Source organism: Streptomyces sp. bgisy159, from assembly GCF_965341775.1.
Taxonomy (GTDB): Bacteria; Actinomycetota; Actinomycetes; order Streptomycetales; family Streptomycetaceae; genus Streptomyces.
Genome location: NZ_CBDQZH010000032.1, coordinates 1 through 57,671 on the forward strand (window position 1 = coordinate 1; position 57,671 = coordinate 57,671).

Consider the following 57,671-nt stretch of genomic DNA (forward strand, 5'->3'; position numbering starts at 1 on the left):
CACGCCCTGTCGCAGCGAACTGGCCCATGGGCCCTGTCTGCCCACCGTGCTACCACCGCATCCGCAGCCGTCCGAAACCGTGCGCACAGTGCGGCACTCGCCGCCCCCTCATTGGCACCGCTCATCGCGCTGGCGGGGCCGGAATCTGCGGGCCCTGCGCCGGTGCAGGCCCCATCCCGCCCTGCACCGCCTGCGGAAACGAGGAAGGTGCCTACGCCGACGGCCAATGCCTGCGCTGCGTGGTGCGTCACCGCGTTCGCGACCGCATCACCCGATCGGACGGCACCCAGCATCCCCAACTCATGCCGCTAGTGGACGCCTTGAGCGACACCACGGAACCGGCCGGCACCCTGCATTGGCTCTCCGACAGCCCCGCCGCCCGACTGCTGATCCACCTGGCCACCGCCCAGCAGTCGATCAGCCACGACCTCCTGGACGAACTCCCACCCAGCCACGCAGAGCGCTACCTGCGCCACCTACTGATCGCCACCGGCATCTTGCCGCCCCGCAACGACGACCTCGAACGCATCCCCGCCTGGCTCGACGGCCTGCTCACCGACCGACCCGCGCACCACGGCCGCCTCGTCCGCCCGTTCACCACGTGGGTACTGCTGCGACGAGCCCGCCGCCAGGCCGCCGACCGTCTCAACACCACATCCACGGCTCAGCGCATCCGCCGTCGCGTCCGCCAGACGTTGTGCCTGCTGGACTGGCTCGACGCACACCGTCTCGAACTCGCCACGCTGGACCAGGACCGACTCGACACCTGGCTCAGCACCAACCGCTCACACTACGAGACCAAGCAGTTCCTCGACTGGGCTGCCCAACGCGGTCTCACCGACCCACACATCATCGCCACCCCGCCCACCGCAGCCGCCGGCCCGGTCCTGACCGAAGAAGACCGCTGGCGACAGCTCCGACGCTGCCTCACCGACGCCGCGCTACCCCTCGAAGTCCGCGTCGCCGGATCCCTCGTCCTCCTCTATGGCATCCCTGGCGAACACCTGCGCTACCTGACCACCGACGAGATATATGGCTCAGCACCAGACAAGACGTTCCTCCACGTCGGCCCCGGCAGGTTGTGGGTGCCGCCCCGCCTGGCCGAACTTCTCCATCAACTTGCCCAGGCGCCTCGCCGACGCTCGAGCCTCACCCGCCATCTGGCCGACCAGCCCTTGTGGTTGTTCCCCGGAGTGCTGCCTGGGCATCCCCTCAGCCGCAAGGCATTCAACGATCAACTCGTACGCCAGGGCATCCAGACCAGATCCGCTCGGACAGCGGCCCTGATCGCCCTCGCTGCCGAACTGCCGGCACCCGTTCTTGCTGACCTACTCGGTGTCCACATCCAAACCGCACTCAAGTGGACCCACCATGCTCAGCGTGGTTGGAGTGTCTACCTCATGGCCCGTATTGCGGGCTCTGACCAGGTCAGATGACCTCCTTGGGCCCCACCTCAAGTGGCCCAAGGAAGCGTGATGAGGGGTGGCGGTTGCCGCAAATTCTGGGTTGATCTACTGCTGTCCCCTGCAACCGATAGGCACATCTGTTGGCGGGCTGGGGGTCCCGACCTTCCCGGTGCCGAGGTCTGGGGTGTACACGGAGGTGTTCTGGCCGGCAGCGCCGAATGACCTGAAGGGCCCGACTACCTTGTGCAGAGTTTTACCGTGGTAGCTGTAATCGACCTGCAGGGACCATTCGTAGTTGCCATGACAGGCGGATACGTCGACGCGGATGATCGCCGGGTCCGTAGAGCTGACGGTGAATCCAGAACCGAGCGGGTTCGTTCGCACTGGTGGCTCACTTGGATCGGTCTCTCCGCCACCGACGACGCCGCGGTCGACAAGTTTGGGTGTGTCCAGATCCAGGTCGAAAACTCGGTCCTTGACGTCGCCGCAGCCGCCCTGCGTCAGAGCCACCCATTCGGGCGGGCCGATCTTCTTGGGGACACGCGTGGTTAGGTGGAGCTCGTCGACGGTGACGGACTCCGTGCCCTCAGCGCTCAGGTCCAGATACAGAAAGCCGCTGCCCCACGTGCCACCTTTGTTGCCCGGCGTGGTTACTTCGGAACGGAAGTTCTGCTGAGAGGGATCGAACTTGTCCAGAGGTTTGCCGCCAGCTGGCATTGCGACGGAGGTGGACCCATCGCAGACCTTGGCGGTAGGCCACTTGTGGGTCACCAGCAGCGGCCCTCCGGGCGTCGGAGCCGTCGGTGACTGTGCTTTCCGTGAGGGCGCGTCGACTGCGTTTCCTGCACCGCAGACGGAGCCCCCCGAACACTCATTGCTGGAGCATCCCACCAGCAGTGCACCAGCACACACCGTCAAGGCGGCACCCAGGCCGATCGGGAGCTTCATCTGTTCGACTCCTGGCTGGCGGTCCGATCGGTGGTCGGATCAGGCGGGTTGCCAAAGTTGGTGTCGTTGCCGTGACCGCAGACAGCTTGGTTGCTGCACTCATTTCGATCGCCGCCGATGGTATCCGTGGCGAACAGCGCGACCAGCGTGCCAACTATCGCAACGATCGCGGCTATGGCCGCGCGCCACACTTGTGTGCGTTGCAGCCCGGACATGGGCATGCCGACCTCCCCCTCGGTCGCTGCGGGCGCAGACCGCGAGCCTGTCGCCTCAGTATGCTCAACTTCCCCCATGCAGGCGGCTGTTTCACGTGTTTTCCGGGACCGTTCTGTACCTTCCGTGCGCAAGGGGTGCCGTCAACTGTTGGGATCTGCCTGCTGTTGGCGTGATCGAGAACAGCAACTCCAGCATCACTGACGGGAGATCATCCTCTGGCGAGGGCTGGCGCGCCAACGTCATCGTGCGGCGGGGGGTGCGCGACCGTACCGGGCTGGGTGATGCGACCCTACGCCGGATGGGGCTCAGTTCATTTGCGCCGAGGTCTCGTTTACCTTTCTTTGGACTGCTGACGGGCTCAGCCAATCGAACGTTGAGGGAATACTCCCCATCCTGAAAAAGTCCACTGCACCAGTAGAGGCGAGGCTCCGCGCGGAGCTGACCCCAGGGCTTGGGCGAGTTCCGGGGGCGGGCGGTTGGTCGGGCCGTGACCGGTTGGGGTGCATAGCAGAGCAGGCACGGGCTTCGTGATCATTGGGGTGTCGAAGCTCAACGATCATGAGGTGGCCCGTGCCTGCCGCTGCATCTTCTCTCATCCCGCCGGTGCTGGTGAAGCTGGGTCCGCTGGATGCCAGTCAAGTCGCTGACCTGCGGCCCTTTCTGGAGCGGGTGCCCGACCCGCGGGCGAGGCGGGGCCGCTGGTACTCGCTGACCGCGATCCTCCTCGTCTGTGCCTGCGCGGCCGTCTCCGGAATGAGGAGTGTGGATGAGATCGCCGAGTGGGCGGCACGGGCCTCGGACACCGTGCTGACGGCCCTCGGAGTCCGCCGGCATCCGCTCAGGTGGCGCCGTGCCCCCTCGCGGACCACGATCGGCCGCGTGCTCGCGGCCGTCGACGGTGACGCCTTGGACCAAGCAGTCGGCGCCTACCTCACCGCCCGGAGCACCGCGGGAACAGTCTCGGGGAAACGACAGGTGATCGCCGTGGACGGCAAGTCACTGCGAGGATCGGCCCGCCTGAACGCCGGCCGCAGACACCTGCTCTCCGCCGTCACTCACCACCGGGCCCTGACCCTCGCCCAGGCGGAGGTCGGAACCAAGACGAACGAGACCGCGCACTTCCGGCCCCTGCTCGAACCGCTGGACCTGACCGGCACCGTCGTCACCTTCGACGCCCTGCACTCGGTCAAGGCGAACGTCACCTGGCTGGTCGAGACGAAGAACGCCCACTACATCGCCATGATCAAGCGGAATCAGCCGACCGCCCACCGGCAGCTCGCCGCCCTGCCCTGGCCTGACATTGCCGTCCAGCACACCGCTTCCTCTGCCGGACACGGCCGCCGGGAGTCCCGCTCGATCAAGACCTGCGGCATCGCCGACGAACTCGGCGGGATCGCCTTCCCCCACGGCCGCCTCGCCCTCCGCGTCCACCGACGCCGCAAACAGGGGTCTTCAAAGTTGAGCGGTGCGGAGGTGTCCGCGGGCTCGGCGGGTGGTGACGCAGCGTGTCCGTAGCCGTTGGTTGTCGGCATTGCGAAGGCCGAACGCGTTGCGGGCGACGAGCTTGATCACGCGGTTGATGCCTTCGCTCTTGGCGTTGCTGTGCCCGGTGTCGATGAATGCGGCGATCTCGGCCCACCAGCGGTCGACGGTGATGGCGAGCTGGCGCACCTCGGGGATGTCGGAGTCCGCGCACCATGTGAGGAACTTCCAGCGGGCGTGCCCGACTTGGTGGCGGTCGGCGCCGGTTCTCGCCAAGGCGAGGAGGTTGTGCAGGTTCTCCTTGGCGATCCATGCCGTCAGCAGGGTCTGGCCGATCGTCCCCTCGCCCAGCAGCGTGTTCCACATCGTGGCGAACTGCTCGTCGGTGAGGTCCTCGCGGTTGCGCAGCAGGCGCCGCCTGGCTTTCCATTCCGGGTCACTGGCGCGTCCGCGTCGGCCGCGCATCTCGGCGGTGGTGCGGCGCCTGACCATGGACAGCATCTTGTTGGCGAGCTGGACGACGTGGAAGTGGTCGACCACGACGGTGGCGTGCGGGAGACCGGTGCGGACGGCGGCGCGGTAGGTGGCCGACATGTCGATGGCCACGTACTCGATGCTCCTTCTCCAGGCCAGCGGGGTGGTGGCGAGCCAGGCCAGCACATCGGCGACGGTGCGGACCTCGACCTGTCCGAGCAGGCCGCCGGTGCCGAGCGCGTCGACGAACCCCGTATGCCACCGGTCGCGCGTCAGCATCCACTTGCCCGTGGCGGGGTCCTGTTCCCAGCGCGGCCGTCCGCGCCGGGTCTCGTCGATGCCCAGCACCGTCACCTCGGGCAGCGGGGCGTCGGTGACCTCGTGTGCGACGGCGCGGAAGGCGTCCATCACTGTCGGCCAGGACAGACGCAGATCCCGGGCGGCCTGGATGACGGTGGAGGCGGCGTCGCGTATTCGCCGCCCGGCAGCACCGCGCAGTCGCATGGTGATCCGTGCGCCGGCCGGTAGCTGCGGGATCTGCTCGGTGAAGGACCGGCGCGGGCAGGCGGCCTCCCGGCACCACCAGCGGCGCTTGTGCCAGCGGAACTCCAGTCCGCTCTCGCCGTACGGCAGATCGCGGGGCCGGGTCACCGCCGAGCCCTTCACCCTGGTGGCGAACACTCCGCAGGCCGGGCACGCCCGGGCCCTGTCATCGGCCGTGGCCAGGTGGACCCGGCGTATCCCGTCCGCCAGCCGCTCGACCCGGACGACGGACACCCCGTCGAGGTCGAGCAGCAACGTCGTATCGTTGAGCAAGCCCGTGGCTCCTGCATGATCGTTCTGCGTAGAGAACAGAAATGATCACGCAGGGCCACGGGCACCTTGCGTCCAGGGCCAAGCAGCCCGACCCAACACGGAGCGTGACGCCGTGTCAGCAAGCCGAACCAGCGCACCGCTCAACTTCGAAGACCCGCAAACAGACCGGCGAGCGCGAGAGCCGCGAGACCATCTACGCCGTCACCAGCCTCGACGCCCACCAGACCACCCCGGCCGAACTCGCCGCCGCCGTCCGCGGCCACTGGGCCGTCGAGGCCCTGCACCATGTGAGAGTTGTGACCTACGCCGAGGACGCCTCCACCCTCCACACCAGCACCGCACCCCGCGCCATGGCCACCTTCCGCAACCTCGCCATCGGCCTGCTCAAAACCCTCGGAGCCGTCAACATCGCCAAGACCACCCGCGCAATCCGCGACCAGCCCGAACGAGCCCTCCCGCTCCTGGGCATCACCAACAACCCGGACACCCAGGGAACTTGATCAAGCCCTGGTGACGCAGGGCAGACGACGAGCACGCGACGAGCGCGGTGGCGGAGAAGCATCTCCTGGATGACCAGGCCGGCCTCGATCGTCTTGCCGAGGCCGACGTCATCGGCGACGAGGAGGTTCACTCGCGGCATGGACAGCGCCTTGGCGACCGGGGCGAGCTGGTGTGGATAGACGGTGATTCCGGACCGGAACGGAGCCTGCAGAGTTTCTGTATCAGCACTTGCCACGCTGCCCCACCGAGCAGCATCGAGGAAGGCTCCCAGCCGCTGCGGATCATCCCAGCGCCCATCCTGAACCTCGGGCAGCTCTTCCGACGAAACCAGCTGACGGCCTGGCTCCATCTCCCAGACGACGGTCAGGCTGTCGCCGACGTCGTCGCCAGAGACGTTCGTCAGTGTTACGAGCGTCCGCCCTGGAAGGCGGGCAGCCGCGAGTTCGTCGACTGGCTGACGGCTTTCGTCCACGCGCGCGACGACCCAGTGCTCTCCGCGTACCTTTACCAGCTGGCCTGGTGCAACCACCGCATCGTTCATGATGGACCAATCTTGCCTGATCTGTTCCTTCACCGGAGCAGATCGAGGCGGTTGCTCCACAGGAAGGCCGGGACGGGTGCTGCCTTCCATGGGGAGCAGATGCCTGTTCGGCGGCTTTGTGGAAGGGGTATAAGCCGGGATCAGCCCGGGGGAGAGGAGTCCCCCCGCAGTGATCGGCGTGGTGCAAGCAGCTCTAGGGGAGCGCAAGGGGAGCGCGGATGCCTTTGGACGGTGCAAGACGGGACGCGAACAGCGGGACCGCGACATGTGCTCTGATCTGGGAAAACGGGATCTGACGCGACCGCGCGGCACGGTCTGGCACGATCCCTAGCGGGCTCGTAATGCGTAGGTAGCGGGTTCGAATCCCGCAAGCGGCTCACTCGGAAACCCCAGATCGGATCCCTTCTCCTGGGGTTTCTTCTGGCGCTACGCAGGGACCCTGGCGCGACCGCGGCGCGAGCCAGGGCATACAGCGGCCACGTGTGAGGTGAGTGTGCGCAGGAGTGCCACGGTGTGTGCTTTCCGCTGTTGCCGGTGTTGTGAGTCCTCGACAACCAGCTGACGCAGGGGCCGAGCTGGTCAGAGCCCCTAAAAATGCCCTTCGCTCCTATCTGCGGGCCGTCATGCTGGAGGACATGCACCCTCGCGACGAAGAGATATGGCGGGCGATCGATCGGGGCGACCGGGAGATCGACTGGGAGGCGTGGTTCGGCCACCCGGAGGGGGCCGACTATCTCTCCGCCGCCGGACACGAGGTCACTGTCCGGGCGGTGGCCGGCCTGACGTCGTTCTTCGACAGCCGCTGGCTGCCGAAGGCCGTGACCCCCTCGCCCGCGGCTAGCCGGGCCAGAGACACTTTCGTCGGACTGGGCCGTTCCTCCCCAGTGCTTCAGTTCTTCAACGGCGCCGACAAGGGGGCGTGGGTTGAGGCGGTCCGGTGGTGGGCTGCGTACGCCTACTTGGAGAATGCTAAGGTACCCGGCTTCGCCTCCGTTCGCCGGGACGCCCGCCGTGACGTCACTCTGTCCCGATTCCTGCACACCCAGACACAGGCCCGCCTTGCGCTCATGGGCGCGGCCCGCGGACTCCCGGTTGAGCTGGAGCCAGCGAAGGCCAGCGGGGGCCCCGGCGACATCCGGATTGGACCGCTCTTCATCGAGGTCGTCACCTTCGCAGAGGATCAGAGGCTCCAGGACTACGAGAGGTTCCGCGAGAGTTGCCGGATCCACCTCTTCACCCTGGATAGGGGGCGCGAGATCTACTGGGAAGGTGATCTCCCCGAACTCCTGAACGGCAACGAATTCGAGGCGTGGAAGAAGCGCACCGAAGAAGCCGCCGACGAGTGCATGGCCTCGGGGGCCGCAGGTGACGTCGTGACCAGTTCCGGGCGACGGCTGACCGTCCGCCCTGGGAAGGCTCCTCTCGGCACCAGCCTGGCCGGGGACGCGGTGGAAAGCGACCAGGGCAAGCGACTCCTGGGCAAGGTGCGGGGTAAGGGTGCCAAGACGGAGGGAGCCGGCACCGCGTGGATCTGGGTAGAGGACCACAGCGGCCTCTTCCACTTCCCTACGCCCTTCGCCGACATGACGCTCGCTGCGAAGACCGACGCGCTCGCGGACCTGCTTGGTCCCGTTCTGAAGGAGTACACCCACGTCGCTGGAATCGTCGTCTCGAACGCAGCCCACCGGCGCCTGCCCCTCCCGCCGGACGAGGACGCGCCCCGTCGAGCCGGACAGGGCTTCCAGCGCGGACTGCCCCTTGACAGGGTCCGCGAGACCATCGTGATCCCCCGGAGGATCCTCTTGCCCGAGCAGACGAGCCTGATCGCCCGCATGTGCGATGCCGAGGCAGCCTCGCTCAACTGGGCTCTGGCGAAGCTCGGCGTCCCCGGGGGTGTGTCATCCCTGTTGTCAGCTCCTCCGGACCTTCGTCCGGCCCCCCTCTGGACACCGTGAGGCCGCCTTCCGGCGTGGGGAACCTCAGGAAGACCGACAAGGGGAGGGCTGCAGGCCCCGCCAACAGTTTGATCCAGACGGGCCGCTCACCTTGGGCCGCTCCAGTAGCCGGGCCTGGGAGGCATTGCGCATCTCCAGGCCCGGCAAACCAGCCCGTTCCTACTCGTGCATGCGGGGGCGCCACTCTGTCGCTGCGGGCGCCGCCACGGGGCAGCAACGCCAGCAGCCAGATCGTTCGCCAGCAAGGCCCGTAGCGGCAAAGGGCTCGAGACGGGACAGCGTGACGCTGGATGAATGTCTACTCGCCTATAACGCCGGGACGGCTGCACCGACGTCCGGCCGAGCCGCACGGATCCGCGGCAGCCAACGCATACAGGTGCGGATCGAACATGGCCCGATACTTCCTGGGCGGCAACTGCATCGACACGAACCGCACTTGCGGGGCCCCGACGGGGCGTGGAACGCCACCGTCACCGCCGCCGCTCCTCGCACGTTGCGAGGCCACTGCGACGACAACTCTCCGTAAAGGCTGACGGTTACTCAGACAGCTCTGACGTGTCGTCACCCATTCAAGATCATCTTGCACGTGCGTTGCACAAGGTGCTGAAAAACAACAGTGATCAATGGAGGGTTGTGAAGGTGAGTATCCGCAGGTCAGCTGGCACGTTCAGGTGTCGTGCCCCTTGCCTCCAAGGGGCACGACATCGCGCCGGTCAGATGTCCCGGAACGTCTCGATCTGCGCCCCCACCGAGTTCAAACGCTCCGCGAGGTCCTCGTACCCCCGGTTGATGACGTAGACGTTGCGCAGCACCGACGTGCCCTCCGCCGCCATCATCGCCAGCAGGACGACCACGGCCGGACGCAGGGCCGGCGGGCACATCATCTCGGCGGCGCGCCAGCGGGTGGGGCCTTCCACGAGGACGCGGTGCGGGTCCAGGAGCTGGAGGCGGCCGCCGAGGCGGTTGAGGTCGGTCAGGTAGATCGCGCGGTTGTCGTAGACCCAGTCGTGGATGAGGGTCTTGCCCTGGGCGACGGCCGCGATGGCCGCGAAGAAGGGCACGTTGTCGATGTTGAGGCCGGGGAACGGCATCGGGTGGATCTTGTCGATGGGCGCCTCCAGCTTGGAGGGCCGGACGGTGAGGTCCGCGAGGCGCGTACGGCCGTTGTCCGCGACGTACTCCGCCGAGCGGTCGTGGTCGAGCCCCATCTCCTCCAGGACCGCCAGCTCGATCTCCAGGAACTCGATGGGCACCCGGCGCACCGTCAGCTCCGACTCGGTGACGACCGCGGCGGCCAGCAGGCTCATCGCCTCGACCGGGTCCTCGGAGGGGGAGTAGTCCACGTCGACGTCGATGTGCGGCACCCCGTGCACGGTGAGGGTCGTGGTGCCGATGCCCTCCACGCGTACGCCCAGCGCCTCCAGGAAGAAGCACAGGTCCTGGACCATGTAGTTGGACGAGGCGTTGCGGATGACGGTGACGCCGTCGTGCCGGGCGGCGGCCAGCAGCGCGTTCTCGGTGACGGTGTCGCCGCGCTCGGTCAGCACGATCGGCCGGACCGGGCGGACGGCGCGGTCGACGACGGCGTGGTACTGCCCCTCGGTCGCCGCGACGTCCAGGCCGAAGCGGCGCAGCGCGATCATGTGCGGCTCGATGGTCCGGGTTCCGAGGTCGCAGCCGCCCGCGTACGGCAGCTTGAAGCGGTCCATGCGGTGCAGCAGCGGACCGAGGAACATGATGATCGAGCGGGTGCGCACGGCGGCCTCCGCGTCGATGGCGTCCATGTCCAGCGCGGCCGGCGGGACGAGTTCCAGGTCGACGCCGTCGTTGATCCACCGGGTGCGTACGCCGATGGACTGGAGCACCTCCAGCAGGCGGTAGACCTCCTCGATCCGGGCCACCCGGCGCAGCACCGTACGGCCCTTGTTGAGCAGGGAGGCGCACAGCAGGGCCACACACGCGTTCTTGCTGGTCTTGACGTCGATCGCGCCGGACAGCCGGCGGCCGCCCACCACGCGCAGGTGCATCGGCCCGGCATAGCCCAGCGAGACGATCTCGCTGTCCAGCGCCTCTCCGATGCGGGCGATCATCTCAAGGCTGATGTTCTGGTTGCCGCGCTCGATGCGGTTCACGGCGCTCTGGCTGGTACCGAGGGCCTCGGCGAGCTGCGTCTGTGTCCAGCCTCGGTGCTGCCGGGCGTCACGGATGAGCTTACCGATGCGTACGAGGTAATCGTCTGCCATGAGGTTGAGGTTATCTCAGATATGAGATGGGGCTCGCCGGGAGGTCCATTCGGGTGACGGGCGGTCAGTCCGTGCTGGTCAGGGGTGGTTGGCCGCATGTGCGACGTTCGCTGATATCGCCCTAAGTCCGTAATGCTCTGATTCGTCACCAGGTGGCCCGGCTGTGAGGTCGTTCGACCGGGGTATCCCCTGTCTTCTCAGTGGAACCTCGGCCCGGGGGCATCACTCTGACCCCCCGAAAGGGGGCATGTATGAGGATTCGGATGCGTCATCGCCTCTCGGTGGTCGCCGCGCTCGCCGGGTGCTGCTGTGTGCTGGTCTCCTGTGGCACGCAGCGCGCGGGCGACGCGGCGACCGCCGCGCCGACGGCGGGCCCATGTCTGACGGACACCACGAGCGACGACCAGGGTGAGCTGCCGGACACGACGAGCGACGACCAGGGCGAGTTGCCCGACGAGACCAGTGATGACCAGGGCGAGTTGCCGGACACGACGAGTGATGACCAGGGCGAGTTGCCGGACACGACGAGTGATGACCAGGGCGAGTTGCCGGACACGACGAGTGATGACCAGGGCGAGTTGCCGGACACGACGAGCGACGACCAGGGCGAGTTGCCCGACGAGACCACGGACGACTCGGACGACTTCACCGACGAAACCACCGACGACGCCGGCGGGGTGCCGACCTCCGGCCCGAACTGCTGGTATCCGATGCTCCGGGAGTTCCGCGCGTACCTGACGGCGGACGCCCCGAACGCGGACGCCGCCCTCGCCGCCCACGTCACGGGCGTGCGGGTCCGCGTGCCCGCCGGTGGTGCCCGTACCGAGTCCGTGGTGCGGGTCGACTTCGGGGCGGGGGAGGAGGGGCTGGCGGACCGCACCGCCGCCGCGTTCGCCCGCTGGCGGGGTTCCGTGTACGGAGACCGCGGTCATGTGGAGGTGCTCGGTCCTGCGAAGACCACGGCCGGACTCGACTGGTGACCGTGCCGTCCCATGGGCGGCGAGGCGTGGCTCCGGGTCGGCCGGGCCCGGGGGGTGGCTGTCGCCACCTCCCGCCCGGCGGCCCTCCGGTGCTCCTCCGGCCCTGTCGGTTCGAATGAAAGGCGACCCACGACGGGCCCGGAGCATGACCAGCGCGCCCCCATGTACTAGAGTTATCTCGACATCGAGATATCTGCCGAAGGCGCACCGCGGTCGCCACTCCGGTAAGGGTTGCCTAACTTAGCTTTACCTTAGCGGACGGGCCAAGCTCGCGTGGCGGCAGGATGCGGTGGTACGCGCACATCAATGAAGGAGACTGTCGTGTCGGCGAACAGCTTCGACGCCCGCAGCACGCTGCAGGTGGGCGACGAGTCGTACGAGATCTTCCGGCTGGACAAGGTGGAGGGCTCGGCCCGCCTGCCGTACAGCCTCAAGGTCCTGCTGGAGAACCTGCTCCGCACCGAGGACGGCGCCAACATCACCGCCGACCACATCCGTGCCCTGGGCGGCTGGGACTCCCAGGCCCAGCCGTCGCAGGAGATCCAGTTCACGCCGGCCCGCGTGATCATGCAGGACTTCACCGGCGTGCCCTGTGTCGTGGACCTCGCCACCATGCGTGAGGCCGTCAAGGAGCTCGGCGGCGACCCGGCGAAGATCAACCCGCTGGCCCCGGCCGAGCTGGTCATCGACCACTCCGTCATCGCCGACAAGTTCGGCACCGCGGACGCCTTCGGCCAGAACGTCGAGCTGGAGTACGGCCGCAACAAGGAGCGCTACCAGTTCCTGCGCTGGGGTCAGACCGCCTTCGACGAGTTCAAGGTCGTCCCGCCCGGCACCGGCATCGTCCACCAGGTGAACATCGAGCACCTGGCCCGCACGGTCATGGTCCGCGGCGGCCAGGCGTACCCCGACACCCTCGTCGGCACCGACTCCCACACCACCATGGTCAACGGCCTCGGTGTGCTCGGCTGGGGCGTCGGCGGCATCGAGGCCGAGGCTGCGATGCTCGGCCAGCCGGTCTCCATGCTGATCCCGCGCGTCGTCGGCTTCAAGCTCACCGGTGAGCTGCCGCCCGGCACCACCGCCACCGACCTGGTGCTCACCATCACCGAGATGCTGCGCAAGCACGGTGTCGTCGGCAAGTTCGTCGAGTTCTACGGCGAGGGCGTGGCCGCCACCTCCCTCGCCAACCGCGCCACCATCGGCAACATGTCGCCGGAGTTCGGTTCCACCGCCGCGATCTTCCCGATCGACGGCGAGACCCTGAACTACCTGAAGCTCACCGGCCGTTCCGATCAGCAGGTCGCGCTCGTCGAGGCGTACGCCAAGGAGCAGGGCCTCTGGCTGGACCCGAAGGCCGAGCCGGACTTCTCCGAGAAGCTGGAGCTCGACCTGTCGACGGTCGTGCCCTCCATCGCCGGCCCCAAGCGCCCGCAGGACCGCATCGTCCTCGCGAACGCCGCCGAACAGTTCAAGCTGGACGTGCGCAACTACGTCGACGCCGTGGACGAGGCCGGCCAGGAGTCCTTCCCGGCCTCCGACGCCCCGGCCGTCGCCCCGAACGGCGCCCCGTCCAACCCGGTCACCGTGACCGCCCCCGACGGCTCGACGTACGAGATCGACCACGGCGCGGTCACCGTCGCGGCCATCACCTCCTGCACCAACACCTCCAACCCGTACGTCATGGTCGCCGCCGCGCTCGTCGCGAAGAAGGCCGTGGAGAAGGGCCTGACCCGCAAGCCCTGGGTCAAGACCACCCTCGCCCCGGGTTCCAAGGTCGTCACCGACTACTTCGACAAGGCGGGCCTCACCCCCTACCTCGACAAGGTCGGCTTCAACCTGGTCGGTTACGGCTGTACCACCTGCATCGGCAACTCCGGCCCGCTGCCGGAGGAGGTCTCCAAGGCCGTCAACGACCACGACCTCGCGGTCACCTCGGTCCTCTCCGGCAACCGGAACTTCGAGGGCCGGATCAACCCCGACGTCAAGATGAACTACCTGGCGTCCCCGCCGCTGGTCGTCGCGTACGCCCTCGCGGGCTCCATGAAGGTGGACGTCACCAAGGACGCCCTGGGTACCGACCAGGACGGCAACCCGGTCTTCCTGAAGGACATCTGGCCCTCCGAGGCCGAGGTCAACGACGTCGTCGCGGGCGCCATCGGCGAGGACATGTTCTCCAAGTCCTACAGCGACGTCTTCGCCGGCGACGCCCAGTGGCAGGCGCTGCCCATCCCGACCGGCAACACCTTCGAGTGGGACCCGGAGTCGACGTACGTCCGCAAGCCCCCGTACTTCGAGGGCATGGGCATGGACCCGGAGCCGGTCTCCGACATCTCCGGCGCCCGCGTCCTGGCCAAGCTGGGCGACTCGGTCACCACCGACCACATCTCGCCCGCCGGCGCCATCAAGGCCGACACCCCGGCCGGCAAGTACCTCACCGAGCACGGTGTGGAGCGTCGTGACTTCAACTCCTACGGCTCCCGCCGGGGCAACCACGAGGTCATGATCCGCGGTACGTTCGCCAACATCCGCCTGCGCAACCAGATCGCGCCGGGCACCGAGGGCGGCTACACCCGCGACTTCACCCAGGACGGCGGTCCGGTGTCGTTCATCTACGACGCCTCCCGCAACTACATCGAGCGGGGCATCCCGCTGGTCGTCCTGGCCGGCAAGGAGTACGGCTCCGGCTCGTCCCGCGACTGGGCGGCCAAGGGCACCGCGCTGCTCGGCGTGAAGGCCGTCATCGCCGAGTCCTACGAGCGCATCCACCGCTCCAACCTGATCGGCATGGGCGTGCTGCCCCTCCAGTTCCCGGAGGGCGCCTCCGCCCAGTCCCTCGGCCTGACCGGCGAGGAGACCTTCTCCGTCACCGGGGTCGAGGAGCTGAACAACGGCAGCACCCCGCGCACGGTGAAGGTCACCACCGACACCGGCGTCGAGTTCGACGCGGTCGTCCGCATCGACACCCCCGGCGAGGCCGACTACTACCGCAACGGCGGCATCATGCAGTACGTGCTGCGCAGCCTGATCCGCAAGTAAGCGGCGCAGCAGGGTAGTCGACGGCCGTATCCCCGCGCTCGGGGATACGGCCGTCGTCGTTCACCGGTTCGCGCCGCCGGTCGTCCTCGCGCAGTGAATCCCGGCTCCATCGCCGCGCCACCCGTTTACAAGCGCGCCCCGCGGCGCTACCTTCCGCAGAGGTGAGGGTGGGAGCGCTCCCATCGGTGGACCGGAACCCGCCGCCGGAGCGCTCCCGCCCTCACTCATCCGCACGCCCCCCACCCGCCCGGTCCGCATACGGAAGGACGGACTGATCTGTCATGATCATGGCAACTCGGGACTCCCTGACACCCTCGCCCTCGGCGGCGCGGCCGGGCTTACGCCTGCGCGCCCTGCTGCTCGTCCTCGTCTCCCTGCTGGCCACCGTCCCCGCCCTCGGCCTGGTCGTCTCGGCCGGCGGCCCCGCGCAGGCGCACGGCACCCCCATGAAGCCGGGCAGCCGCACCTTCCTGTGCTGGCAGGACGCCCTCACCGACGCCGGGGAGATCAAACCGGTCAACCCGGCCTGCCGGAACGCCCAGCAGGTCAGCGGCACCACTCCGTTCTACAACTGGTTCTCCGTGCTGCGCTCGGACGGCGCCGGCCGCACCCGCGGCTTCGTCCCGGACGGCGCGCTGTGCAGCGGCGGCAACACCAACTTCACCGGCTTCGACGCGCCGCGCGACGACTGGCCGCTGACCCATCTGACCGCCGGGGCGACGGTCGACTTCTCGTACAACGCCTGGGCGGCCCACCCGGGCTGGTTCTACGTGTACGTCACCAAGGACGGCTTCGACCCGAGCCGGACGCTCACCTGGGACGACATCGAGGACCAGCCCTTCCTCTCGGTCGACCACCCGCCGCTCGACGGCTCCCCGGGGACGGTCGAGGCCAACTACTCCTGGTCCGGCAAGCTCCCCGAGGGCAAGTCCGGGCGGCACATCGTCTACATGGTGTGGCAGCGCTCGGACAGCGCGGAGACCTTCTACTCCTGCTCCGACGTGGTCTTCGACGGCGGCAACGGCGAGGTGACGGGCATCCACGAGCCCGGCGACCCGACCGACCCGGTCCCCGGCGAGTGCTCCGCGACCCGCCGCACGACCGGCAGTTGGAGCGGCGGCTACCAGTCCGAGGTGACCGTCACCAACACCGGCGACGTCCCGATGCTCGGCTGGATGGTCGACTGGACGCTGCCCGCGGGCCAGTCGGTGGACAGCCTCTGGAACGGCAACGCCACCTACACCGGCCAGGACGTGATGGTTCACAACGCCGACTGGAACGGAGCCCTCAGCCCCGGCGGGAGCGCGACCTTCGGCTACGTGGTCCAGGGGCCCGGCGGTGACAGTACGACGACCCTGCCCTGCCGGGTCGGCTGACCCCGCCCGGACCCGGAGGTCGGCGCCGAGAGGCCACCGGGTCCGCCGGCCGGAGTGGAAGGTCCCACCCGGCCGACCCCTACGGGGGATCGGGGTCGGCCGGGTGGGCCCCGGCCGGACGGTGCCACGGACGGGGTGGGGGTGCGCGGTGCGGGCCGCCGGACGGCGGTGAGCCACGCGCGTGTGGTCTACACCTGACTCTACCCTCGGCCGGACAACGCTGTCACATCGGCGGTTGGCCCAACACCTTCGCCAGTCACAGCAGTTGGCGCCGCACGTGGACGCCCTCGCCCCCCTCGTGGCCGTTGTACGGATAGGAGTGGATCTCCCGGCGCGGGTCCGTCCCCGTCAGCTCCCCGTACCGGTTGAACGCCGCATGGGCGCCGCTCGGTGGGCAGACCGTGTCGCGCAGGCCGGTGCCGAAGTGGGCGGGCGCCTGCGCGCGCCGGGCGAACGAGACGCCCTCCACGTAGCCGAGGGTGCGATGGGCGGCCCGCTCGGCGCCGCGGTGGACCGCGAGGTACCCGGCGATCTCGCCGTAGGGCCCGGTGTCGGTGAGGTCCAGCGCGCGCCGGATGTCGCACAGCAGGGGCGCGGTGACGAGCACCGCGGCGAGGTCGGGCACCAGCCCGGCGACGGCCAGGGCGAGTCCGCCGCCCTGGCTGTTGCCGACGGCGGCCGTGCGGGCGGGGTCCACGCCGGGCAGCGTACGCACCGTCGCCACGGCGCGCACCGCGTCGGTGATCAGCCGCCGGTAGTGGTAGTCCCGGGGGTCGAGCAGGCCCCGCACGGCGGGCCCGGGTCCGCCCGGCGCGCTCGCGTGCGGGTCGGGGGTGGTGCCGCCGTCGCCGTACCGGTCGCCCTGGCCCCGGTTGTCCATCAGCAGATGGGCGTACCCGGCGGTCACCCAGGTCAGCCGGGAGTGCGGGAGGTCCCGGCCGCGCCCGTACCCGGCGTACTCGACGACGGCGGGCAGGGGCCCGCTCGCGTCGGCCGGGAGGCTGAACCAGGCGCGCACGGGGTCGCCGGCGAAGCCGCGGAAGGTCAGGTCCCAGGTGCGGGTGAGCCGCAGGCCGTTCTCCACCGGGCGCATCGACACCAAGGGGGCGTGCGCCGCGGCCTCCTTGAGGGTCCGGCGCCAGAAGTCGTCGAAGTCGGCGGGTTCCCGGACGTCGGGCCGGTGGTGTTCCAGCTCGTGCAGCGGCAGGTCGAACGCGGGCAAGAGGACACCTCGCAGGAATCGGAACCAGAACGGAAACTTGCGGAGTCGGTGCGTGGTGCCTCCGGGTTCTACCCTGCCGCCCGAGGCTTCCAACGTCTCCCCTCCGTGGTGCGGAAACTGGCGCGTGACCCATTGACAGCGCTTTCTCCATGCCCATAGGTTGCCGCGAAGTTACCGGTAAGAGCTCGAAAGTTTCGGTTCCGCGTTCCCGCTCCGGGAGGCCCGAGCATGAGCACGTCCACCTCGCCGGCTCCGCCGCCCGGCACCCAGGACCCACCGCCACCGACGACCGGTGCTCCGCCCGCCCGGCCCTCCCCGCGCCGCGGCCTGCGCCGCTCGCTGCGCCGCGACTGGCAGCTGTACTCGCTGGCCGTGCTGCCGCTGGTCTTCTTCCTGCTCTTCCGCTACCTGCCGATGATCGGCAACGTGATCGCGTTCCGCCGTTTCGAACCGGGCGGTTCGATTCTCGGCGAGCAGTGGGTGGGGCTGCGCTACGTGCGCATGTTCCTGTCCGACCCGACCTTCTGGCAGGTCTTCCGCAACACCCTGTGGCTGGGCGGGCTGACCCTGCTGTGCTGCTTCCCCGTCCCGATCGTCCTGGCGCTGCTGCTCAACGAGGTGCGCCGCACCGCCCTGAAGCGGTTCGTGCAGTCGGTGTCGTACCTGCCGCACTTCCTGTCGATCGTCATCGTCGCCGGCATCACGATGCAGATGCTGGCCACCGACGGCCCGGTCAACCACGCGCTCGGCTGGTTCGGTCACGACCCGGTGCGGTTCATCCAGGAACCGGAGTGGTTCCGCACCATCTACGTCGGCTCGGAGATCTGGCAGACCGCGGGCTGGGGCACGATCCTCTACCTCGCCGCGCTCACCACCATCGACGAGGACCTCTACGAGGCCGCCCGCATCGACGGCGCGGGCCGCTGGCAGCAGATCCGGCACGTCACCCTGCCCGGCATCCGCCCCACCATGATGACGCTGCTGATCCTCAACATCGGTACCTTCCTGGCGGTCGGCTTCGAGAAGATCCTGCTGCTGTACAACCCGCTGACCTACCCGACCGCCGACGTCGTCTCCACCTACCTCTACCGGACCGGTGTGGAGTCCAACAGCTTCAGCTACGCCGCCGCGATCGGCCTGTTCGAGGCGGTCATCGGACTGGTCCTGATCACCTCCGCGAACCAGCTGTCGCGCCGCACGGTCGGGACCAGCCTGTGGTGAGCCGCCCCCGCACCTCCGTCAACCAGCCGACCCGCGGCTACCGCGTCTTCCAGGGCGTGAACGGGGTCGTCCTCACCCTGGTCGTGGTGGTGACCCTCTACCCGTTCGTCAACATCGTCGCCCGCTCCTTCAGCGGCGAACGGCAGATCCGCGCCGGTGAGGTCACCCTGTGGCCCAGGGGCTTCGACCTCACCACCTACCGGATCGTCTTCACCGACGACACGTTCTGGCGCGGCTACGGCAACACCGTGTTCTACACGGTGGTCTCCACCGCCGTGGCCATGGTGCTGACGACCTGTTACGCCTACGTGCTGTCCAAGAAGCACCTGCGAGGGCGCGGACTGCTCGTCGGGGTCGCCGTGTTCACCATGTTCTTCTCCGGCGGTCTGATCCCCCACTACGTCCTGATCACCAGCCTGGGCCTGAAGAACTCCGTGTGGGCGATCGCCCTGCCGAACGCGATCAGCGTCTTCAACCTGCTGGTGATGAAGGCCTTCTTCGAGAGCCTGCCCTCCGAGCTGGAGGAGGCCGCCGAGATCGACGGGCTCAGTACCTACGGCATCCTGCTCTGCATCGTCCTGCCGCTGTCCAAGGCGGTCATCGCGACGATGGTGCTGTTCTACTCGGTGTCCTTCTGGAACTCCTGGTTCCAGGCCTTTCTCTACATGGACCGCACCGACCTGATGCCGGTGACCGTCTACCTGCGCAACCTCATCGCCGGCGCCACCGGGGCGACCAACGCCGGGGCCACCACCGAGCAGGGCACCCAGGTCGCGGCGAACATCCAGGCGGTCACCATCGTGCTGACCTCCCTGCCGATCCTGTGCGTGTACCCGTTCGTCCAGCGTTACTTCGTGTCGGGCGTGATGCTCGGCGCGGTCAAGGGCTGAGTGCCCTCCCGCTCTCCCGTCCCGCTCTCCCGTCCCGCTCTCCCCTTCCGCTCTCCCGTCCCGCTCACCGAACAAGGGAGTGTCCGTGCCCAACACAGGCAAGCTGTCGCGGCGCCAGATCCTCGCCGCCGCCGGATTCGCCGGCCTCGCCACCCCCACCGGCTGCGGCGGCGGTGACGACGGCGGGGACACCAAGGACCTGGCCGAGAAGCAGCACGGCGCGATGAAGGACTACCGCGCAGGACAGCAGTTCAAGGCGACGACCGCGCTGTCCTTCACTCTGCTGCACAACAACATGCCCAACTACCCGCTGAAGCCGGACTGGCTGTTCTGGAAGGAGCTGGCCCGGCGCACCGGCGTCACCCTCAAGGCCACCACCGTCCCGTCCAGCGACTACGACAAGAAGCGCAGCCTGCTCATCGGCGCGGGCGACGCCCCGCTGCTGATCCCCAAGACCTACCCCGGCCAGGAGGCCCCCTTCGTCTCCTCCGGCTCGGTCCTGCCCGTCAGCGACTACGTCCACCTCATGCCCAACTTCCGGGACAAGGTCAGGAGATGGGCGCTCCAGCCCGAGCTGGACTCGCTGCGCCAGTCGGACGGCAAGTACTACCTGCTGCCCGGCCTGCACGAGAAGGTCAAGTCGGGCTACTCCCTGTCGCTGCGCACCGACGTCCTCGACCGCCTGGGCCTCGCCCTGCCGACCACCTGGGACGAGGTGTACACCGTCTTCAGGGCCATCAGGGCCGAGTACCCCGACCGCTACCCCTTCTCCGACCGGTGGAGCAACCCGCCCCACTCTGCCGGGGCGCTGCTCGGCTACCTCGGCCAGGCGTACGGCGTGCGGGCCGGCTGGTCGTACCTCAACACCAGCTGGGACCGGCGCAAGGGCGAGTACGTCTTCACCGGCGCCACGGACGCCTACCGGCAGATGCTGGAGTTCCTGCGCAAGCTCGTCGACGAGAAGCTCATGGACCCCGAGAGCTTCACCCAGACCGACGACGAGGCGACCGAGAAGCTGCTCGCCGAGAAGTCCTTCGCGATCAGCGCCAACCCGCAGGAGCTGGTGCAGAACTACCGCTACAACCTCCGTCGCCAGGTGAAGGGCTCGGCGATCGAGATGGTCCCGGTCCCGCTCGGCCCGGCCGGACCCGTGGTGCTGGGCGGCGCCCGCCTGGAGAACGGGCTGATGATCTCCCGCGAGGCCCTCAAAGGCGACAGCTTCGTCGCCCTGATGCAGTTCGTGGACTGGCTGTGGTACTCCGACGAGGGCCAGCGGTTCGCCAAGTGGGGCGTGCGGGACGTCACCTACACCGAGTCCGGCGGGCGCTACGAGCTCGAGGACGGCATCGACCTGATGGGCTCCGACCCGGGCGCCCCGAAGAACCTCCAGCGGGACTACGGCTTCTCCAACGGCGTCTTCTCCTACGGCGGCAGCTGGGCCCTGGTCTCCTCCTCCTTCACGCCCGACGAGAAGAAGTTCCAGGACGCGATGTCCCGACGCCGGCAGCTCCCCGTCGACCCCGCGCACCCCTTGCAGTCGGTCGAACAGGAACAGGCCACCCTGTGGGACACCCCGCTGCGGGACCACGTCTTCCAGAACACCCTCCGGTTCGCCCTCGGCAAGCGCCCCCTGTCCGAGTGGGACGACTACGTCGCCGAGCTGAAGGCGAAGAACATGGACCGGCTGATCGACCTGCACAACAAGGCGTACGCGCGCTTCAAGAAGGAGAACGGGTGATCCACGTCCCCGGCACCCCGGTCGGCCGTCTGTCCGACGCCTGGCGCCACTGCGTCGGCACCGGCCGCACCGAGCTCGCCCTCCGCCGCGACCACCAGGACTCCCTCGCCCTGCTCCAGCGGGACATCGGCTTCCGGTACATCCGCGGCCACGGCCTGCTCAGCGACGGCATGGGCGTCCACCGGCCCTACGAGTGGCAGGGCGCCCGCCACGACCACCACTCCTTCACCTACGTCGACCAGATCCTCGACGCCTGGCTCGGCCTCGGTGTCCGCCCCTTCCTGGAACTCGGCTTCATGCCCGACGGGCTGGCCTCCGGCGAGCAGACCGTCTTCTGGTGGCGCGGCAACGTCACCCCGCCCCGCGACCACCGTCAGTGGGCCGCCCTGGTCCGCGCCACCCTCACCCACCTCGTCGACCGCTACGGCCTCGACGAGGTCCGCACCTGGCCCATCGAGGTGTGGAACGAACCCAACCTGACCGACTTCTGGCAGGACGCCGACGAGAAGGCGTACCACCGGCTCTACGAGATCACCGCGCACACCGTCAAGGAGGTCGACGCCGGCCTCCGGGTGGGCGGACCGGCGATCTCACCCGGCGCCGACCCCTGGCTCGTCCGCTTCGCCGAGTTCACCGCCGAGCACGAGGTACCCCTCGACTTCGTCTCCCGCCACGCCTACACCTCCGGCCCCGCCCAGCACGTGCCCTTCGGATCCCACCAGACCCTCGCCCCGGCGAGCGACCTGCTGCACCAGTTCGGCACCCCGCGACAACAGCTCAAGGGCACCCGGTACGCCGAACTCCCGGTCCATATCACCGAGTTCAACTCCTCCTACTGCCCGGACAACCCGATCCACGACACGGCGTTCAACGCCGCCTACCTCGCCCCCGTGCTCGCTTCCGGCGGCGACCTCGCCGACTCCTTCTCGTACTGGACCTTCAGCGACATGTTCGAGGAGGCGGGCGTGCCCACCGCCCTCTTCCACGGCGGCTTCGGGCTGCTCACCCACCGGCAGGTGCGCAAGCCCACCTACCACCTGTACGCGTTCATGGCGCGGATGGGCGCCGACCTGCTCGCCCGGGGCGACGACCACCTCGTCACCCGCCATCGGGACGGCCGGGTCACCGTGCTGGCCTGGGCGCCGGTCGACCCGAGCGGTACGACACCCGGCCCCGAGCGGCACGAGCTGCGGTTGTCGGTGCCCGTAGGGGGAGCGGGGGAGACCTTCGTCCGGCGCTCCACCGTCGACGAGGAGCACGGCAACGCCTACACCGCCTGGCGGCACATGGGCGGCCCCCGCTCCCCGAAACCGGGACAGCTCGACGTCCTGCACGAGGCCGCCGAGCCCGCCCGCGCCCACACCCGGCTTCCTCTCACCGGCGGCCGCGCCGACCTGCGTCTCACCCTGGCCCGCCACGAGATCACCCTCGTGGAGCTGACCCCGCCGGCCGACGAGACCCCGCCCTGGTGGGACGAGCGCCGGCTGCTCGGCCGGGAGCCGTCATGAGCGGCACGGTCACCGACTTCGGCACCGGCGTCCTCTCCCGCGCCACCGCGCTGATCCACACCCTGCTCACCACCCAGGCCCTCCTGCTCGCCGCCGCCTCACCGGGCCTGGCCGCACTGTTCCTGCTCGGCGGCGACCCCGCCAACCTGCCGCTCGCCGCGCTCTGCCTGCTCCCGCTCGGCCCCGCCCTGGCCGCCGCCGTCTACGCCCTGCACCACCGCGGCCGCGACCTGACCGACCTGCACCCGGCCCGCGTCTACGCCCGCGGCTGGCGGCTCAACGCACGGCCCGCGCTGAAGCTGTGGGCGCCGCTGCTGGCCTGGCTCACCGTCATCGCCTTCACCCTGACCCACTTCGCCGCCACCGGCCTGCCGGGCTGGTGGGCCGCCCTGGTCGCGCTGACCGGCGCCGTCGCCCTGCTGTGGGGCGCGCACGCCTTGATCCTGACGTCGCTGTTCACCTTCCGGGCCCGCGACACCGCCCGCCTCGCCGCGTACTTCCTGGCCCGGCACGGCCGGGTCACCCTCGCGGCGGCCTCCCTGCTGATCCTCGCCGCCGGTCTGACCGCCGTACTCACCGAAGCCCTGCCCGCCCTGCTCGCCGCGCCCCTGCTGCTCTCCCTGCTGCACAGCAGTCGCCCGGTGATCGCCGAGACCCGGGAGGACTTCACCGCACCCAAGCCCTCAACGACGCCTGGTGGACAGCCTCCTGGTCCCACCGCTACACCCCCTGTGTGGAGACCGCCACCCGGGTCACCCCGGACGGCGACCGCCTGCTGTTCCTCCTCGACCACACCACCCGACCGGCAGCCCTCACCGCGCACGCCGCCGCCGGCGACCTGCTCACCGGAAAGCGGGTCGACCAGGGCGACCCGCTCGACCTGGACCCGCTCGGCGTGTCCGTCCTGCGGCTTCAGTGGATCCGGCGGCCCCGCGCGTCCGGCACCCCCGACTTGCGCAGGAAGTAGCTGTTGAGCTGGTCCCGCCACTCGCGTGCCGACCGCAACTGCTCCTCGTACCGCTCGCTCACGCGCGCGTGCCACGCCGGGTCGACCAGGTCCGCTAGGCCCGCCCACACCCGGCGGGCCTCCTCGACCTCCTCGACGCCCTCGAAGCGGGTGTCGTAGATGTGCTGGATCACCGTCTTCCCGCTGTGCAGGACGTGCCCGTACGGGACATGGTGGAAGAACAGCAGCAGTTCGTCGGGGCAGGTCCGCGGCGACTCGTACAGCCGCGACCAGGGCTTCGGGTACTGGCCCGCGTAACCGGTGCCGGTCGCCACGCTGCGGTCGACGCCGACTCCGTCGCGGTCGGCGAAGTGGTAGGTGCCCCACGGGCTGTACTCGTAGCCGTCGACGCTCGGCCCGTAGTGGTGCCCCGGCTGCACCATGAACCCCACGCCCAGCGGAGCCGTGTACTTCTCGTACGTCCGCCAGGAGCCGGCCAGCACCGCCCGCAGCCCGTCCGCCAGCCGCTCCGGGGCGGCCGGGAAGGTGAGCGCGATCCACTCCTCCAGGACGGCGGCCGGGTCGGCGTCCGGCTGCCAGGCCAGCCGCCCGAAGGTGTACAGGTTCGCCTGGGCCAGCGGATGCCCCGTCCAGTGGGGGTCGTCACCCACGTTGGACACGGCGGCGAAGGCGTCGGCGAGATCCCCGACCGACTCGTCGCCGAGCCGGAACCGCAGCACCTCGCTCCACATCGGTCCGAGCCAGCACACGTGCCGCTGCTGCCCGGTGTACTCCTGCGTGGCCTGGAACTCCACCGCCAGCCGGGTGCGCGGCAGCGCGCCGAGGACCGGGGAGACCGGCTCGCGCACCTGGAAGTCCATCGGACCGTGCTTGACCTGGAGCACGGTGTCGCCGGCGAACCGCCCGTCCAGCGGGGCGAAATGGTCGTAAGCCGCCCGCGCCCGGTCCGTGGAGCGGTCCCGCCAGTCCTGCCGGTGGTCGTAGACGAACGCCCGCCAGCGGACCGTGCCGCCGTACGGGGCGAGCGCGGCGGCCAGCGCGCCGGCGCCGTCGGCGTGGCTGCGCCCGTAGCCGAACGGGCCCGGCCGGCCCTCGGAATCGGCCTTCACCACGAACCCGCCGAAGTCCGGGATCGCCGCGTACACCCGCTCGGCCGCCTCGGCCCACCAGCGCCGCACCCCCTCGTCGAGCGGGTCGGCGGTGTCCAGACCGCCGAGCACCACCGGCGAGGCGAAGGACACCGCCAGGTGCACCCGCACGCCGTACGGCCGCACCGCGTCGGCGATCTCGGCGACCTCGGCGACGCGGTCGGTCAGCAGGCGGGCCTCGACGGTGTGCACGTTGACGTTGTTGACGGTGATCGCGTTGATCCCGCAGGCCGCGAGCAGCCTGGCGTACGCGCGGAGCCGTCCGGTGTCGCCGCGGGCCGACCCCTCCCGCCAGAAGAGCGAGCCGCCCGCGTAGCCGCGCTCCACCTGGCCCATCACGGGGTGCACGGCGACGTTGTCCCAGTGGTCCAGCACGCGCAGCGCGACCGCCGGGCGGTGGACGCGCCGCTCCCACCGCCCGGAGAACGCCCGCTCGCCGAGCCGCACCACGTGGAACAGCCCGTGCAGCAGGCCGTGCTGACCCGACGCGGTGACCGTGGTCGGCCCGTCGTCCCGGGCGCAGGCGAACCCCTCGTCACCGAGCTCGTCCGGTGCCGCGTCCGCGCGCAGCTCCAGCAGCAGGTCGTACGGTTCCTCCCGGACCACCTCGCCGCCGAACCGCCCGCAGGCGTCGGTCACTTCGGCGCGCACCGTCTCCACGAGCGGGCCGGAGCCCCGGACGGCGACCCGCCTGCGGCCCAGCGGGCGCCACACCTGCGGCGGCAGCCAGGCCGGATCCACGGCGGTGGCCACGGCGTCAGGCGACGGCCGCGCCGGTGCCGCGCGCGGCACCGATCAGGTCGCTCAGACCGGCGTCGTCGTAGACGGAGATGTCCACGTAGGCGCCCTCGGGGATGTCCAGGTCCTTCACCGAGTAGTCCAGGACCGCGCTGGTGCCGGGCGGGGTGAAGGGGCCCAGGTTGTGGGTGGTGCCGCCGGAGGTGTAGCTCACCTTCACGTAGTAGCCGTCACCGTCGTTGGCCGTGTCGTACACCCACAGCTTCTCGCCGTAGGGGTGGAACTCCACCTTGCCGAGGAACGCGCCCGACCGGGTCAGTTCCATCTTCACCGCGAGACCGCCGGCGTCGTGCGCGAAGTACGTGCCGTCGAACGGGTCGGTCAGGTTGCCGCCGCTGCAGGGGCAGCCGTCGGTGTCGTAGTAGTACTTGGCCATCGACGGGTTCGGGCTGTACGCCTGTGCCGGAGCCGCCGTCGCGGCCAGGGCCCCCGCCGCGAGCACCGTGCCGCCGGCCACCGCCGCCAGCCTGCCGACGAAGCTCATCCGCACTTCCCCCTCCTCGTGCCGGAGCGCCCGTCGATCACGGGCGGCCCGAACATTCTCAACCATGGCCCGCGGTACGCGCAGTCGTATTTCCGACAGGTCTCGACTCGGAAAAGACCACCGCCCGACCTTGCGCCCGATCTTGCTGTCCTGGCGGGAAGTGGACTATACCTGTCGGCGTTTCCTGCACGACCCAGCTTGACCCGTTCCTGGAGAAGGCGAGGACTTGAGCATGGGATCCACCTCCGCAGCGAACCACGGGCCGACGGGCGTCGGCCGCCGCGATCTGATCAAGAGGTCCGCCGTACTCGGTCTGATGTCCGTCCCGGCGACGGGTTTCCTCTCCGCCTGTGCCAGCAGCGGCGGCGGGAGCGAGGAAAAGGCGAAATCGGGCGAGAAGACCGCGAAGAACCCCCTCGGCGTGAACGCCACCGCGACCATGGAGTTCGTACTGTTCGACGGCGGATTCGGCAAGGAGTACGCCGAGGACGCGGTCAAGGTCTACGAACGGAACTTCCCCGACGCCGAGGTGAAGTTCTCCGCCACCCAGAAGATCCAGTCCACCCTGCAGCCCCGGTTCAACCAGGGCACCCCGCCCGACCTCATCGACAACTCCGGCGCCGAGCAGATGGACATGGGCGTCCTCGTCGGCAAGAAGCAGCTCGCCGACCTCACCCCGCTGCTCGACGCGCCCTCCTACGACGACCCGGAGAAGAAGGTCCGCGACACCCTGCGCCCGGGCATCGTCGAGATGGGCCAGTTCGACGGCGACCCGGTGTGGATCCTGTACTACGCCTACACGGTCTACGGCGTCTGGTACTCGCAGAAGGCGCTGGACGCGCTGGACGAGCGGTACCCGGAGACCTGGGACCAGATGCTCGCGGTGTGCGAGAAGGCGAAGAAGAAGGGCATGGCGGGCTGGACGTACGCGGGCAAGTACCCGTACTACATCCCCTTCTCCCTCTACCCGATGATCGCCAAGGTCGGCGGCCGGGAAGTCCTCGACGCCATCGACAACCTGGAGCCGAACGCCTGGAAGCACCCGGCGGTCAAGACCTGCTTCGAGGCCTACTACGAGCTCTACAAGAAGGGCTACGTCCTGCGCGGCACCCCCGGCCTCGACCACATCCAGTCGCAGACCGCGTGGGCCCAGGGCAAGGCGCTCTTCCTGCCCAACGGCTCCTGGGTGGAGAACGAGTCGGCGAACGTCATCCCCGCCGACTTCGACCTCGCCGTCTCGGCGCCCACCGGCATCGACGGCTCCGACAAGATGCCCTTCGGCGCCATCTGGGCCTCCGGCGGCGAACCGTTCGTCGTGCCGGCCAAGGCGAGCAACGGCACCGGCGGCATGGAGCAGCTGCGCGTCATGCTCGGCGAGGCGTCCTCCAGGAACTTCACCGCCAAGGTCAAGTCGCTCACCGCGTACAACGGCGGCACTGACGGGCTCGACCTCACCCCCGGCCTGAAGTCGGGGGTCGCGGCGCTGGAGAAAGCCGGCGACAACGTGGTGAATCCGCGGCTGCAGGACTGGTACGTGCAGTTGCAGAAGGAGAAGATCGGGGTCGCCGGCCTCGGCGAGATGATGGCGGGCCGGCTCACCCCCGCCGAGACCGTGCGGAAGATCCAGCAATTCGCCGACGAGGCGGCGAAGGACACGTCGATCAAGCACTACAAACACCAGTGAAGGCGCCGGTGACGCGATGCAGCACGGCAAGTACCGTTTCATCGTGGGGTTTCTGGCGCTGCCCCTGGGACTGTACGCGCTCTTCGTCATCTGGCCCTTCGTCCAGTCCATCTACTACTCCTTCACGGACTGGACGGGACTGAGTCCCGAATTCGAGACGGTGGGCCTGGACAATTACCGGCGGATGCTCCATGACGACATCTTCTGGAAGTCCCTGCGCCACAGCCTGGTGTTCGCTTTCGTGCTGCCCGTGGTGACGATCGCTCTGGCACTGTTCCTCGCCTTCATGATCAATGTCGGCGGGCGCCGGCGGAAGGGCGGCCCCGCGATCACCGGAGTGCGGGGCTCGTCCTTCTACAAGATCGTCTATTTCTTCCCGCAGGTGCTCTCCATCGCCATCGTCGCCCTGCTGTTCGCCTTCGCCTACAACCCGGACAGCGGCGCCGTCAACTCGGTGCTGCGCGGCATCGGCCTGGACGGCGTCCAGCCGCTCTGGCTGGGCGACCCCGACCTCGCCCTGTGGGCCGTGATGGCGGTGCTGGTCTGGTCGACGGTCGGCTTCTTCGTGGTGCTGTTCTCGGCCGGCATGGCGTCGATCCCCGTGGACCTGTACGAGGCCGCGCTGCTCGACGGGGCCGGGCGTGCCACCACGTTCTTCCGGGTCACCCTGCCGCTGCTGTGGGACACCGTGCGCTCCGGCTGGGTCTATCTGGGCATCCTCGCCCTGGGTGCCGAGTCGTTCGCGGTCGTCCAGATCATGACGACCGGGCCCGGCGGCCCCGACTACTCGACCACGGTGCTGGTCCTGTACGTCTACCAGAAGGCTTTCCGGGACGGTCAGGCCGCCTACGCCACCACCATCGGCGTCGCCCTGCTCGTCGTCACGCTGGCCTTCGCCGCGGTGGTGCTGCGGCTGGGCCGTCGAGAGCGGCTGGAGTACTGAGTTGAAGACCACGGACAAGCCGGCCCCGGCCCCCACCCCCGTGTCGAAGGCGGACGCGCCCGCCGGCGGCCGGCGCACCGGGCGCCGAAGGGCCGAGGGAGCGGTGCTCAACGCCTTCTCCCACGGCGTCCTGGTGATCTGGGCGATCATGGTCGTGCTGCCGCTGCTCTGGGCGGTGATGACGTCGTTCAAGGACGACCGGTCCATCTTCTCCTCGCCCTGGTCGCTGCCCGGTGAGCTGCACCTCGACAACTGGTCGCGGGCCTGGACGGACGCCCACATGGGCGACTACTTCCTCAACACCGTCCTGGTGGTGGGCGGCTCCCTCGTCGGCACCCTGGTGCTGGGCTCGATGGCGGCCTACGTGCTGGCCCGCTTCGACTTCCCGGGCAACCGGTTCATCTACTTCCTCTTCATCGGCGGCATGAGCTTCCCGGTCATGCTGGCGCTGGTGCCGCTGTTCTACGTCGTGAACAACATGGGCCTGCTGAACACCATCCACGGCCTGATCCTGGTGTACATCGCGTACTCGCTGCCGTTCACGGTCTTCTTCCTGACCGCGTTCTTCCGCACCCTGCCGACCTCCGTCGCGGAGGCGGCGTTCGTCGACGGCGCCTCGCACACCCGGACGTTCTTCCAGATCATGCTCCCCATGGCCAGGCCCGGCCTGATCAGCGTCGGCATCTTCAACTTCCTGGGCCAGTGGAACCAGTACATGCTGCCGACGGTCCTCAACACGGACCCGGACAAACACGTCCTCACCCAGGGCCTGGTCCAGCTGGCGGTCAGCCAGGGCTACAAGGGGGACTGGTCGGGTCTGTTCGCCGGACTGGTCATGGCGATGCTGCCCGTGCTGGGCGCGTACATCGTCTTCCAGCGCCAGGTGGTGGCGGGGCTGACGGCGGGCGCCCTGAAGTAGCCACGGGCACGTCCGAGGGGCGGTGGTCCGGGGCGCGACCCGCAGCTTGCCCAGGGGCGCCTTGAGCGCCGCCCCGGCGTCGGCCGATCCGGGGATGCGAGCCTCGACGGTGTACGACATCTCCGCCTTCTCGCGCGGGGAGGGGAGCGTCCGGCTCCGCTTCAGCACCGCCCGGCCGCGCTCCTCCAGGGCCTGCTCGAACAGCTCGGCGTCGACGCTTGTGCCGCGCGACTGGGCCAGTGGCACGTGCGCGCCGGTCCCGGGCCCGGGACCTCGCCACGGCGATCCCGCCGGCCACGGTGTGTCATGCGGTGATCGCGGTGCGGAGCCGCCCCGGGGAGGCACGCGGGCTTGCCTTCAACCTCCGTTCTCAAGGTGCGGTGGGCCGCGCGAACCGCCCACACTGCCGCATAACACCGTGGTCCGGTCGCACGGAAGCGGGCGTTCCACCACGCCGTGCAGCCGTCTCCGCACACACCGCGATCCTCGCACGCACCCTTGTTCGATCCTGCGGATGTTGTTCAACCTCTTGACGGGAGGCAACCCGAACGGCTCAGCTTAGAGTTCACTAGTTGGACATAGACGGGGTCTCATCGAAGCGGCCCCGCGCGCAGGAGGTCGTCGTGGAGACTCCGGGGTCGCAGTCGTCGCTGCATCGGGCCAACCTGGAGCGGGTGGTGCGAGCCGTCCGGCTGGCCGGATCCCTCACCCAGGCGGAGATCGCCCGGACGACCGGTCTGTCCGCGGCCACCGTCTCCAATATCGTCCGGGAACTCAAGGACGGCGGAACCGTCGAGGTCACCCCCACCTCGGCCGGCGGCCGCCGCGCCCGCAGCGTCTCGCTCAGCGGGGACGCCGGCATCGTCATCGGCATCGATTTCGGCCATACGCATCTGCGGGTCGCCATCGGCAACCTGGCGCACCAGGTGCTCGCCGAGGAGTCCGAGCCGCTCGACGTGGACGCCTCCTCGACGCAGGGTTTCGACCGGGCGGAGCAGCTGTTCACCCGGCTGGTCGAAGCCACCGGGGTGGATCGCGACAAGATCGCCGGTGTGGGCCTGGGTGTGCCCGGTCCGATCGACGTGGAGTCCGGCACCCTGGGCTCGTCCGCCATCCTGCCCGGCTGGATCGGCACCCGGCCCGCCCAGGAGTTGCGGGAACGGCTCGGCGTGCCGGTCCACGTGGACAACGACGCCAACCTCGGGGCCCTCGGCGAGATGGTCTGGGGCAGCGGCCGGGGCGTGCGTGATCTCGCATATATCAAGGTCGCGAGCGGTGTCGGCGCCGGCCTGGTGATAGACGGCAAAATCTATCGAGGACCCGGCGGTACCGCGGGAGAAATCGGACATATTACTCTGGATGAATCCGGTCCGGTCTGCCGCTGCGGGAATCGCGGCTGCCTGGAGACCTTCGCGGCCGCACGGTACGTGCTACCGCTCCTCCAGCCCAGTCACGGCACCGGCCTGACGATGGAAGGCGTCGTGCGGCTGGCCAAGGACGGAGACCCGGGTTGTCGTCGGGTGATCGCCGACGTCGGCCGCCACATCGGCAGTGGAGTCGCCAACCTCTGCAACCTCCTGAACCCGAGCAGGGTGGTCCTCGGCGGTGATCTCGCCGAGGCCGGAGAGCTCGTTCTCGGGCCCATCAGAGAGTCCGTCGGCCGCTATGCGATCCCCAGTGCGGCGCGTCAACTCACCGTTCTCCCGGGGGCACTTGGTGGTCGCGCCGAGGTGCTCGGAGCGCTCGCCCTCGCGTTGAGCGAGATGGGCGATTCGACACTTTTGGACGGGACCGGTGTGGGCCCGCTCCCAGCCGCCGCACCCGCCTTCACTTAGAGAACGCATGACGCCGTTGCCATCTCGTTAAGTATTTACTTCTTGACGTCGCACGTGTGGCCGAGTTGACTTCCAGCCACCTCGGCCGCAGCGTTGCGGCCCTGTCAGGGAGGCACAACCCAATGAACGCAACGATGCGTAGAGTCGTGATCGGCGCCACCGCCGTGTCCATGGCCCTGTCGATTGCCGCGTGCGGCAAGGCGGGCGACGACGACAACGACTCCGGCGGCAGCAAGTCCGACAGCAAGTCGATCGGCCTGCTGCTTCCCGACAGCGTCACCGCCCGGTACGAGAAGTTCGACAAGCCGTTCTTCGAGGCCAAGGTGAAGGAGCTCTGCTCCGACTGCACCGTCGACTACGCCAACGCCGCGGCCGACGCCAACAAGCAGGCCCAGCAGGTCAACACCATGGTCACCAAGGGCGTGAAGGTCATCGTGATCTCCGCCCAGGACTCGGCCGCGATCAAGTCGTCCATCAAGTCCGCCGTGGACAAGGGCGTCAAGGTCATCGCGTACGACCGCCTCGCCCAGGGCCCGGTCTCCGCGTACGTCTCCTTCGACAACGTCAAGGTCGGTGAGCTGCAGGGCCAGGCGCTGCTCGACGCGCTCGGCTCCAAGGCCAACCCGCAGGCGAAGGTCGTCATGATCAACGGTGACGACGCCGACCCGAACGCCGGCCAGTTCAAGAAGGGCGCCCACAACGCCCTCGACGGCAAGGTCGACATCGCCTACGAGCAGTCCGGCCTGTGGAAGGACACCATCGCCGCGCAGAAGATGTCCGCCGCGATCACCCAGCTGGGCGCGAAGAACATCGCCGGCGTCTACGCCGCCAACGACGGCATGGCCGGTGGTATCGCCAACACCCTCAAGGGCGCCGGCATCAGCGGCATCCCGCTGACCGGTCAGGACGCGGAGCTCGCGGGCATCCAGCGCATCGTCGCCGGCACCCAGTCCTCCACCGTCTACAAGGCCTTCAAGCCCGAGGCCGACGCCGCCGCCCAGCTCGCGGTCAACCTGCTGGAGGGCAAGGACATCAAGTCCCTGGCCACCCAGGAGCTGACCAGCGGTTCCGGCGACAAGGTCCCCTCGCAGCTGCTGACCCCGGTGTCGGTCACCAAGGCCAACATCAAGGACACGGTCGTCAAGGACGGCCTGTACACCGTCGCGCAGATCTGCACCCCCGAGTACGCCGCCGCCTGCAAGGCCGCCGGCCTGCAGTAACAGGCCGTACGGCCGCACGGCCGCCGGGCGGTCCCCGTGACCGCCCGGCGGCCCCGCGAGACCCCTCCGGCGCCCGCGCCGCCCTCGACCCCGCTGCGGGGCGGGCGCCGGATGGAGCACCGTCGCCGAGCGCGACGCACTCGCCCTCGTTCATCCTGTAAACCAAGTGCGCCGACGCGGCCGCCCCCCCTCGGCCGGCCCGTCCAGCACACCCCTCCGCGCCTGTCCCACAGCGCGGCATCCCCGCCGGTCAGGCGGCGAAGGAGATGGTTCACGTGTCCGCTACGCCCGTGCTGGCGTTGCGCGGAGTCTCCAAGCGATTCGGTGCGGTGCAGGCACTCACCGACGTCGAGCTGGAGGTTCACGCCGGAGAAGTGGTCGCCCTGGTGGGCGACAACGGCGCAGGGAAGTCGACCCTGGTCAAGACGATCGCCGGTGTCCACCCCATCGATGAGGGCGTCATCGAGTGGGAGGGCAAGCCGGTCAACATCAACAAGCCGCACGACGCCCAGGGACTCGGCGTCGCGACGGTCTACCAGGACCTCGCCCTGTGCGACAACCTGGACGTGGTCGGCAACCTCTACCTCGGACGCGAGCTGCTGCACCGCGGCGTCATCGACGAGGTGACGATGGAGAAGAACGCCCGCGAACTGCTGTCGACGCTCTCCATCCGCATCCCGAGCGTGCGCATCCCGATCGCGAGCCTCTCCGGTGGCCAGCGCCAGGTCGTGGCCATCGCCCGCGCCCTGATCGGCGAGCCCAAGCTGGTCATCCTCGACGAGCCCACCGCCGCCCTCGGCGTCGAGCAGACCGCCCAGGTCCTCGACCTGGTGGAGCGGCTGCGCGAGCGCAACCTCGCCGTCATCCTCATCAGCCACAACATGGCCGACGTCAAGGCGGTCGCGGACACCGTCGCCGTGCTGCGCCTGGGCAAGAACAACGGCTCCTTCCCGGTGAAGGACACCAGCCACGAAGACATCATCGCCGCGATCACGGGTGCCACGGACAACGCCGTGACCCGTCGTGCGGGGCGTCGCAGCACGGAGGCGGCAAAGTGAGCGACACGTCCAAGAGCGTGAAGGGCGAGACGCCCGAGGTGGAGAAGACGGACGGCGCGCTGCACCAGGAAACCGTCGCGCCCGCCGACGACCCCACGGCCGCGCCGGTCGCCGTCGTCGACCCGCGGCTGCTGGTCCGCGAAGAGGGCCTGAGGGGCTACTGGACCGAGTTCATCCGCAAGGTCAGGGGCGGTGAGCTCGGCTCGCTGCCGGTGGTCCTCGGCCTGATCATCATCTGGACGATCTTCCAGGTGAAGAACGACCGCTTCCTGAGCGCGGACAACCTCTCCAACATCAGCTACTTCATGGCGGCCACCGGCATGCTGGCCATCGGCCTGGTGTTCGTCCTGCTGCTCGGTGAGATCGACCTGTCCGTCGGCTCCGTCAGCGGTCTGGCCTCCACGGTGTTCGCCGTGTTCGTGGTCGACCACTCGATGAACCCGTGGCTCTCGCTGGTCCTGACGGTGCTGACCGGTCTCGGCATCGGCGCCCTGCACGGCTGGTTCTTCGCGAAGATCGGCGTACCGGCGTTCGTGGTCACCCTGGCCGGCTTCCTCGGGTGGAACGGTCTGATGCTGTGGCTGCTGGGCTCCAGCGGCACCATCAACATCCCCTCGGAGAGCGGCCCGATCCACCTGCTCGGCCAGAACTCCTTCTTCATGGACCAGGCGATCATCGGCGCCTACCTGCTGGCCGGCCTCGGGGTGACGCTCAGCCTCATCGGCAACTTCGGCGAGCAGCGCCGCCGCCGGGCCGCCGGGGTGCCGTTCCGCACGACCGCCGAGATCCTGATCCGGGTCGGCCTGCTGGCTGTCGCGTCCTTCGTGTCCGCCGCCGTGCTCAACAACGCCCGCGGTGTCTCCAACGCCCTGGTGATCTTCCTGGCGGCGCTGGTCGTCATGGACTTCGTGCTCCGCCGCACCACGTACGGCCGGAAGGTCTTCGCGGTCGGCGGCGGCATCGAGGCGGCCCGGCGCGCCGGTATCAACGTGCCGATGATCCGCATCACCGTGTTCGCCATCGCCGGCGGCTTCGCGGCGGTCGGCGGTATGTTCTTCGCCGGCCAGACCGCGAGCGCCACGCTGAACGCCGGCGGCGGCAACACCCTGATGCTCGCCATCGCCGCGGCGGTCATCGGCGGCACCAGCCTCTTCGGCGGCCGCGGCACCGTGTGGTCCGCGCTCCTCGGCATGCTGGTCATCCAGTCCATCCAGACCGGTCTGGACCTGCTGAACATGAACACCTCGATCCAGTACATGATCACCGGTGGTGTTCTGCTCGGCGCGGTCGTCATCGACTCGATCTCCCGCAAGAGCCAGAAGGCGTCCGGCCGCGGCTGACCCCGCGCCCAGCGCCCCCTGTGCCCGGCACCGGTCAGGTGCCGGGCACAGCCCTGTCATAGGACGGGCTCAACCTGGGTACGGCCGATCGCGTGACCTATGACGCATGGGCCGGGAACCCACCGCCGGGGCGGAACATTAGACTCGACAAGCCCGGCAACAGCTCGATCAGCTCTACTGCAAGGAGGCACGGGTGCCGCTGCTGACCCGCATCACGGGACCGCGCGATCTGGACCGGCTCAGCCTGGAGGAGCTGGACCAGCTGGCAGGGGAGATCCGGACCTTCCTCGTCGACGCCGTCTCCAAGACCGGCGGCCACCTCGGCCCCAACCTCGGCGTGGTCGAGCTGACCATCGCCCTGCACCGGGTCTTCGAGTCGCCGAAGGACAAGGTGCTGTGGGACACCGGCCACCAGTCCTACGTGCACAAGCTGCTCACCGGCCGGCAGGACTTCTCCAAGCTGAAGATGAAGGGCGGCCTGTCCGGCTACCCCTCGCAGGCCGAGTCCGAGCACGACGTCATCGAGAACAGCCACGCCTCCACGGTGCTCGGCTGGGCCGACGGCATCGCCAAGGCCAACCAGCTGCTCGAACGCGACAGCCACGTCGTCGCCGTCATCGGTGACGGCGCCCTCACCGGCGGTATGGCCTGGGAGGCGCTCAACAACATCGCCGACGCCAAGGACCGCCCGCTGGTCATCGTCGTCAACGACAACGAGCGCTCCTACGCGCCCACCATCGGCGGCCTCGCCAACCACCTGGCCACGCTGCGCACGACCGACGGCTACGAGCGGTTCCTCGCCCGCACCAAGGAGGTGCTGGAGAAGACCCCCGTCGTCGGCAAACCGCTGTTCGACACGCTGCACGGTGCCAAGAAGGGCCTGAAGGACTTCATCGCCCCGCAGGGCATGTTCGAGGACCTGGGCCTGAAGTACGTCGGCCCCATCGACGGCCATGACATCGAGGCGCTGGAGTCGGCGCTGGCGCGGGCGAAGCGCTTCGGCGGGCCGGTCATCGTGCACTGCCTCACCGAGAAGGGCCGCGGCTACCAGCCCGCCCTCCAGGACGAGGCCGACCGCTTCCACGCCGTCGGCAAGATCCACCCCGACACCGGTCTGCCCATCGCCTCCTCCGGCGCCGACTGGACCTCCGTCTTCGGCGAGGAGATGGTCGCCCTCGGCAAGGAGCGCGAGGACGTCGTCGCCATCACCGCGGCCATGCTCCAGCCGGTCGGCCTGGACAAGTTCGCCAAGGCCTTCCCCGACCGGGTCTACGACGTCGGCATCGCCGAGCAGCACGGCGCCGTGTCCGCGGCCGGTCTCGCGCACGCCGGGGTGCACCCCGTCTTCGCCGTCTACGCCACCTTCCTCAACCGCGCCTTCGACCAGGTGCTGATGGACGTCGCCCTGCACAGGTGCGGGGTGACCTTCGTGCTCGACCGGGCCGGGATCACCGGTACCGACGGCGCCTCCCACAACGGCATGTGGGACATGTCGATCCTCCAGGTGGTGCCGGGGCTGCGGCTGGCCGCGCCGCGCGACGCGGACCAGGTGCGGGCGCAGCTGCGCGAGGCCGTCGCCGTCGACGACGCGCCGACCGTCGTGCGGTTCTCCAAGGGCGCCGTCGGGCCCGCGGTGCCCGCCGTTGGCCGGGTCGGCGGCATGGACGTGCTGCGGGAGCCGGGCACGGACACGCCGGACGTGCTGCTGGTGTCGGTGGGCGCGCTGGCGCCGATGTGCCTGGAGGTCGCCGCGCTGCTCGACCGGCAGGGCATCTCCACGACCGTCGTCGACCCGCGGTGGGTCAAGCCGGTCGACGAGGCGATGGCCCCGCTCGCCGAGCGGCACCGGGTGGTCGTGACCGTCGAGGACAACTCCCGCGTCGGCGGTGTCGGTTCGGCGATCGCGCAGGCGCTGCGCGACGCGGGTGTGGACGTGCCGCTGCGGGACTTCGGCATTCCGCCGCGCTTCCTCGACCACGCGTCGCGGGCCGAGGTCATGGCCGAGATCGGGCTGACCGCGCCCGACATCGCCCGCCAGGTCACCGGACTGGTCTCCAGGCTGGACGGCCGCTTCGACCGCACCACGGTCGACTCCGTCGAGCCCGCCCGCGACTAGCCCTCCGGGCGGGGCGCGGGTTTCGCCCGCGGGCGCGTGGGGGCTGGTCGCGCAGTTCCCCGCGCCCCTTTTCGGTGGGCTCGGCCGGGCGGTGAGCAGATGTGCTGTTCCCCTGCCGCAGCGGTCACCCGCCGGTCCGCGGCCGGCTCATCCCCGTACCGTCCGGGGGCCCGTCACCTCCGCGCCCAGTTCGCCGACCCTGCGGCGTAGTTCCCGGTCGGCGGTGACGACGAGGCAGGCGCGGGCACCGCGTTCGGCGACGAGGGCGACGATGTGGTCGTCGCCGCTGCCGGGCGCGGACTCGACGTGGACGCCGGGCACCGGGGCCACGCCCCGCGCCGCGCCCTCCACGACGAGGACGATCTCCACCGGACCGGGGCGCCCCGGCAGGCCCTCGGCGGCCAGCCGGTCACGGAGCCGCTCGGCGGCGCCGCGCCGGTCCCGCCACCAGCCGTCGGGCACCGACCCGACGACGTTCGCGGCGTCGACGATCACGAGCAGGGCAGCGGTGCGGTCCATGGGGCCCAGCCTCGCACGCCCGATGGGGTGCCCCACCCACACCGCCGACGACGGGCGGCTTAGAGTGATCGGGTGAACGGCAAGTGGCTCATACGCGGCCGGGACGGCCGCCTCAGCGTCTACCAGCTCTCCGGCGACGCCGTGCTGTGCCGGGCGGAGCGGGCACCGGGCGGTGCCTGGGACGCCCCGCGCAGGATCGGCGGCGACCAGCGGCTGCACCCGGTGCTCTCCGTCGGCCAGGGAATCGACGCCTACGGGCATCTGGTGTCATGGCGGCCCACGGTGCCCGGCGAATCCGGGCTGGTGCACTCCACGCACTTCAGGCCCCTGCTGGCGCCCCTGGACTGGGAACCCATCGGTCACCCGAACGGCAAGGGAGAGCGCACCGGCGATCCCTCCGTCGCCGTCGACGACCAGGGCCGTGCCCACGTCTTCCTCCGCAACGCGGCCGGTGGACTGAGCATGCGCGCCCAGTCGGTCAAGGGCGGCTGGGGCCCGTGGCGCGACTTCGGGGGCGAGGACATCCAGGGCGCTCCCGCCGCGGTCGCGGGCAAGGACGGCCGTATGGAGGTCTACGCGGCCGTGCCCGGCGCCGTCCTGTACTGGCGGCAGGAGAAGCCCGCCACCCCCTTCGTGGTGGAGGAGCGGGCGCAGACGGCGGTCCGCCCCGGCACCCTGCGCGCCCTGGCCACCTCCGCGGAGCACACCACGCTGTTCTTCACCGACGAGTCCGGAGACGTGTGCGCCTGGCGGCCGGGCGGCAAGCCCGTGCCGCTGGTCGCCTCCGCGGGCCCCGGCCCGGTCGCCGCGGTGCGCTGCGAACTCGACGGGCTGGACTGCACGTTGGTCGCCCAGCGGTCGTCCGCCGGACGGGTCGTGTTCGCCGCGTACCCCACCGAGGACGAGTCGGCCGGTGCCGTGTGGACCGAGTCCGGTCCCGTGCTGCCGGCGGACGCCGAGGTGGCGCTCACGCAGGACGCCGACGGCCGGGTGGTCGCCGCGGCGCTGTCCCCGTCGACGGGCAAGCTGCTCATCAGCCGCCGCAAGGAGGAACCGGGGCTGGCGCTGACGGCGTGGCAGGAGGTGTGATCACCTGATCTCCGTATCGCGCGCACCTGACGCGGCTCCATCGGCTCCCCTCGACGTGCGGGCGTGGCGCCCGGTACCGCGCCCGTAGGCGCGTCGTCCGCCGGGAGGCGGGGGACGCGAACGCAAGGCCCGGCTCGCCGCGGCAGCCGGGCACCGGCCCGGCCGCAGGCCGAGTAGCGGCGGCGCCCGGAAGCGGGCGACACGAAGAGGGCCTCCGCCCGGAAGCGGAGGCCCTCGTCATTCGTGCACGGACGTCACGCCGGAACCGAGGCCACGCCCGGAGCCAGGAACCGCTTGCCGGTCACCCGCTCGGAGACACCCTCACGGTCCAGGTACGGCGTGATGCCGCCCAGGTGGAAGGGCCAGCCGGCACCGGTGATCAGGCAGAGGTCGACGTCCTGCGCCTCGGCGACGACACCCTCGTCGAGCATCAGCCCGATCTCCTGCGCCACCGCCTCCAGCACCCGGGCGCGCACCTGCTCCTCGGTCAGGACGGCATCGCCCTGCTTGAGCAGCGCGGCGACCTCCGGGTCCAGCTCCGGCTTGCCGCTGTCGTAGACGTAGAAGCCGCGCTTGCCGGCCTCGACGACCGCCTTGAGGTTCGGGGAGACCCTGAAGCGGTCCGGGAACGCCCGGTTGAGCGTCTCCGACACGTGCAGACCGATGGCCGGGCCGACCAGCTCCAGCAGCACCAGCGGGGACATCGGCAGGCCGAGCGGCTCCACCGCCTTCTCCGCGACCTCGACCGGGGTGCCCTCGTCGATGACGTTCTGCACCTCGCCCATGAAGCGGGTCAGGATGCGGTTCACCACGAACGCCGGGGCGTCCTTGACCAGGACGGCCGTCTTCTTCAGCTTCTTGGCCACGGCGAAGGCGGTCGCCAGCGACGCGTCGTCCGTCTTCTCGCCGCGGACGATCTCCAGCAGCGGCAGCACCGCGACCGGGTTGAAGAAGTGGAAGCCGACGACCCGCTCCGGGTGCTTCAGCTTCGACGCCATCTCGCTGACGGACAGGGAGGAGGTGTTCGTCGCCAGGATCGCGTGCGCCGGGGCGACCGCCTCGACCTCCGCGAAGACCTGCTGCTTGACGCCGATCTCCTCGAAGACGGCTTCGATGACGAAGTCGGCGTCCGCGAAGCCCTCCGCCTTGTCCAGGACACCGGAGACCAGCGCCTTGAGCCGGTTGGCCTTGTCCTGGTTGATCCGGCCCTTGCCGAGCAGCTTGTCGATCTCGGCGTGGACGTAGCCCACACCCTTGTCGACACGCTCCTGGTCGATGTCGGTCAGCACGACCGGCACCTCCAGACGGCGCAGGAAGAGCAGGGCGAGCTGAGAGGCCATCAGGCCGGCGCCGACCACGCCCACCTTGGTGACGGGGCGCGCCAGGTTCTTGTCCGGTGCGCCCGCCGGGCGCTTGCCGCGCTTCTGCACCAGGTTGAACGCGTAGATGCCGGCGCGCAGTTCACCACCCATGATCAGGTCGGCGAGCGCCTGGTCCTCGGCGTCGTAGCCCTGCTGCAGGTCGCCGTTCTTGGCGGCGGCGATGATGTCCAGCGCGCGGTAGGCGGCCGGGGCCGCGCCGTGCACCTTGGAGTCCGCGACGAAACGGCCCTTGGCCACGGCCTGGTCCCAGGCCTCACCGCGGTCGATCGCCGGGCGCTCGACGACGATCTCGCCCTTGAGGACGGACGCCGTCCAGATCAGCGACTGCTCCAGGAAGTCGGCGCCCTCGAAGAGCGCGTCGGCGATCCCGAGCTCGTAGACCTGCTTGCCCTTGAGCTGCTTGTTCTGGTTGAGGCTGTTCTCGATGATGACCGAGACGGCCTTCTCGGCGCCGATCAGGTTCGGCAGCAGGGTGCAGCCGCCCCAGCCGGGAACCAGGCCGAGGAAGACCTCCGGCAGGGAGAACGCCGGCAGCGCCTTGGAGACGGTGCGGTAGGTGCAGTGCAGACCCACCTCGACACCGCCGCCCATCGCGGCGCCGTTGTAGTACGCGAAGGTCGGCACGGCGAGGCCCGCGAGGCGCTTGAACACCTCGTGGCCGCCCTTGCCGATGGCCAGCGCGTCCTTGTGCTCCTTGAGCAGCTCGACGCCCTTGAGGTCGGCGCCGACGGCGAAGATGAACGGCTTGCCGGTGATGCCGACGCCGACGATGTCGCCGGCCGCGGCCTCCGCCTCGACCTGGTCGATCGCGACGTTGAGGTTCGCCAGCGAGGCCGGGCCGAAGGTGGTCGGCTTGGTGTGGTCGAAGCCGTTGTCCAGCGTGATCAGGGCGAACCGCCCGGCGCCGGACGGCAGGTCGAGGTGGCGTACGTGCGCCTGCGTCACGACCTCGTCGGGGAACAGCTCGGCCGCGCCCTTCAGGAGCTCAGCGGTGGTGCTCACTTGGTGCCTCCGTCGAAGTGCGGGTTCTCCCAGATGACCGTCGCGCCCATGCCGAAGCCGACGCACATGGTGGTCAGGCCGTAGCGGACCTGCGGCTGCTCCTCGAACTGGCGGGCCAGCTGGGTCATCAGCCGGACGCCGGAGGAGGCCAGCGGGTGGCCGAAGGCGATGGCGCCGCCGTACTGGTTGACGCGCTCGTCGTCGTCCGCGATGCCGTAGTGGTCCAGGAAGGCCAGGACCTGGACGGCGAACGCCTCGTTGATCTCGAACAGGCCGATGTCGGAGATGGACAGCCCCGCCTGGGCGAGGGCCTTCTCCGTCGCCGGGATCGGGCCGTAGCCCATGACCTCCGGCTCGACGCCCGCGAAGGCGTAGGAGACCAGGCGCATCTTGACCGGCAGGCCGTTCTCGCGCGCGAAGTCCTCGGAGGCGATCAGGGAGGCGGTGGCACCGTCGTTCAGACCGGCCGCGTTGCCGGCGGTGACCCGGCCGTGGACGCGGAACGGGGTCTTGAGACCGGAGAGGTTCTCCAGGGTGGTGCCCGGGCGCATCGGCTCGTCGGCGGTGACCAGGCCCCAGCCGGTCTCGCCGGCCTCCGGGTTGGTGCGGCGCACGGAGATCGGGACCAGGTCGGCCTGGATCTTGCCGTTGGCGTACGCCTTGGCGGCCTTCTCCTGCGAGCGCACCGCGTACTCGTCGGCGCGCAGCTTGGTGATCTGCGGGTAGCGGTCGTGCAGGTTCTCGGCGGTCATGCCCATGAACAGCGCCGACTCGTCGACCAGCTTCTCGCTCACGAACCGCGGGTTGGGGTCGACGCCCTCGCCCATCGGGTGGCGGCCCATGTGCTCGACACCGCCGGCGACGGCGACGTCGTAGGCACCGAAGGCGACCGAACCGGCGACCGTGGTCACGGCGGTCAGGGCGCCGGCGCACATGCGGTCGATGGAGTAGCCCGGGACGGAGGTCGGCAGGCCCGCGAGGATCCCGGCGGTGCGGCCGAGGGTCAGGCCCTGGTCGCCGATCTGCGTGGTCGCGGCGACGGCGACCTCGTCGATCTTCTTGGGGTCGAGACCGGGGTTGCGCCGCAGCAGCTCCCGGATCGCCTTCACGACGAGGTCGTCGGCGCGGGTCTCGTGGTAGATGCCCTTCGGGCCCGCCTTGCCGAACGGGGTGCGGACGCCGTCGACGAAGACGACGTCCCTGACGGTACGAGGCACGATGGCTCTCCTCCAGGTGCGGGATAGGCACTACTGCGGTGCGCATGCGCTGAGCGCGCGCTCAGGCCCATGCTACTTGTGGGTAACGTAGCTGCCCAGCCCCGGAGGTCCAAGCGGCGAACGTCACACCTTCGGGGGAGCCGTGGACGATCGGCGGGACGCTTCCGGTCGGCTCGACGACGGCGTGCGCCGTCGACCACCGTCCACCACGCCTTCCACGTCTCCTTCCCTGCCATGCCGCTCCAGGATCTTGGCGCGATCTCGACGCCCTCGTTCCGCTTCGAGGAACCCCTCGGCGCCCACTGGGCCCCTCTCGGCGGCAGCGATCCCGGTCGTCCTGCCGCCCCTGGTCGGTTCTCTCGCTACGGCTACGCGGACAACGCCGCCACCAGGACCGGCGTGACCAGCTCGACCTGCCACGGCCGGGCGCCGTGGCCGGACAGCGCGTCCGAGACGGACTCCTCGCTGACCGCCTTCGGCGGCTCCCAGCAGACCCGCCGCACGGTGTCCGGTGTGATCACGTTCTCCTGCGGCATGTTCAGCTGTTCGGCCAGGGCCGACACGGCGGCCCGAGCCGCCGACAGCCGCGCCGCGGCCGCCGGGTCCTTGTCGGCCCACGCCCGCGGCGGCGGCGGCCCGGTCACCGGCTGCCCCGGCTGCGGCAGCTGGGCGTCGGACAGCGCCCTGGCCCGGTCGACGGCGGCCTGCCACTGCTCCAGCTGCCGCCGCCCCATCCGGTGCCCGAAGCCGTTCAGCGCGGCCAGCGCGTGCACCGTGCCCGGAAGGGCGAGCGCCGCCTCCACGATCGCCGCGTCGGACAGCACCTTGCCCGGCGAGACGTCACGCCGCTGAGCGATCCGGTCCCGGGTCTGCCACAGCTCCCGTACGACGGCCAGCTGCCGGCGCCGCCGCACCTTGTGCATGCCGGAGGTGCGCCGCCACGGGTCCTTGCGGGGCTCGGCGGGCGGCGCGGCCGCGATCGCCGCGAACTCCTGTCGGGCCCAGTCCAGCTTGCCCTGCCGGTCCAGCTCCTTCTCCAGCGCGTCGCGCAGGTCGACGAGCAGTTCGACGTCCAGCGCGGCGTAGCGCAGCCAGGGCTCGGGGAGCGGGCGGGTGGACCAGTCGACGGCGGAGTGGCCCTTCTCCAGGACGAAGCCGAGCACGCTCTCGACCATCGCGCCGAGTCCGACCCGGGGGAACCCGGCGAGCCGGCCCGCCAGCTCGGTGTCGAACAGGGTGGTCGGCACCATGCCTATCTCGCGCAGGCACGGCAGGTCCTGGGTGGCGGCGTGCAGCACCCACTCGGTGTCGGCGAGGGCGTCGCCGAGCGCGGAGAGGTCGGGGCAGGCGACGGGGTCGATCAGCGCGGAGCCGGCGCCCTCGCGGCGCAACTGGACGAGGTACGCGCGCTGCCCGTACCGGTAGCCGGAGGCGCGCTCGGCGTCGACGGCGACGGGGCCCTGCCCTTCGGCGAAGGCGGCGATCACCTCGGCGAGGGCGGTCTCGTCGGCGATCACCGGTGGGATGCCCTCACGGGGCTCCAGCAATGGTGTCGGCGCCCCTTGAGCAGTAGATCCGCCGTCGTCCGGAGGGGCGCCTCCGGTGGTTCGCAGTGAGCTGGCTGCTGCGGTTTCTTGGGCGTCGGTCACCTGTCAAGGGTATCCGTGTGCGGACGGCGCCCGCCGACGGAACGTTCCGTCGACGGGCACCGAGGGGACGCAAACCAGTCACGCCGCGGAAAGGCGGGGTTCACGAACGGGTGAGGGGAGAGGAGAGGGGTGATGGGGGGCGGGGGTGAAGGCGGGGGACCAGGGGGACGCCGGGGTGCCGGGGAAAAGGAGCGGGGGACGGGGCGGTACCGGAGGCGGCGGGAGCGCCTGCGGTGCTCGGGGTCAGTGGATGATGCCGGTGCGCAGGGCCACCGCCACCATGCCGGCGCGGTCGCCGGTGCCCAGCTTGCGGGCGATCCGGGCGAGGTGGCTCTTGACGGTGAGTGCGGACAGGCCCATCGAGACGCCGATCGCCTTGTTGGACTGGCCCTCGGCGACGAGGCGCAGGACCTCGACCTCGCGGCCGGAGAGCTCGCGGTAGCCGCCCGGGTGGCTCGGGGCACCCGGGGGGCGACGGTGCAGGCGGGCGGCCGCGGCGCCGATGGGGGCGGCACCGGGGCGGGTGGGGAGCCCGACGTTGGTGCGGGTGCCGGTGACGACGTAGCCCTTGACACCGCCGGCGAGGGCGTTGCGGACGGCGCCGATGTCGTCGGCGGCGGAGAGAGCGAGGCCGTTGGGCCAGCCGGCGGCGCGGGTCTCCGACAGGAGGGTCAGCCCGGAGCCGTCGGGGAGGTGGACGTCCGCGACGCAGATGTCGCGGGGGTTGCCGATGCGGGGACGAGCCTCCGCGACGGACGAGGCCTCGATGACGTCGCGCACACCGAGCGCCCACAGGTGGCGGGTGACGGTGGAGCGGACGCGCGGGTCGGCCACGACGACCATGGCGGTGGGCTTGTTCGGGCGGTAGGCGACCAGGCTTGCGGGCTGCTCGAGGAGAACGGACACCAGGCCTCCTGGGATGGCGGGATGGGGACGAACCCTGCTTTTCAAGGTCACAGTCGTCTTCGGCACCGAGCCCGGCCGCCTTTAGGAAATGATCACGATCTAGTGAGTAACAATCAGTGCAATTCGGACGTGCGCTCGATCATCCGAAGGTCAAATCGGATCGGACGGGTGCGATCGAGCCCGTTTGAGTGGCGAGACAGGTCACAAAGTGTCCGTATCGACAAAGAGATGCCCAAGACCGGCTCGCAGAGGGTTGACCGACGGCACCCCTGGACACACCGCTGCCCCGGGCGACCGTGACCCGGGGCAGAAGGGACCTGAGAGGGAGGGTGGGGGTGGCTGGGGGAGGGGCGCCCGGGGGCGGGCGGGGCGGAGGGCGGGTCAGCGGGAGTGCGGATCCCGGCGCTGCGGCAACGTCACCACCGACGCGTCACCGGGACCGGCCGGCGGCAGTCCCGCGACCTGCGCCAGCAGGTCGCACCAGGACGCCAGATGACCGGCCGTGTCCGGCACCCCGCCCAGCCCCTCGCGCGGCGTCCAGGACGCACGGATCTCGATCTGCGAGGCGGCAGGCCGCGCGGCCAGCCCGCCGAAGTGGTGCGAACTGGCGCGGGTCACGGTGCCGCTCGGCTCGCCGTACGTCAGCCCCCGCGCCTGCAGCGCACCGGTCAGCCAGGACCAGCACACCTCCGGCAGCAGCGGGTCGGCCGCCATCTCCGGCTCCAGATCCGCCCGGACCAGCGTCACCAGCCGGAACGTTCCGCGCCAGGCGTCGTGCCCGGCCGGGTCGTGCAGCAGCACCAGCCGTCCGTCGGCCAGGTCCTGCTCACCGTCGACCACCGTCGCCTCCAGCGCGTACGCGAAGGGGGCGAGCCGCTTGGGCGCCGGGGTCGGCTCGACCTCGATCTGCGGCCGCAGCCGACTGCCTCGAAGGGCCTCGACCGCGGCGCCGAACGCCGGTGGCACCGTGCTGTCCGGATGCCGGTCCGTCTCCCCCACGTCCTTCGCGTCGTCCATTCCGCCCGTGCCGTCCGACAGTCGTCCCTGAGCCGCAGCCATGCGGGAAGGTTAAGGGGAACCGGCGCCTCGTGTCGGCGTAGACACCCCGGGTCCCGGTGCGTGTGATCCGCCGCCGGGTGCCGCGGTCCCCCGGGTCGGTGCCGTGCGAGACTTGCCCCGTGAGTGCCAACGGAAGCCCCTCGGGCCAGCAGCCGACCGCCACGTACGACTCCCCGTTCCTCAAGGCGTGCCGACGTGAACCCGTCCCGCACACCCCGGTGTGGTTCATGAGGCAGGCCGGGCGCTCGCTGCCGGAGTACCGCAAGGTCCGCGAGGGCATCGGCATGCTGGACTCCTGCATGCGGCCCGAGCTGGTCACCGAGATCACCCTGCAGCCCGTGCGACGGCACGGCGTGGACGCGGCGATCTACTTCAGCGACATCGTCGTCCCGCTCAAGGCCATCGGCATCGACCTCGACATCAAGCCGGGTGTCGGCCCGGTCGTCGGCCGCCCCGTCCGCACCCGCGCCGACCTCGCCCGGCTCCGCGACCTGACACCCGAGGACGTCTCGTACGTCACCGAGGCGATCGGCCTGCTCACCCGCGAACTCGGCACCACCCCCCTCATCGGCTTCGCCGGGGCGCCGTTCACCCTGGCGAGCTACCTCGTCGAGGGCGGCCCGTCCCGCACGTACGAGAACGCCAAGGCGATGATGTACGGCGACCCCGAGCTGTGGGCCGACCTCCTCGACCGCCTCGCCGACATCACGGCCGGCTTCCTGAAGGTGCAGATCGAGGCCGGCGCGAGCGCCGTCCAGCTGTTCGACTCCTGGGTCGGCGCCCTCGCGCCCGCCGACTACCGCCGCTCGGTGATGCCCGCCTCCGCCAAGGTCTTCCGGGCGGTCGCCGACTACGGCGTCCCGCGCATCCACTTCGGCGTCGGCACCGGCGAGCTGCTGAAGCTGATGGGCGAGGCCGGCGCGGACGTGGTCGGCGTCGACTGGCGCGTCCCGCTCGACGAGGCCGCCCGCCGCGTCGGCCCCGGCAAGGCGCTCCAGGGCAACCTGGACCCGACGCTGCTGTTCTCCACCCGCGAGGCCGTCGAGGCCAGGACCCGCGAGGTCCTCGACGCGGCCGCCGGCCTGGAGGGCCACATCTTCAACCTCGGCCACGGCGTCCTGCCGGCCACGGACCCGGACGCGCTGACCCGGCTGGTGGAGCACGTCCACGCGGAGACCGCCCGCTGACGCTCCCCGGGTGCCTCGGGGGGCGCGTCGCTGCGTCCGGCGGATGCCGTCGGACGCGGACGCGGTCACCAACTCGGGCGGGCCCGCCTGCCGAACAGCAACCCGCGTGGTTCCGGCGGTTGGGTCGTGCCCGGTTTGAGGGGCCAGGCGATCAGCATGCCCGCCAGGAAGCCGACCACGTGGGCCGCGTAGGCCACCGTGCCCGCGTCGGAGACGCCCTGGCCGGAGGAGTAGACCGCCTGGAGGACGAACCAGAAGCCCAGGACCAGCCAGGCCGGCAGGCGGAGCGGCAGGAAGACGAGGAAGGGGACGAGGACCCAGACCCTGACCCTCGGATACAGGACGAGATACGCGCCGAGCACGCCCGCGATCGCCCCGGACGCGCCGATCAGCGGGTCCGTCGAGTCGTCGTTGAGCAGGGCGAAACCGTACGACGCCGCGTAGCTGCAGGCCACGTAGAACAGCGCGAAGCGGACGTGGCCCATCCGGTCCTCGATGTTGTTGCCGAAGATCAGCAGGAAGAGCATGTTGCCCAGCACGTGCGGCCAGCCGCCGTGCAGGAACATCGAGGTGAGCACGGACAGCGGAGGCGACTTGTCGTAGTCCGGCGGGCCCAGCACACAACCCGGACCGTTCGCGCCGAGCCCGACCTCGCCCGTGGGGACCAGCCGCGGCATCTGATGGTGGATCAACTCACTCGGCACCACCGCGTACTGGTCCAGGAACGCGTGCAGGTGGCAGGACTGGGCCAGGCTGCTGTCCCCCGCCACGGAGCCGGCCAGACCGGGCATGAACAGGAACACCAGCACGTTCGCGGCGATCAGCGCGTAGGTCACCCAAGGGGTGGTGCGCGCCGGGTTCAGATCATGGACGGGGATGACCACACAGAACTACTGCCCCCGATCCGTTGGGCGAATCGGTGAACGGCGTCCCCCGTCCGCGCGTATCACTCGGCAACCGCCCGCGGTGCGGGGAAGGCACGCCGCGGGGCCGACGTGAGGAACAGGCGATGAACGACCGAGTGACCCCTGCGCTGCCCGTCCAGGCGCTGCCGGACGGCGAGGCGGAACTCTCCCTGGTGGTGCGGCTGCCGTGGGAGGACGTGGCCCGGCTGGGCCAGGAGGCGGGCCGGCTGGCGGCGCAGGCTCAGCGGCCGGTGACCCTGGACGAGGCGGTGAGCCACCGGCTGCGGTCCCGCCCCGCGGCGGCCGCGCACGCCAAGCCGGCGGCCGAGCAGCCCGCGGCCGTCTCCTCGCTGCCCAGGCTCAGCGGGACAGCCTAGCCGCGGCCTTCCGGGCCGCCACCAGGACCGGGTCCCACACCGGACTGAACGGAGGCGCGTACCCCAGGTCCAGGGTCGTCATCTGCTCCACCGTCATGCCCGCCGTCAGGGCGACCGCGGCGATGTCGACCCGCTTCGCCGCCCCCTCCCTGCCCACGATCTGCACGCCGAGCAGCCGCCCGGTCCGGCGCTCGGCGAGCATCTTCACCGTCATCGGGGAGGCCCCGGGGTAGTACCCGGCCCGGCTGGTCGACTCGACGGTGACCGTCTCGAACCGCAGGCCCGCCCTGCGGGCGTCCTTCTCGCGCAGGCCGGTCCGCGCGATCTCCAGGTCGCAGACCTTGCTGACGGCCGTGCCGACCACGCCGGGGAACGTGGCGTAACCCCCGCCGGCGTTGGTGCCGATGACCTGGCCGTGCTTGTTGGCGTGGGTGCCCAGCGCGATGTGCCGCTCCTGGCCGGACACCAGGTCGAGCACCTCCACGCAGTCGCCGCCCGCCCACACCTTCTCCTGGCCGCGCACCCGCATCGCCAGGTCGGTGAGCAACCCCCGGTGCGCGCCCAGCGGGAGGCCGGCGGCCTCGGCGAGCCCGGTCTCCGGGCGGACGCCGATGCCGAGGATCACGATGTCGGCCGGGAACCGCGCGTCCCGGGTGACCACCTCCCGCGCCCAGCCGTCGTCGTCCGTGACCACCCCGGTGACCTCGGCGTCGTTCACCATGGTGATGCCGAGCCCCTCCATCGCGGAGTGCACCAGCCGGCCCATGTCCGGGTCCAGGGTCGCCATCGGCTCGCTGCCCCGGTTGACGACGGTCACCTCGTACCCGCGGTTGATCATCGCCTCGGCCATCTCCACGCCGATGTAGCCCGCCCCGACGACGACCGCGCGGCGCCCACGCGCGCGTGCCAGCGTGTCCAGCAGCGTCTGTCCGTCGTCCAGGGTCTGCACCCCGTGCACGCCGCGGGCGTCGCCGCCCGGCATGTCCGGACGGATCGGACGGGCACCGGTCGCGATCACGAGCTTGTCGTACGACGTCCAGGACTCGGCCCCGGAGTCGACGTCACGCGCGCGTACCCGCTGCCCGGCCACGTCGATCTCCGTGACCTCGGTACGCAGCCGCAGGTCGATGCCCCGGGCGCGGTGCTCCTGCGGCGTCCGGGCGATCAGCCGGTCCCGGTCGCGGACGGCGCCGCCCACCCAGTACGGGATGCCGCACGCCGAGTACGACGTGAAGTGGCCCCGCTCGAAGGCAACGATCTCCAGGGCGTCCGGGCCCTTCATCCGCCGGGCCTGGGACGCCGCGGACATGCCCGCGGCGTCCCCGCCGATCACGACCAGCCGTTCCCGGCCGCCACCGCCCCCGCCGCCATTTCCGTTCATGGTCATGTGAACACGCTACGGGGACCCGGCACTTCAGTCCTCCCGGTCCTCCTCGCCGCGCTCCTCGTCCGGGTGGGCGGCGGCCGGTGCGCCGGATCCGACCGGCGCCACCGCGGGTGCCGGCACCGGCGGGTAGGCGGGGGCCGGCGCGGCGGCGCGGCGCCGCCGGGGCCGGACCACACGCAGCCACACCAGCACCAGCACCAGCGCCGCGACCGCGAACGGCAGCACCGCGGCGACGACCACCGCCACCCACCGCAGCACCGACACGAACGCGTCCCAGCCGCCGGCCAGGGCGTCCAGCAGGCCGGGGTCGTCGTCCTTGCCCCCGTCCTCGTCCTCGTCGGGCGCCGGCGGCGTGTCGAGGGTCAGCGTGATCGTCGCCAGGCTGGTGCGGTCCTTCAGGGACGCCTGGCGGGCGAGCAGCGACTCCAGGTCCGCCTGGCGCTTGCTCAGCTCCGCCTCCAGCGAGAGCACGTCGCTGAGCTCGGTGGCCCGGTCCATCAGCTCGCGCACGCGCGCGACGCTCGCGCGCTGCGAGCGGACCCGGCTGTCGACGTCGACGACCTGGTCGGTGACGTCCTGGGCCTTCGCCGTGCGCTCCACGAGCTTGCCCGTGCCCTGCAGCCCGGTGAGCACCGCCTGGTACTTCTCGACGGGCACCCGCAGCACCACGCGCGTGTGCTCGCTGCCGTCCTCCTCCCGCGTGGTGCTCTCCTCACCGACGTAGCCGCCCGCGTCCTCGGTGGTGGAGCGGGCCTGGTCCAGTGCCTTCGGCACGTCCTCGACCTGCACGGTCAGGGTGGCGGTGCGGATGATCCGGTTGACGGGGAGCGCGGCCGGGGAACCGGCCTTCGCGTCGGCCCCGTTCCCGGACGATCCGGCGCCCGCCGCGGTGTCCTCCCCGGCGGCGCCCGCCGCCGGGCCCGCGGCCTCACCACCGACCGCCGGCTGGGCCGCCTCGTCCCGGGCGGCCCCCTTGGCGGCGCCGGAGTCGCCGCTGTCGGCACCGGCACAACCGGTGAGCGCGACACCGGCGGCGAACAGCAGACCGGCCAGCACTCCTACCGGCCGGCGTACGGAATGACGTGTGGGCATACGGGCTTACCCCCCGACTTGGTGACCACTGACGCTCCTTTGACGCCGCAACCGGCCGGAACGTTGGACGGCGCCCGTTCCGAAGCGGTCACGGTCCGGACTCGGCGCAGCCACGGGGGTCCCGTTCGGCAGGGCCGGACGGCCCTGGCGTGACTGTCGGTGGCGTTTGAGAGGCTGGAGCCATGAGCGCAGCAGGTACGGGCACAGGCACGGACCCGGGTCGGACGGACACAGCCCGGACGGACACAGATCAGGTCGTCGTCATCGGAGCCGGCATCGCGGGGCTGGCCGCGGCACACCGGCTCCTGGCCCGCGGGGCACGGGTCACCGTCCTGGAGGCGTCCGGCAGAGTCGGCGGCAAGCTGTTCGCCGGCGAGATCGCGGGCGTGCGCGTCGACCTGGGCGCCGAGTCGATGCTGGCCCGCCGCCCGGAGGCGGTCGGCCTGGCGCGCGAGGTGGGCCTCGCCGACCGGCTGCAGCCCCCGGCCACCGCGACCGCGTCGATCTGGACCCGCGGCGCCCTGCGCCCCATGCCCAAGGGCCATGTCATGGGCGTCCCGGGCACCGCCGCCGCCCTGTCCGGCGTGCTGTCCGCCGAGGGCGTGTCCCGCATCGAGCGGGACGCCGACCTGCCGCCCACCGAGATCGGCGACGACGTGGCGGTGGGGGAGTACGTGGCGGCGCGGCTCGGCCGCGAGGTCGTCGACCGCCTGGTGGAACCCCTGCTCGGCGGGGTGTACGCCGGTGACGCCTACCGCATCTCGATGCGCTCGGCGGTCCCGCAGCTCTTCCACGCGGCGCGCAGGCACCCCTCCCTGACCGAGGCCGTCCGCGACATCCAGGCCCGGGCGTCCGCCGCGCCGCAGCAGCCCGGACCGGTGTTCGCGGGCATCGAGGGCGGCATCGGCTCGCTGCCGCTCGCCGTCGCCGACGCCGTCCGTGCGCGCGGCGGCGAGATCCGCACCGGCACCCCGGTGACCGCCCTGCGACGCGATCCGGACGGCGGCTGGCGGGTGACCGCGGGCGAACGCGTCCTGGCCGCGGACGCCGTCGTCCTCGCCGTGCCCGCGCCCGTGGCCGCCGAACTGCTGGCCGCCGAGTCCCCGGCGGCCGCCGCCGAGCTGCGCGCCGTGGAGTACGCCTCGATGGCCCTGATCAGCCTCGCCTACCGCCGCGCCGACGTCACCCTGCCCGACGGCAGCGGCTTCCTCGTGCCGCCGGTCGACGGACACACCATCAAGGCGTCCACGTTCGCCTCCCAGAAGTGGGGCTGGCTCGCCGACCAGGACCCGGACGTGGTCGTCCTGCGCACCTCCGTCGGGCGGTACGGCGAGACGGAGATCCTCGACCGCCCCGACGCCGGCCTCGTCGACGTCTCGCGCCACGACCTGCGCGAGGCCACCGGCCTGGACGCCGTCCCGCTGGAGACCCGCGTCACCCGCTGGACCGACGGCCTGCCCCAGTACCCGGTCGGTCACCACGCGCGCGTGGCCCGGATCCGCGAGCACATCGCGAAGCTGCCCGCCCTCGCGGTGTGCGGCGCGCCCTACGACGGCGTGGGCATCCCCGCGTGCGTCGCCAGCGCCTACGCGGCGGTGGACCAGTTGGAAGGAGACCTGAGCGGTGCGGACGAGCTCACCGCCGACCCGGTGCAGAGTCCGCACGCAGGAGCAGGAGAATGAGGGACATGAGTGACGACGCCCCCACCACCGAGCCCGGCCGTATCCCCAACAAGGGCAAGCTGGCCAAGGACCTGAACGAGGTCATCCGCTACACGCTCTGGTCCGTCTTCCGGCTGAAGGACACGCTGCCCGAGGACCGCGCTGGGTACGCCGACGAGGTTCAGGAGCTGTTCGACCAGCTGGCCGCGAAGGACGTCACGGTCCGCGGCACGTACGACGTGTCGGGCCTGCGCGCCGACGCCGATGTCATGATCTGGTGGCACGCCGAGACCAGCGACGAGCTCCAGGAGGCGTACAACCTCTTCCGCCGCACCAAGCTGGGCCGCGCCCTCACGCCGGTCTGGTCGAACATGGCGCTGCACCGTCCCGCCGAGTTCAACCGCTCGCACATCCCGGCGTTCCTCGCCGACGAGACGCCGCGCAACTACGTGAGCGTCTACCCGTTCGTCCGCTCCTACGACTGGTACCTGCTGCCGGACGAGGACCGCCGCCGCATGCTCGCCGACCACGGCAAGATGGCCCGCGGGTTCCCGGACGTCCGTGCCAACACGGTCGCCTCGTTCTCGTTGGGCGACTACGAGTGGCTGCTCGCGTTCGAGGCCGACGAGCTGTACCGCATCGTCGACCTCATGCGCCACCTGCGCGGCTCCGAGGCCCGGATGCACGTCCGCGAGGAGGTCCCGTTCTTCACGGGCCGCCGGAAGTCCGTGGCCGAGCTGGTGGCCGGCCTGGCCTAGGGAAGCGGCCGACACGGCCCCGGTGCCCCGGCCGGAAGGGCACGGGGGCCGCGTCGACCGGCCGGCCGCGCAGTGTCCGCCCCCGGAGCCGCCCCGGTGTCACTTCCCGCCCGACGGCTCCGGCTCCGGACGCCCCGCGCACGCCGCGTGCCGGCCGGGCAGCCGTCCTTCGAGCAGGTAGGTCTCGAAGTAGCCGTTGACGCATCCGTTCGGCCCTCCGGCAATCCCGTGCGTCCCCGCGTCCCGCTCGGTCACCAGCACCGAGCCCGCCAGCCTGCGGTGGAGTTCCAGCGCCCCCTCGTAGGGCGCCGCCGCGTCCCGCTCGGCCGCCAGGATCAGCGTCGGCGGCAGCTCCCCGGGCCCGGTGCGCACATCCAGCGGGCGCTGCCGGGGCGCCGACCAGAACGCGCAGGGCAGATTCGTCCACACGTTGTCCCACGTCTCGAACGGCGCCACCCGCGAGAGCCGTGTGGCGTCGCGGTCCCACACCCGCCAGTCGGTCGGCCAGGGCGCGTCGTTGCACTCCACGGCCGTGTAGACGGCGCTCGCGTTCTCCGCCTCGGCCGCCACCCGGGTGACCGGTCCGGCCTGCGCGATCAGCTGGCGCGGATCGCCCCTGAGGTAGTCCGACAGCGCCCGCGCGCGGTGCGGCCAGTAGTCGTCGTAGTACCCGGCCTGCAGGAACGCCCCCTGCAGCTGGCCGGGACCGACCTTGCCGCCGGCCGGCTCCTCGGCCAGCCGGGCCCGTGCCCGCTCGTAGCTGCGCAGCACCGCCGCCGAGGTCCGGCCCAGCCCGTAGGTGTCGTGGTGCCGGGCGATCCACTCCCGGAAGTCCGCCCAGCGGCCCTCGAACGCCGCTGACTGGGCGAGGTTGTTGCGGTACCAGACCCGGCCCGGGTCCGGGTCGACCGGCGCGTCGAACACCATGCGCCGTACGTGGGACGGGAAGAGCGTCGCGTAGACGGCGCCGAAGTACGTGCCGTACGAGGCACCCATGAAGGTCAGCCGGTCCTCGCCGAGTGCGGCCCGCAGGACGTCCAGGTCACGCGCGTTGTTGAGGGAGTGGTGATGGCGCAGCGCCGCGCCGTTGCGCTCGGCGCAGCCGCGCGCGTACGCCTTCGCCCGCGCGACGCGCTCCCGCTTGTAGGTCTCGGAGGGGTGGGCCGGTGCCATCGACGGGCCCTTGAAGAAGTGTCCGGGGTCCTGGCAGGACAGCGGCGCCGAGCGGCCCACCCCGCGCGGGTCGTAGCCGACGAGGTCGTAGGCGCCCGCGATGCGCTTCCACCCCGGCATCAGCCCGATCAGCGGGAAGTACCGGCCGGAACCGCCGGGACCGCCCGGGTTGAACACCAGTGCGCCCTGCCGGGGCACCTTGCGCTCGCTGTGGTGCGGGTCGCGCCGGGTGGCCTCGACCCGGCTGACGGCCAACTCGATCTGCTCGCCGTACGGGCGGGTGTAGTCGAGCGGCACCTCGACCGTGCCGCACACCATGCTGCCCGGCAGGTCCTCGGCGTCGGGGCACCGGCCGAAGGAGATGCCGGCGGCCGCGGCCCGGGCGGCGGCGACGGCGGTGCCGTACCGCTCGGCGACGGCCCGGCGCGGCCCGGCGGCGTCGGGGGCGCCATCCGCCGGGACTGCGGTGAGACCGGCCAGGAGCAGGGCTCCGGCGGCCGAGTAGAGGGCGGCGGCTCTCATCGCGTGTCCCTTCGGTGCGCGGCGGCGACAGGAGGGATGTTTCGATCGCCCGGCACGGAAGGCAAGGACCGCCCCCGGGTGTCGTCCCCAATGCCCCCGCACGCCCCCCGGCGTGCCCCACCGGCCCGGCCGGGCCCGGCCGGTGCTCAGGGGGAGGCGGTCGTGGGCTCCGGCGGCCCTGGCTCTGCGCTGCCGTTCCCTGGGCCGTCAGTGGGGAGACCGCGCCGTGAGATCGCGACGGCGGGCCGGCGGTCACACGGCCCCCGGGCCTCCGGCGCGGAGACGGAACCCGTCCGCCTCACCGGCGGATCAGCGCCCGCCCCACCCTGGCCAGCCGTGAGCGGCGGCGCGGGGCCGGTCCGGAGCGGTCCAGCCACCACCGTCTGAGGGCCCGCTCGGTACGGCCGTCGCCCGGACCGGTGCCGAGCAGCAGATGCTCCGCGAAGTCCAGCGCGTCCCGGCGGTACCCTCCCCGCATCGGCCGGGCATGGGTGTAGGCGAGGAACGCCGGACGGTAGGCGGAGCCCAGGATCTCGGGCAGTTCGGGCGCCACCTTGGCCACCACGGAGGCCCGCTTCGCCGCCAGCGCCCGCGCCTGAACGGCGAGCCGCGCCCGGTCGAACCCCTCCGGCGCGGGAGTCCCCGCGACCAGGGCCGACAGCAGCGCCGCCTGCGCGAGCCCGAGCCGCAGCCGGGCGGGCTCGGTGGGCGGCGGCTCCGGCGACGCCGCGCCGCCGTCCTCCGGTGCGCCCGGCAGGGCGCCGCCGTCCGGCGCCGCGGACGCCGTCCCCCGCAGCCCGGCCCCCGCCCGCACTGCCTCCCCGATGTCCGCCAACTCCCTTTCCAGCTCGCCAGGTCCGGGGAAGTCCTCGTCGCGTTCCAGGAGCACGCCGGGCGGGCGGACCCGGGACGCCAGGTCGGTGAGGATGTCGAGGACCGGACGCGGCACCGGGTGCGCGTGGCTGTCGTGCCAGACGCCGTCGCGCTCGAACCCGCCCGCGACATGGACGTACGCCAGCGCCTCCAGCGGCAGTTCGGCGAGCGCCTTGGCCGGGTCCTCGCCCCGGTTGACGTGGTTCGTGTGGAGGTTGGCCACGTCGATCAGCAGCCGTACGCCGGTGCGGTCGGCCAGCTCGTACAGGAACTGCTCCTCCGTCATCTCGTCGCCCGGCCACGAGATGAGCGCCGCGATGTTCTCGACGGCCAGGGGCACGGGCAGCGACTCCTGGGCGATGCGCACGTTCTCGCACAGCACGGCGAGGGCGTCGCGGGTGCGCGGCACCGGCAGCAGATGGCCGGCCTCCAGGCGGGGCGACGCGGTCAGCGCCCCGCCCGCCCGTACGAACGCGATGTGCTCGGTGACCAGGGGCGCCCCCAGCGCCTCGGCCCGTTCCGCGAGCGCCGCCAGCCGTCCCCCGTCGGGGCGGTCGGCGTCGCCGAGCCCCAGGGAGACCCCGTGCGGGACCACCGTCACGCCCCGCTCGCGCAGCCGCGTCAGGGAGTCCGGCAGATGCCCCGGGCAGACGTTCTCGGCGACCACCTCGACCCAGTCGATCCCCGGCATCTCTTCCACCGCGTCCGCGATCTCCGGCCGCCAGCCGATCCCCGTCCCCAGCCGTGCCACCTGTCCCGCCATGCTCCCTGTCCCCCTCCTGCGGCCCCCGTCGAGCAGTGCCCGGGGTATGTCCGCGCAGGCCGCCCGTGAACCGTGCGCCGGGCACTTTCAGAGCAACATTTGAGCTTCGCGCGGCGGCGCCTGGTGGGGCGTGGACACGTCGGCACAAGACCTCGCGTCCGAACCCTTGCAGGTTTCGGCCAAGGTGGCGCATTGTGGTCGCCCACCGCCTCACCGGCGCTCTCCCGGTCCGGCCCTCCCCCGGGCGGTGGCCTTCCCCATCCGTCTTCCCCCGGGCGGATGCGGTGGAGGGCCCCTGTTGCCGAGCCGCTCGGCAACAGGGGCCTCGGCTCGAAACACCTCACGCAGTCGAGCCGCCAAGCCGATGCCGAGGGCGGCGACCACGCCGGTTCCGCTCGTACGAGGCACCGGACCGGGTCCGGAGATCCGGTCGTACTCGGATGGCGAGCACGCAGACGTTCCCGTCCGCCGGCCCGCTACCGCAGCCCCGGATGCTCCGCCACCACCGTGCACGACCCGGGGGCGATCTCGGTGAACCCTGCGTCCCGCACCAGCGGGAGGCCGCTGGAGGTCAGTTCGGGCCAGCGTTCGGGCGGGGCCGTGCGTACGGCGAGGGGGAAACCCGCCTCGTGCCAGGCCGCCCGCTGCTCCTCGCGCAGCTCCCACCAGGCGAGCTGGGCGCCATGTCCGGCCTGTGCCATCGCCTTGCCTGCGGACATCGTCACCTTCGGGCTCATCCACAGCACCGGCACCCCGGGCCCGGCCGGCTCCGGCGGCTCGGGGTCGTCCAACTCGGTGCCGGACACCTGGAGTTTCGCCAGTTCCTTGGGCCATCCGTCGAGCGGAACCGGCGGGAACACCCGCACCTCGGCCGACCTCCCGGTCGCGGTGATCCCGGGCAGCGCCTCGGCCCGCCGCCACTCGGCGCCCCGGGCACGCCGGACCACCTTGCGGATCCGAGCGTCCTGCCAGTCCCGCACGGCCCGCGCCCACTCGCCGTCACCCCGCGCCCGCTCGTCGCTCAGCAGCATGAGCACGGCGCGCGCGGCGGTCTCCAGGGCGTCGGTACGGGCGGGCGGCGC

The 57,671-nt window shown here is 70.8% G+C and carries 44 protein-coding genes and 1 pseudogene (1 of these 45 running past the window's edge); 26 read left to right on the forward strand and 19 right to left on the reverse strand.

Annotated features, from left to right (window positions below; all coding sequences use genetic code 11):
• Nucleotides 1-320 precede the first annotated feature (320 nt).
• Nucleotides 321-1,436, forward strand: coding sequence for a hypothetical protein (locus ACSLTV_RS25920; protein ID WP_432159085.1), 1,116 nt, complete (start codon nucleotides 321-323; stop codon nucleotides 1,434-1,436).
• 75 nt (nucleotides 1,437-1,511) lie between these two features.
• On the opposite strand, the gene ACSLTV_RS25925 is transcribed toward ACSLTV_RS25920, so the two are convergent.
• Nucleotides 1,512-2,354, reverse strand: a complete 843-nt coding sequence (locus ACSLTV_RS25925) for a hypothetical protein (protein WP_432159084.1) — start codon at nucleotides 2,352-2,354, stop codon at nucleotides 1,512-1,514.
• Complete coding sequence (locus ACSLTV_RS25930; RefSeq protein WP_432159083.1) at nucleotides 2,351-2,575, reverse strand: hypothetical protein; 225 nt, start codon at nucleotides 2,573-2,575, stop codon at nucleotides 2,351-2,353. Before ACSLTV_RS25930 ends, ACSLTV_RS25925 begins: the two co-directional genes overlap by 4 nt.
• A 565-nt stretch (nucleotides 2,576-3,140) precedes the next feature.
• On the opposite strand from ACSLTV_RS25930, the gene ACSLTV_RS25935 reads away from it, so the two are divergent.
• On the forward strand, nucleotides 3,141-4,085 hold the full coding sequence (locus ACSLTV_RS25935; protein ID WP_432159082.1) for an ISAs1 family transposase: 945 nt from the start codon (nucleotides 3,141-3,143) through the stop codon (nucleotides 4,083-4,085).
• Here ACSLTV_RS25935 and ACSLTV_RS25940 read toward each other — a convergent pair.
• A complete protein-coding gene (locus tag ACSLTV_RS25940) occupies nucleotides 4,023-5,342 on the reverse strand; it encodes an ISL3 family transposase (RefSeq protein WP_435612982.1) in 1,320 nt (439 codons plus the stop codon). The genes ACSLTV_RS25935 and ACSLTV_RS25940 overlap by 63 nt on opposite strands.
• A gap of 104 nt (nucleotides 5,343-5,446) precedes the next feature.
• Here ACSLTV_RS25940 and ACSLTV_RS25945 point away from each other — a divergent pair, with 104 nt between their 5' ends.
• Both ACSLTV_RS25945 and ACSLTV_RS25950 read left to right on the forward strand, forming a co-directional pair.
• Complete coding sequence (locus ACSLTV_RS25945) at nucleotides 5,447-5,842, forward strand: hypothetical protein (RefSeq protein WP_432159080.1); 396 nt, start codon at nucleotides 5,447-5,449, stop codon at nucleotides 5,840-5,842.
• Between the two features lie 1,165 nt (nucleotides 5,843-7,007).
• The gene (locus ACSLTV_RS25950; protein WP_432135923.1) at nucleotides 7,008-8,339 is read left to right on the forward strand and encodes a hypothetical protein; all 1,332 of its coding nucleotides are present in this window, start codon (nucleotides 7,008-7,010) and stop codon (nucleotides 8,337-8,339) included.
• Between the two features lie 713 nt (nucleotides 8,340-9,052).
• Here the strand turns inward: ACSLTV_RS25950 and ACSLTV_RS25955 are convergent.
• Nucleotides 9,053-10,582 (reverse strand): helix-turn-helix domain-containing protein, encoded by a 1,530-nt coding sequence (locus ACSLTV_RS25955; RefSeq protein ID WP_432135922.1) that lies wholly within the window; start codon nucleotides 10,580-10,582, stop codon nucleotides 9,053-9,055.
• 263 nt (nucleotides 10,583-10,845) lie between these two features.
• Between ACSLTV_RS25955 and ACSLTV_RS25960 the strand changes: the two genes are divergently transcribed.
• The 3 genes from ACSLTV_RS25960 to ACSLTV_RS25970 all read left to right on the forward strand — a co-directional run bounded on the left by ACSLTV_RS25960 (nucleotide 10,846) and on the right by ACSLTV_RS25970 (nucleotide 15,977).
• A complete protein-coding gene (locus ACSLTV_RS25960) occupies nucleotides 10,846-11,562 on the forward strand; it encodes a hypothetical protein (protein WP_432135921.1) in 717 nt (238 codons plus the stop codon).
• Nucleotides 11,563-11,883: 321 nt separating this feature from the next.
• Nucleotides 11,884-14,601, forward strand: coding sequence for an aconitate hydratase AcnA (acnA, locus tag ACSLTV_RS25965; protein WP_432135920.1), 2,718 nt, complete (start codon nucleotides 11,884-11,886; stop codon nucleotides 14,599-14,601).
• A 281-nt stretch (nucleotides 14,602-14,882) separates the two neighbouring features.
• Entirely contained in the window at nucleotides 14,883-15,977 is a 1,095-nt protein-coding gene (locus ACSLTV_RS25970) for a lytic polysaccharide monooxygenase auxiliary activity family 9 protein (protein ID WP_435612983.1), read from the forward strand.
• A gap of 256 nt (nucleotides 15,978-16,233) precedes the next feature.
• On the opposite strand, the gene ACSLTV_RS25975 is transcribed toward ACSLTV_RS25970, so the two are convergent.
• Nucleotides 16,234-17,199: an acetylxylan esterase gene (locus tag ACSLTV_RS25975; RefSeq protein WP_435612984.1), complete on the reverse strand. Its 966-nt coding sequence runs from the start codon at nucleotides 17,197-17,199 to the stop codon at nucleotides 16,234-16,236.
• A 228-nt stretch (nucleotides 17,200-17,427) separates the two neighbouring features.
• Here ACSLTV_RS25975 and ACSLTV_RS25980 point away from each other — a divergent pair, with 228 nt between their 5' ends.
• The 6 genes and pseudogenes from ACSLTV_RS25980 (at nucleotide 17,428) to ACSLTV_RS26005 (ending at nucleotide 23,523) form a co-directional block, all read left to right on the forward strand.
• Nucleotides 17,428-18,420, forward strand: a complete 993-nt coding sequence (locus ACSLTV_RS25980) for an ABC transporter permease (RefSeq protein ID WP_432135917.1) — start codon at nucleotides 17,428-17,430, stop codon at nucleotides 18,418-18,420.
• Nucleotides 18,417-19,310, forward strand: coding sequence for a carbohydrate ABC transporter permease (locus ACSLTV_RS25985; protein WP_435612985.1), 894 nt, complete (start codon nucleotides 18,417-18,419; stop codon nucleotides 19,308-19,310). Before ACSLTV_RS25980 ends, ACSLTV_RS25985 begins: the two co-directional genes overlap by 4 nt.
• A gap of 85 nt (nucleotides 19,311-19,395) precedes the next feature.
• Nucleotides 19,396-21,048 (forward strand): ABC transporter substrate-binding protein, encoded by a 1,653-nt coding sequence (locus ACSLTV_RS25990; RefSeq protein WP_435612986.1) that lies wholly within the window; start codon nucleotides 19,396-19,398, stop codon nucleotides 21,046-21,048.
• Nucleotides 21,045-22,556 carry a GH39 family glycosyl hydrolase gene (locus ACSLTV_RS25995; protein ID WP_435612987.1) on the forward strand — a complete coding sequence of 504 codons (1,512 nt, stop codon included), beginning with the start codon at nucleotides 21,045-21,047 and terminating at the stop codon, nucleotides 22,554-22,556. Before ACSLTV_RS25990 ends, ACSLTV_RS25995 begins: the two co-directional genes overlap by 4 nt.
• Nucleotides 22,553-23,230 (forward strand): annotated as a pseudogene (locus ACSLTV_RS26000) (hypothetical protein); the annotation flags it as partial. The gene ACSLTV_RS25995 and the pseudogene ACSLTV_RS26000, both read left to right, overlap by 4 nt.
• A 59-nt stretch (nucleotides 23,231-23,289) precedes the next feature.
• Nucleotides 23,290-23,523, forward strand: coding sequence for a Beta-galactosidase C-terminal domain (locus tag ACSLTV_RS26005; RefSeq protein ID WP_432135928.1), 234 nt, complete (start codon nucleotides 23,290-23,292; stop codon nucleotides 23,521-23,523).
• Here ACSLTV_RS26005 and ACSLTV_RS26010 read toward each other — a convergent pair.
• Together ACSLTV_RS26010 and ACSLTV_RS26015 are read right to left on the reverse strand one after the other, a co-directional pair.
• Entirely contained in the window at nucleotides 23,469-25,424 is a 1,956-nt protein-coding gene (locus ACSLTV_RS26010; protein WP_435612988.1) for an alpha-glucuronidase, read from the reverse strand. The genes ACSLTV_RS26005 and ACSLTV_RS26010 overlap by 55 nt on opposite strands.
• A gap of 4 nt (nucleotides 25,425-25,428) precedes the next feature.
• A complete protein-coding gene (locus ACSLTV_RS26015; protein WP_432135927.1) occupies nucleotides 25,429-25,953 on the reverse strand; it encodes a hypothetical protein in 525 nt (174 codons plus the stop codon).
• A 232-nt stretch (nucleotides 25,954-26,185) separates the two neighbouring features.
• Between ACSLTV_RS26015 and ngcE the strand changes: the two genes are divergently transcribed.
• The 8 genes from ngcE (at nucleotide 26,186) to dxs (ending at nucleotide 37,068) form a co-directional block, all read left to right on the forward strand.
• Nucleotides 26,186-27,637 (forward strand): N-acetylglucosamine/diacetylchitobiose ABC transporter substrate-binding protein, encoded by a 1,452-nt coding sequence (ngcE, locus tag ACSLTV_RS26020; RefSeq protein WP_435612989.1) that lies wholly within the window; start codon nucleotides 26,186-26,188, stop codon nucleotides 27,635-27,637.
• Between the two features lie 16 nt (nucleotides 27,638-27,653).
• Nucleotides 27,654-28,580: a carbohydrate ABC transporter permease gene (locus ACSLTV_RS26025; protein ID WP_432158404.1), complete on the forward strand. Its 927-nt coding sequence runs from the start codon at nucleotides 27,654-27,656 to the stop codon at nucleotides 28,578-28,580.
• A 1-nt stretch (nucleotide 28,581) separates the two neighbouring features.
• Complete coding sequence (locus tag ACSLTV_RS26030; RefSeq protein WP_432135910.1) at nucleotides 28,582-29,499, forward strand: carbohydrate ABC transporter permease; 918 nt, start codon at nucleotides 28,582-28,584, stop codon at nucleotides 29,497-29,499.
• Nucleotides 29,500-30,122: 623 nt separating this feature from the next.
• On the forward strand, nucleotides 30,123-31,334 hold the full coding sequence (locus ACSLTV_RS26035; protein WP_432135909.1) for an ROK family transcriptional regulator: 1,212 nt from the start codon (nucleotides 30,123-30,125) through the stop codon (nucleotides 31,332-31,334).
• A gap of 134 nt (nucleotides 31,335-31,468) precedes the next feature.
• Nucleotides 31,469-32,554, forward strand: coding sequence for a sugar ABC transporter substrate-binding protein (locus ACSLTV_RS26040; protein ID WP_432135908.1), 1,086 nt, complete (start codon nucleotides 31,469-31,471; stop codon nucleotides 32,552-32,554).
• 266 nt (nucleotides 32,555-32,820) lie between these two features.
• Nucleotides 32,821-33,612 (forward strand): ATP-binding cassette domain-containing protein, encoded by a 792-nt coding sequence (locus tag ACSLTV_RS26045; RefSeq protein WP_432135907.1) that lies wholly within the window; start codon nucleotides 32,821-32,823, stop codon nucleotides 33,610-33,612.
• Complete coding sequence (locus tag ACSLTV_RS26050; protein ID WP_432135906.1) at nucleotides 33,609-34,952, forward strand: sugar ABC transporter permease; 1,344 nt, start codon at nucleotides 33,609-33,611, stop codon at nucleotides 34,950-34,952. Before ACSLTV_RS26045 ends, ACSLTV_RS26050 begins: the two co-directional genes overlap by 4 nt.
• Nucleotides 34,953-35,145: 193 nt before the next feature.
• Nucleotides 35,146-37,068 carry a 1-deoxy-D-xylulose-5-phosphate synthase gene (gene dxs / locus ACSLTV_RS26055; protein ID WP_432135905.1) on the forward strand — a complete coding sequence of 641 codons (1,923 nt, stop codon included), beginning with the start codon at nucleotides 35,146-35,148 and terminating at the stop codon, nucleotides 37,066-37,068.
• A 147-nt stretch (nucleotides 37,069-37,215) separates the two neighbouring features.
• On the opposite strand, the gene ACSLTV_RS26060 is transcribed toward dxs, so the two are convergent.
• A complete protein-coding gene (locus ACSLTV_RS26060) occupies nucleotides 37,216-37,587 on the reverse strand; it encodes an NTP pyrophosphohydrolase (RefSeq protein ID WP_432135904.1) in 372 nt (123 codons plus the stop codon).
• Nucleotides 37,588-37,659: 72 nt separating this feature from the next.
• On the opposite strand from ACSLTV_RS26060, the gene ACSLTV_RS26065 reads away from it, so the two are divergent.
• Nucleotides 37,660-38,676, forward strand: a complete 1,017-nt coding sequence (locus ACSLTV_RS26065; protein ID WP_432135903.1) for a hypothetical protein — start codon at nucleotides 37,660-37,662, stop codon at nucleotides 38,674-38,676.
• A gap of 254 nt (nucleotides 38,677-38,930) precedes the next feature.
• Here the strand turns inward: ACSLTV_RS26065 and ACSLTV_RS26070 are convergent, their stop codons facing one another.
• The 5 genes from ACSLTV_RS26070 to ACSLTV_RS26090 form a co-directional block, all read right to left on the reverse strand.
• Entirely contained in the window at nucleotides 38,931-41,060 is a 2,130-nt protein-coding gene (locus ACSLTV_RS26070) for a 3-hydroxyacyl-CoA dehydrogenase NAD-binding domain-containing protein (protein WP_432135902.1), read from the reverse strand.
• Nucleotides 41,057-42,277, reverse strand: coding sequence for a thiolase family protein (locus ACSLTV_RS26075; RefSeq protein ID WP_432135901.1), 1,221 nt, complete (start codon nucleotides 42,275-42,277; stop codon nucleotides 41,057-41,059). The genes ACSLTV_RS26070 and ACSLTV_RS26075 overlap by 4 nt, the downstream gene beginning before the upstream one ends.
• 368 nt (nucleotides 42,278-42,645) lie before the next feature.
• A complete protein-coding gene (locus tag ACSLTV_RS26080) occupies nucleotides 42,646-43,926 on the reverse strand; it encodes a ribonuclease D (RefSeq protein WP_432135900.1) in 1,281 nt (426 codons plus the stop codon).
• Between the two features lie 243 nt (nucleotides 43,927-44,169).
• Nucleotides 44,170-44,832, reverse strand: coding sequence for a response regulator transcription factor (locus ACSLTV_RS26085; protein WP_003972894.1), 663 nt, complete (start codon nucleotides 44,830-44,832; stop codon nucleotides 44,170-44,172).
• Between the two features lie 381 nt (nucleotides 44,833-45,213).
• Entirely contained in the window at nucleotides 45,214-45,891 is a 678-nt protein-coding gene (locus tag ACSLTV_RS26090) for a DUF3000 domain-containing protein (RefSeq protein ID WP_432158405.1), read from the reverse strand.
• Nucleotides 45,892-46,010: 119 nt separating this feature from the next.
• Here ACSLTV_RS26090 and hemE point away from each other — a divergent pair, with 119 nt between their 5' ends.
• A complete protein-coding gene (gene hemE, locus ACSLTV_RS26095) occupies nucleotides 46,011-47,078 on the forward strand; it encodes a uroporphyrinogen decarboxylase (protein ID WP_435612990.1) in 1,068 nt (355 codons plus the stop codon).
• 65 nt (nucleotides 47,079-47,143) lie between these two features.
• Here the strand turns inward: hemE and ACSLTV_RS26100 are convergent, their stop codons facing one another.
• Nucleotides 47,144-47,962: a rhomboid family intramembrane serine protease gene (locus ACSLTV_RS26100; protein WP_435612991.1), complete on the reverse strand. Its 819-nt coding sequence runs from the start codon at nucleotides 47,960-47,962 to the stop codon at nucleotides 47,144-47,146.
• A gap of 125 nt (nucleotides 47,963-48,087) precedes the next feature.
• Here ACSLTV_RS26100 and ACSLTV_RS26105 point away from each other — a divergent pair, with 125 nt between their 5' ends.
• Complete coding sequence (locus ACSLTV_RS26105) at nucleotides 48,088-48,360, forward strand: hypothetical protein (protein WP_432135896.1); 273 nt, start codon at nucleotides 48,088-48,090, stop codon at nucleotides 48,358-48,360.
• Here ACSLTV_RS26105 and ACSLTV_RS26110 read toward each other — a convergent pair.
• Both ACSLTV_RS26110 and ACSLTV_RS26115 read right to left on the reverse strand, forming a co-directional pair.
• On the reverse strand, nucleotides 48,344-49,741 hold the full coding sequence (locus ACSLTV_RS26110; RefSeq protein ID WP_432135926.1) for an FAD-dependent oxidoreductase: 1,398 nt from the start codon (nucleotides 49,739-49,741) through the stop codon (nucleotides 48,344-48,346). The genes ACSLTV_RS26105 and ACSLTV_RS26110 overlap by 17 nt on opposite strands.
• Nucleotides 49,742-49,774: 33 nt before the next feature.
• Nucleotides 49,775-50,839: a DUF4349 domain-containing protein gene (locus ACSLTV_RS26115; protein ID WP_432135895.1), complete on the reverse strand. Its 1,065-nt coding sequence runs from the start codon at nucleotides 50,837-50,839 to the stop codon at nucleotides 49,775-49,777.
• 182 nt (nucleotides 50,840-51,021) lie between these two features.
• Here ACSLTV_RS26115 and hemG point away from each other — a divergent pair, with 182 nt between their 5' ends.
• Both hemG and hemQ read left to right on the forward strand, forming a co-directional pair.
• On the forward strand, nucleotides 51,022-52,521 hold the full coding sequence (gene hemG / locus ACSLTV_RS26120) for a protoporphyrinogen oxidase (protein WP_432135894.1): 1,500 nt from the start codon (nucleotides 51,022-51,024) through the stop codon (nucleotides 52,519-52,521).
• 5 nt (nucleotides 52,522-52,526) lie between these two features.
• Nucleotides 52,527-53,258, forward strand: coding sequence for a hydrogen peroxide-dependent heme synthase (gene hemQ / locus ACSLTV_RS26125; protein ID WP_432158408.1), 732 nt, complete (start codon nucleotides 52,527-52,529; stop codon nucleotides 53,256-53,258).
• A gap of 99 nt (nucleotides 53,259-53,357) precedes the next feature.
• Here the strand turns inward: hemQ and ACSLTV_RS26130 are convergent, their stop codons facing one another.
• From ACSLTV_RS26130 to ACSLTV_RS26140, 3 genes are all read right to left on the reverse strand, one after another.
• Entirely contained in the window at nucleotides 53,358-54,953 is a 1,596-nt protein-coding gene (locus ACSLTV_RS26130; RefSeq protein WP_435612992.1) for an alpha/beta hydrolase, read from the reverse strand.
• A gap of 298 nt (nucleotides 54,954-55,251) precedes the next feature.
• A complete protein-coding gene (locus ACSLTV_RS26135) occupies nucleotides 55,252-56,589 on the reverse strand; it encodes a DUF692 domain-containing protein (protein WP_435612993.1) in 1,338 nt (445 codons plus the stop codon).
• 476 nt (nucleotides 56,590-57,065) lie between these two features.
• Nucleotides 57,066-57,671, reverse strand: the 3' portion of a protein-coding gene (locus tag ACSLTV_RS26140) for an aminoacyl-tRNA hydrolase (RefSeq protein ID WP_435612994.1). The gene runs 102 nt beyond the window's last position; 606 of the gene's 708 nt are visible here — the last part of the coding sequence; its start codon lies beyond the right edge, outside the window — the gene reads right to left on this strand; it ends in the stop codon at nucleotides 57,066-57,068.

Excerpts from the sequence above, each read along its gene's own strand:
- ACSLTV_RS26130 (WP_435612992.1), bottom strand. The coding sequence starts at position 54,953 with ATGAGAGCCGCCGCCCTCTACTCGGCCGCCGGAGCCCTGCTCCTGGCC.
- ACSLTV_RS25930 (WP_432159083.1), bottom strand. The coding sequence starts at position 2,575 with ATGCCCATGTCCGGGCTGCAACGCACACAAGTGTGGCGCGCGGCCATA.
- ACSLTV_RS25960 (WP_432135921.1), top strand. The coding sequence starts at position 10,846 with ATGCGTCATCGCCTCTCGGTGGTCGCCGCGCTCGCCGGGTGCTGCTGT.
- hemG (WP_432135894.1), top strand. The coding sequence starts at position 51,022 with ATGAGCGCAGCAGGTACGGGCACAGGCACGGACCCGGGTCGGACGGAC.
- ACSLTV_RS26025 (WP_432158404.1), top strand. The coding sequence starts at position 27,654 with ATGCAGCACGGCAAGTACCGTTTCATCGTGGGGTTTCTGGCGCTGCCC.
- ACSLTV_RS26105 (WP_432135896.1), top strand. The coding sequence starts at position 48,088 with ATGAACGACCGAGTGACCCCTGCGCTGCCCGTCCAGGCGCTGCCGGAC.
- ACSLTV_RS26110 (WP_432135926.1), bottom strand. The coding sequence starts at position 49,741 with ATGAACGGAAATGGCGGCGGGGGCGGTGGCGGCCGGGAACGGCTGGTC.
- ACSLTV_RS25925 (WP_432159084.1), bottom strand. The coding sequence starts at position 2,354 with ATGAAGCTCCCGATCGGCCTGGGTGCCGCCTTGACGGTGTGTGCTGGT.
- ACSLTV_RS26045 (WP_432135907.1), top strand. The coding sequence starts at position 32,821 with ATGGTTCACGTGTCCGCTACGCCCGTGCTGGCGTTGCGCGGAGTCTCC.
- ACSLTV_RS26090 (WP_432158405.1), bottom strand. The coding sequence starts at position 45,891 with ATGGCTGCGGCTCAGGGACGACTGTCGGACGGCACGGGCGGAATGGAC.
- ACSLTV_RS25955 (WP_432135922.1), bottom strand. The coding sequence starts at position 10,582 with ATGGCAGACGATTACCTCGTACGCATCGGTAAGCTCATCCGTGACGCC.
- ngcE (WP_435612989.1), top strand. The coding sequence starts at position 26,186 with ATGGGATCCACCTCCGCAGCGAACCACGGGCCGACGGGCGTCGGCCGC.
- ACSLTV_RS26015 (WP_432135927.1), bottom strand. The coding sequence starts at position 25,953 with ATGAGCTTCGTCGGCAGGCTGGCGGCGGTGGCCGGCGGCACGGTGCTC.
- ACSLTV_RS25970 (WP_435612983.1), top strand. The coding sequence starts at position 14,883 with ATGATCATGGCAACTCGGGACTCCCTGACACCCTCGCCCTCGGCGGCG.
- ACSLTV_RS25980 (WP_432135917.1), top strand. The coding sequence starts at position 17,428 with ATGAGCACGTCCACCTCGCCGGCTCCGCCGCCCGGCACCCAGGACCCA.
- ACSLTV_RS26135 (WP_435612993.1), bottom strand. The coding sequence starts at position 56,589 with ATGGCGGGACAGGTGGCACGGCTGGGGACGGGGATCGGCTGGCGGCCG.
- ACSLTV_RS26040 (WP_432135908.1), top strand. The coding sequence starts at position 31,469 with ATGCGTAGAGTCGTGATCGGCGCCACCGCCGTGTCCATGGCCCTGTCG.
- ACSLTV_RS25950 (WP_432135923.1), top strand. The coding sequence starts at position 7,008 with ATGCTGGAGGACATGCACCCTCGCGACGAAGAGATATGGCGGGCGATC.
- ACSLTV_RS26060 (WP_432135904.1), bottom strand. The coding sequence starts at position 37,587 with ATGGACCGCACCGCTGCCCTGCTCGTGATCGTCGACGCCGCGAACGTC.
- hemQ (WP_432158408.1), top strand. The coding sequence starts at position 52,527 with ATGAGTGACGACGCCCCCACCACCGAGCCCGGCCGTATCCCCAACAAG.
- ACSLTV_RS26115 (WP_432135895.1), bottom strand. The coding sequence starts at position 50,839 with ATGCCCACACGTCATTCCGTACGCCGGCCGGTAGGAGTGCTGGCCGGT.